The organism is Streptomyces sp. NPDC093544, assembly GCF_040683495.1.
Lineage (GTDB): Bacteria > Actinomycetota > Actinomycetes > Streptomycetales > Streptomycetaceae > Streptomyces.
This window is the reverse complement of sequence record NZ_JBFBEA010000003.1, coordinates 1-57,671: the sequence shown is the minus strand read 5'-3', so window position 1 is coordinate 57,671 and position 57,671 is coordinate 1. Positions and strand designations below refer to the sequence as shown.

Genomic DNA, 57,671 nt, shown 5'->3' with positions numbered 1-57,671 from the left:
CGTTCAGTTGTGGGGGAATTCCCATGCCAGTCAAGGGTCTCGACGCCATCACCGGCAGGATCATGCGGGCCGGCGAGGGCCGGATGCTGCGCCGCCTGGAGCGCACAGCCGAACAGGTGGGCTCCCTGGAGGAGGACTTCAAGGAGCTGACCGACGAGGAACTCCAGTCGCTCACGCCGGAGTTCAAGGAACGGTACGCCGAAGGCGAGAGCCTCGACGACCTGTTGCCGGAAGCCTTCGCCGCGATGCGCGAGGCCGCGCGCCGCACTCTCGGCATGCGCCACTTCGACGTCCAGATCATGGGCGGTGCGGCGCTCCACCTCGGCAACATCGCCGAGATGCAGACCGGCGAGGGAAAGACCCTCGTCGGCACGCTGCCCGTGTACCTGAACGCCCTGACCGGCAAGGGAGTTCACCTCGTCACGGTCAACGACTACCTGGCCGAGCGCGACGCCGAGTGGATGGGCCGCGCCTACCGCTTCCTGGGTCTGACCGTCGGCGTCATCAAGACGCAGTCGACGCCGGCCGAGCGCCGCGCCCAGTACGCCTGCGACATCACGTACGGCACCAACACCGAGTTCGGCTTCGACTACCTGCGCGACAACATGGCCTGGTCGCAGGACGAACTAGTCCAACGGGGGCACCACTTCGCGATCGTCGACGAGGCCGACTCGATCCTCATCGACGAGGCACGCACCCCGCTGATCATCTCCGGGCCGGCCGACCAGCCCACGCACTGGTACGAGTCCTTCGCGAGGTTCGCCCTGCGGATGAAGGGCGTCCTGGTGCAGGAGGAGCAGTTCACCACGCCGACGGACAAGGACCGCCTCGCCGAACTGCGGACCCAGTACGACTACGAGTACGACCCCAAGAAGCGCACGGTGTCGATCCTGGACCGCGGAGTGGAGTACCTCCAGGACCAGTTGGGCATCGAGAGCCTCTACGAGTCCGACCACACCCCGCTCATCGGCCACCTCAGCAACGCCCTCAAGGCCAAGGAGCACTTCAAGAAGGACAAGGACTACGTCCTGGTGGACGGCGAGGTGCTGATCGTCGACGAGCACACAGGGCGCATCCTCGCGGGCCGCCGCTACAACGAGGGCCTGCACCAGGCCATCGAGGCCAAGGAAGGCGTGACGATCAAGGACGAGAACCAGACGCTCGCCACGATCACCCTGCAGAACTTCTTCCGCCTGTACGAGAAGCTCGCCGGAATGACCGGCACCGCCATGACCGAGGCCGCCGAGTTCCACCAGATCTACAAGCTGCACGTCGTCCCGATCCCCACCAACCGGCCGATGGTCCGCGTCGACGACCCCGACCAGATCTACCGCACCGAGGAGGCGAAGTACGCCGCGATCCTCGCCGACATCGGCGAGCGGCACGAGGCCGGTCAGCCGGTCCTGGTGGGCACCACCTCCGTGGAGAAGTCCGAGGTGCTGTCCGCGCGGCTGCGCAGGGAGGGCATCCGGCACGAGGTCCTCAACGCCAAGAACCACCAGCGCGAGGCCCAGATCGTCGCGCAGGCCGGACGCAGGGGCGCGGTCACCGTGGCCACCAACATGGCGGGCCGCGGCACCGACATCATGCTCGGCGGCAACCCGGAGGCCATGGCGCGCGCCGAGTCCGGCGAGGACACGACTCCCGAGGACCAACAGAAAGTCCTCGACCGGATCACCACCACGGCCGCCGCCGAACACGACGAGGTCAAGAGGCTGGGCGGCCTCTACGTCCTGGGCACCGAACGCCACGAGTCCCGGCGCATCGACAACCAGCTGCGCGGCCGCTCGGGCCGCCAGGGCGACCCGGGAGCCTCCCGCTTCTACCTCTCGCTCCAGGACGACCTGATGCGGCTGTTCCGCGCCAACGTGGTCGACCGCGTGATGTCCATGGCGAACGTCCCCGACGACGTACCCATCGAGAACAAGATGGTCACCCGCGCCATCGCCTCCGCCCAGGCCCAGCTGGAGCAGCAGCACTTCGAGTCCCGCAAGGACGTCCTGAAGTTCGACGAGGTCCTCAACCGGCAGCGCACCCTCATCTACGCCGAGCGCCGCCGGGTCCTGGCGGGGGAGGACCTGCGTGAACAGATCCTGCACTTCATGGACGACACCGTCCGGGCCTACATCGAGCAGGAGACGAGCGAGGGCTTCGCCGAGGAATGGGACCTGGAGCGGCTCTGGAGCGCCTTCAGACAGCTCTACCCCGTGCGGATCACCATCGAGGACCTGGAGGACGCCGCGGGCGACCGCGCGAGCCTCACCGCCGGCGAGCTGCTCGACGCGGTGACGGCGGACATCCACGCCCGCCACGAGGACCGCGAGGCCGAACTCGGCGCCGACGCCCTGCGCGACCTGGAACGCCTGGTCGTCCTCTCCGTCCTCGACCGCAAATGGCGCGAGCACCTCTACGAGATGGACTACCTCCGCGACGGCATAGGCCTGCGCTGGACGCTCGGCCGGGAGCCGATCGTCGAGTACGAGCGCGAGGGCTTCGACATGTACGGCGCGATGACCGAGGCCATCAAGGAGGAGTCCGTCGGCTATGTGTTCAACCTCGATGCCACGGCCCCGGCAGCCGAGACTCGGCGTGGGCCGACCGACGGACTTCACTTCACCGCGCCCACGCTGGACACGGCGGAGGGAGTCGTCGAGGGCGCCTTCGCCCCGGCCGACGCCGCTCCCGAGCTCTCGGAGGAGGCGCCCACGCGGAGCGGCGCCCGGCCCGCGAAGTCGAGGTCCAGGCGCCGCCGCAGGCGGTGACGCCGGGTCAGCAGGCCTTGTCGCTGGGATCCCGCGTCGTCCACGAGCACGAGTCGACCTTGCTGCCGTTCGCCTTGGTGAGCGTGGCGGTGTCGCTCGTGTTGTTCCAGATGTACCAGCTGCTGTTCTGATACCGGTGCGCGGCGGTGGCCGTGCCCTTGCCGGTGTGCACCTTGACGGTCTTGCCCGCCGCGATCTTGATGTTGGGGAAGGTGTACCTGTGGTTCGCGATGTCCTTCAGGATCCAGCCCTTGACCGAGATCGCCGTGGAACTGGTGTTCTTGAGCAGCACCCACTCGCCGTTGAGACTCGCGTTCGAACCCCGGTCCGAGCCTGGGCTGTCGAACCAGACCCGGTTGATGGTCACACCGCCGGCCGCATGAGCCGGAGTGCTGAGAAACGTGCCCGTCAGTGCCACGGCGCCCGCGAGAGCGGGCAGGGCAGCGCGTATCCGCATGAAGAAACCCCCCAGGGTGTTGTCCACCGGTCAGTCGTCCACCGATCCGGTGATGTAGTGCTATCACGTGATCTTCACGTTGGTTTCACAAAGGGTGAATTCAGTTCCTCTGCCGCACGGAGGTGCTAATGGGACCGGAAGCGGGGCGCGCTGTCCTGCCCGCGACGCATTGCGGCCACAATGGGGGAATGAGCGACAGTCCAGCGCCCCTCGCTGATCCGCATCTTGTCTTCGATCCCGTGGACGGAGTCCGGGATGTCGTGATCCTCGGCTCCACCGGCTCGATCGGCACCCAGGCCATCGACCTCGTGCTGCGCAACCCCGAGCGGTTCCGGGTCACCGGGCTCTCCGCCGCCGGCACAAGGGTCGGACTGCTCGCCGAGCAGGCCCACCGGCTACGCGTCCAGACGGTCGCCGTGGCGCGCGAGGACGTCGTACCGGCGCTGAAGGAGGCCCTCGCGGCGCGGTACGCCCCTGGTGAGGCTCTTCCCGAGATCCTCGCCGGGTCGGCCGCGGCCACCCACCTGGCCGCCTCCGCCTGCCACACCGTGCTGAACGGAATCACCGGCTCCATCGGCCTCGCGCCCACCCTCGCCGCCCTGGAGGCGGGCCGCACTCTCGCGCTCGCCAACAAGGAGTCGCTCATCGTCGGCGGCCCGCTGGTGAAGGCGCTGGCCAAGCCCGGCCAGATCATCCCGGTCGACTCCGAGCACGCCGCCCTGTTCCAGGCCCTCGCCTCGGGCACCCGGGCGGACGTACGAAAACTCGTCGTGACCGCTTCCGGGGGCCCCTTCCGGGGACGTACGAGATCCGAACTGGCCGACGTCACCCCCGAGGCCGCTCTCGCGCACCCCACCTGGGCCATGGGTCCGGTCATCACCATCAACTCCGCGACCCTGGTCAACAAGGGGCTCGAAGTCATCGAGGCGCACCTCCTCTACGACATTCCCTTCGAACGGATTGAGGTGGTCGTGCACCCGCAGTCGTATGTCCACTCGATGGTTGAGTTCACCGACGGATCCACGATCGCCCAGGCGACGCCCCCCGACATGGGCGGGCCCATCGCCATCGGGCTCGGCTGGCCCGAACGCGTACCCGACGCGGCGCCCGCCTTCGACTGGACCAAGGCGTCGAGCTGGGAGTTCTACCCGCTCGACACCGACGCGTTTCCGTCGGTCGCCCTCGCCCGGCACGTCGGGCAGCTCGCGGGGACGGCCCCGGCGGTGTTCAATGCCGCCAACGAGGAGTGCGTGGACGCGTTTCTGAACGGCTCACTGCCGTTTCTCGGAATCATGGAGACTGTGACCCGAGTGGTTGAGGAACACGGCACACCGGTTACGGGAACTTCCCTGACCGTCGCGGACGTCCTCGAAGCGGAGACCTGGGCGCGTGCCCGGGCCCGCGAACTGACGGCACAGACGAAACAGACAGCGCAGACGACAACCGCGGAGGCTCGTGCATGACGACCTTGATGATGATCCTCGGCATAGTCGTCTTCGTGGTCGGCCTGCTCATCTCGATCGCGTGGCACGAGCTGGGGCACCTGTCGACGGCCAAGCTCTTCGGTGTCCGCGTGCCCCAGTACATGGTCGGCTTCGGCCCGACCATCTGGTCGCGCAAGAAGGGCGACACCGAGTACGGCATCAAGGCGGTCCCGCTCGGCGGCTACATCCGCATGATCGGGATGTTCCCGCCCGGCCCGGACGGCAGGATCGAGGCCCGCTCGACCTCCCCCTTCCGCGGCATGGTCGAGGACGCCAGGTCGGCGGCCTTCGAGGAGCTCAAGCCCGGCGACGAGACCCGCCTCTTCTACACGCGCAAGCCGTGGAAGCGCGTGATCGTCATGTTCGCGGGCCCCTTCATGAACCTCATCCTGGCCGTCGCGATCTTCCTCGGCGTGATGATGACGTTCGGCATACAGACCCAGACCACCACCGTCGGTAAGGTCTCCGACTGCGTCATCCAGGGGAGCGAGAACCGGACGAAGTGCGCGGCCGGCGACGAGGCGGCACCCGCCAAGGCCGCAGGCCTCCAGGGCGGCGACAAGATCCTCGCGTTCAACGGCAAGGCGATCACGGACTGGTCGACACTCCAGTCCGACATCCGCGCCAACCCCGGCAAGGACGTCACGCTCACCGTCGAGCGCAAGGGCCAGCAGCTCGACCTCAACGCCCACCTGATCAAGAACCAGGTCAGCAAGAGCGACGGCGACGGCGGCTACGTCGAGGGCAAGTACGTGTACGCCGGCTTCCTCGGCTTCACGCCCGCCACCGGCATCGTCGAGCAGTCGTTCGGCCAGTCCGTGGACCGCATGGGCGACATGATGCAGAACGGCGTGGAGTCGCTGATCGCCCTGCCCAGCAAGGTCCCGGCCCTGTGGGACGCGGCCTTCGGCGACGGCCCGCGCGAGGCCGACTCCCCGATGGGCGTGGTCGGCGCCGCCCGCATCGGCGGCGACGTCTTCACCCTCGACATCCCGGCGTCGCAACAGGTCGCGATGATGCTGTTCCTGGTGGCCGGCTTCAACCTCTCGCTGTTCCTGTTCAACATGCTTCCGCTGCTGCCGCTCGACGGCGGGCACATCGCGGGCGCGCTGTGGGAGTCGCTGCGCCGGAACCTGGCGAAGGTGCTGCGGCGGCCCGACCCCGGCCCCTTCGACGTGGCCAAGCTGATGCCCGTCGCCTATGTGGTGGCCAGCGTCTTCATCTGCTTCACGATCCTGGTGCTCATCGCCGACGTAGTTAACCCGGTGAGAATCTCCTAGCAAGGCAGTGTTCGCGGCGGCCGGGCAGACTGACTGCCCGGCCGCTCGCCGTTGAGCGCGTCCGGCCGCTCACCAATGAGTGTGTCCGGCCGCCCACCAATGAGTGCGTTTACGAGCGGGATGTGCTCGGGCCCGTGCCGGTGCCGTAATCTCGAAGCCTGGAGCCCACGATTCCGGGACCTTGATCCACAACTTGGGGTTGCACAGCAGATGACTGCGATTTCTCTCGGCATGCCGTCCGTTCCGACCAAGCTGGCCGAGCGCCGCAAGACCCGGCAGATCCAGGTCGGAACCGTGGCCGTGGGCGGAGACGCACCCGTCTCGGTGCAGTCGATGACGACGACGCGTACGTCGGACATCGGCGCCACGCTTCAGCAGATCGCCGAGCTGACGGCGTCCGGCTGCCAGATCGTCCGGGTCGCCTGCCCGACCCAGGACGACGCCGACGCCCTCGCGGTCATCGCAAAGAAGTCCCAGATCCCCGTCATCGCGGACATCCACTTCCAGCCGAAGTACGTCTTCGCGGCGATCAACGCAGGCTGTGCGGCCGTGCGCGTGAACCCGGGCAACATCAAGCAGTTCGACGACCAGGTCAAGGAGATCGCGCGGGCCGCCAAAGACACCGGCACCCCGATCCGGATCGGCGTCAACGCGGGCTCGCTGGACAAGCGGCTCCTCCAGAAGTACGGAAAGGCGACGCCCGAGGCGCTCGTCGAGTCCGCCCTGTGGGAGGCGTCCCTCTTCGAGGAGCACGACTTCCGGGACATCAAGATCTCGGTCAAGCACAACGACCCGGTGGTCATGGTCAACGCCTACCGCCAGCTCTCGGCCGCCTGTGACTACCCCCTCCACCTCGGTGTCACGGAAGCCGGTCCGGCCTTCCAGGGCACGATCAAGTCGGCGGTGGCCTTCGGCGCGCTGCTGAGCGAGGGCATCGGCGACACGATCCGCGTCTCCCTGTCGGCTCCGCCCGTCGAGGAGATCAAGGTCGGCATGCAGATCCTGGAGTCGCTGAACCTCAAGCAGCGGCGCCTGGAGATCGTCTCCTGCCCGTCCTGCGGGCGTGCGCAGGTCGACGTCTACAAGCTGGCCGAGGAAGTCTCCGCCGGCCTCGACGGCATGGAGGTCCCGCTGCGCGTCGCCGTCATGGGCTGCGTCGTCAACGGCCCGGGTGAGGCCCGCGAGGCCGACCTCGGCGTCGCCTCCGGCAACGGCAAGGGGCAGATCTTCGTCAAGGGCGAGGTCATCAAGACCGTCCCCGAGTCGAAGATCGTGGAGACGCTCATCGAGGAAGCGCTGAAGATCGCGGAGCAGATGGAGGCGGACGGTATCGCCTCGGGCGAGCCGTCGGTGTCGGTGGCGGGCTGATTTTCTTCGCCCCCGCAGCCCCTACCCGTCCCGTACTTCCGGGGCTACGCCTCGTCTCAGCCTGTCAGGCGTTTGAGGACGAGGCCGTTCAGGCCGACAGCGGGGGTCTGGGGGCGCAGCCCCCAGATACGGGACGGTAAGGGGCGGAGGGGGCGAAATAACCTCCCCACCCCAACGGGGCGGCGCGCCACAACCGTGGCAGGTACAGTGCGGAGATCAGCAGATCCGTATGGTGAGGCCCCCGCACGTGTTGACGCAAACCACCACCAGGGTCCTCGAACCGAGTGACCTGGACGCCGCGCTCGCCGTCCTCGACCGCGAGCCGGTCACGAACGCTTTCGTCGCATCCAGGGTCCAGGTCGCCGGCCTCGACCCCTGGCGCCTCGGCGGCGAGATGTGGGGCTGGTACGAGGACGGCATGCTGCGCTCCCTCTGCTACGCGGGCGCCAACCTGGTGCCGATCTGCGCGACCCCCCGAGCCATCCGCGGCTTCGCGGACCGCGCCCGCAGGGCCGGCCGCCGCTGCTCCTCGATCGTCGGCCCCGCCGAGGCCACCGCCCAGCTGTGGCGACTGCTCGAACCGAACTGGGGCCCCGCCCGCGACGTCCGCACGAACCAGCCCCTGATGGTCACCGACCGGCTCCCCGCCGACATCGCCCCGGATCCGTACGTCCGCCGCATCCGCAAGGACGAGATGGAGACGATCATGCCGGCGTGCGTGGCGATGTTCACCGAGGAGGTCGGCGTCTCGCCGCTCGCCGGTGACGGCGGGCTGCTCTACCAGGCCCGCGTGGCCGAACTCGTCGGCTCCGGCCGCTCGTTCGCCCGCCTCGACCGACACGGCAAGGTCGTCTTCAAGGCCGAGATCGGCGCCGCCACGACACAGGCCTGCCAGATCCAGGGAGTCTGGGTCGCCCCCGAATACCGGGGACAGGGACTCGCGGCCCCGGGGATGGCAGCGGTCCTGCGCTACGCCCTCGCGGACGTCGCCCCGGTCGTCAGCCTGTACGTGAACGACTTCAACACGGCGGCCCGTGCCGCCTACCGGCGCGTGGGTTTCCAGGAAGTCGGCGCGTTCATGAGCGTGCTGTTCTGAGACCCGGACCACCCCTGTGGGGCGTGTCTCACATCTCTGACATCGATTGACATTAGTGAGCCTTATGAACCATAAAGGAAATGCTTTGGTTTAAGCTTCACGCAGCGTAGGACTCTCGCAGCGCGACAGCTGACGAGTCCCTACGCGAATGAGTGGTCCCATGTCCCTGATCGCCCGTGCTCCCGCCGAGCCGTCCCAGGCCTGGGAGGCTTGGCGCGACGATCGCCACCGCTCCGTCACCGCCCCCACCGGGAACCTCGCTCTCGTCGAGACCCGCTGGCTGCCCGCCGGTGAGCTGCCCGACCTCGACGCCGCCCGCTCGGGGCAGCCCGACTCCGTGACCGTCAGCACCGTCCGGCGCACCGACACGGTGAGCGGCGAGCCCGAGCACGGCCTGCGTTTCTGGGACGCCGAGTCCCCGGCCATCGCCCACTTCGAGCGCACGGACGTCTTCCCGTACGACCCGGCCTGGGTCCTTGAGGCCACCTACACCCCGGTCGAGGACGGGCGCCGCGTCGCCTTCGAGCACCTCCGCGACAACGGCGGCACCCGCGACCTCGTCGTCCCCGGTGACATCGCCCTCACCGTGGACGGCACCGCGTACACGCTCTCCGCGTTCGACGACGACGGCACTCTGCTGCTGGTCTTCGGCGACCCCACCAACGGGGACACCACGTACGGCGCGGGCCGGTTCCTCTTCGTCGAGCACATCGGCGAGGGGCGCGTGCGGCTGGACTTCAACCGTGCCTTCGTGCCGCCCTGCGGCTACTCCGATCAGTACAACTGTCCGATGCCGCCGCGGCAGAACCGCTTCCACCTGCCCGTAGCGGCCGGCGAGAAGCTCCCGGTCTTCCGCGACGGCTTCGCCGACACCCACTGATCGACCTCGCCGCAGTCCTCGTACCGCATGACTCACCCGTACAAAGGCAGCTTCATGAAGATCCGCAAGAAGTCCCTGTCCGCCGGCGTGCTCACCATCGCCCTCGCCGTGACCCTCGCCGCATGCGGCGGCTCGAACAGCAACTCCGGTTCAAGCAGCGGTGGTTACGACAAGAATGCCACGGTCAACATCGGCTCGCAGTACGAGCCGCAGAACCTCGACAACACCGCGGGCGGCGGCCAGGGCGTCACCGAGGCCCTCAACGGCAATGTCTACGAGGGCCTGTTCAAGCTCACCGACGACGGCAAGGTCGAGAAGCTGCTCGCGCAGGACTACAAGGTCAGCGGCGACGGGCTCACCTACACCTTCATCCTGCGCGACGGCGTGAAGTTCCACAGCGGCAAGACGCTCACCAGCCAGGACGTGAAGTACAGCCTGGAGAAGGTCATCGCGAAGGACTCGCAGTCCGCGCGCAAGAGCAACCTCGAGGTCATCAAGGACATCGCCACGCCCGACGCGAAGACCGTGCGGGTCACGCTGTCACAGAAGTCGATCTCCTTCGTCTACAACCTCTCGTACGTCTGGATCATCAACTCCGCTGCCAAGAACCTGAAGACGACCGAGGACGGCACCGGGCCGTACCAGCTGGACAAGTGGACGCACGGTTCCGCGCTCAGCCTCGACCGGTTCGCCGGCTACTGGGGTACCGCCGCCACGAACAAGCAGGTCGTCTACCACTACTTCAAGGACGCGACCGCGCTCAACAACGCGCTCCTGACGAACGCCGTCGACATCGTGACCAGCGAGCAGTCGCCGGATGCCCTCGACCAGTTCAAGAGCAACTCCAACTACAAGGTCAACGACGGCAATTCGACGACCAAGCTGCTGCTCGCCTTCAACGACAAGGCCGCGCCGTTCACGAACGTCAAGGTCCGTCAGGCGGTGTCGTCCGCCATCGACGACAAGAAGCTCCTTGAATCCGTGTGGGGCGGCTACGGCAAGGAGATCGGGTCGATGGTGCCGCCCACCGACCCCTGGTACGAGGACCTGACCGCCGTCAACGCGTACGACGTCGACAAGGCCAAGGAGCTTCTGAAGGAGGCCGGTTACGAGAACGGGTTCAGCTTCACGCTCGACACCCCGAACTACGACCCGCACCCCACCGCCGCCACCTTCATCAAGTCGGAGCTCGCCAAGGTCGGCATCACCGTCAAGATCAACACGATCACGCCCGACGAGTGGTACACGAAGGTCTACCAGAACCACGACTTCACGGCCACGCTCCAGGAGCACGTCAACGACCGCGACCTGGTCTGGTACGGCAACCCCGACTTCTACTGGGGCTACGACAACAAGCAGGTCACCGAGTGGGTCAAGCAGTCCGAGGAGGCATCGACGACCGAGCGGCAGACCGAGCTGCTCAAGAAGGTCAACGTCAAGACGGCCGAGGACGCGGCGAGCGACTGGCTGTACCTGTATCCGCAGATCGTCGTCGCGAACAGCAAGCTGTCGGGCTACCCGCTCAACGGCCTGAACTCGCAGTTCTTCGCGTACGACATCAAGAAGAACGGCTGACGCGGCCGCCCATGGTTCGGTACATCCTGCGGAGACTGGTGTTCCTCCTCGTCTCCTTGGCCCTCGCGAGCATCGTGCTCTTCGTGCTGCTCCGCATGCTGCCCGGCGACCCGGCGAACGCGCTCACCGCGGTGGGCGCCTCGCCGGACCAGATCGCCGCGGCAAGGCATTCGATCGGCTCCGACAAGCCGCTGCCCGAGCAGTTCGCCCACTGGACAGGTCAGTTGGCGCGCGGCGACCTCGGTACGTCGTTCGTCAGCTCGCTGCCGGTCGGGCCCGAGGTGTCGCAGCGCCTGAACGTGACGCTGCCGCTGACGCTCTCGGCGTTCGTGCTCGCCGTCCTCGTCGCCGTGCCCGCCGGGTTCGTGGCCGCGTACAAGAGGCGGACCTGGTACGGCGCGCTGCTCAGCGGCGTCTCCCAACTGGGCCTCGCCGTACCCGTGTTCTGGCTCGGAATGATCCTCATCGCCGTCTTCGCCCTGAACGCGGGCTGGCTGCCCTCGGGCGGCTTCCCGCAGGACGGCTGGGACGCCCCCGGCGAGGCCGTACGGTCCCTGGTCCTGCCGGTGCTGACCGTGGCGCTCGTGATGTCCGCGTCCCTGATCCGCTACGTACGGTCGGCGACGCTCGACGTCCTGGACAGCGAATATCTGTGTACGGCAAGGGCGTTGGGCTCGTCGTTCGGCCGTGCCATGTGGCGGCACGGACTGCGCAACGCGTCGGTCCCCGTGATCTCGATCCTCGGCATCGAACTCGCCTCGACACTGCTCGGTGCGGTCGTCGTCGAGTCCGTGTACGCGCTGCCCGGCCTCGGCTCCATGCTCGCGACCGGCATCGCGCAACACGACTACCCCGTCATCCAGGGCGTCCTGTTCGTATCGACGCTCGCCGTGCTGCTCATCGGCTTCGCCGCGGACCTGGTGCAGCGGATCATCGACCCGCGGCTGCGCGGCCGGCTCTCGGGGGGTGGGATGCGGTGAAGCGCCGCTCACTGACGTTGTGGACGGGGTGCGTGCTCGCGGGTCTCGTCGTACTGCTCGCGCTCATCTCGCTGTTCTGGCTGCCGTACGACTCCGATGACACCTCAGGTGGACGGCTCGAAGGGCCCGGCGGCGGGCATCTGCTCGGCACGGACAAGCTGGGCCGCGACCTGTTCACGCAGCTCATGACCGGAGCGCGGATCGCCCTCGAATCCGGGATCGGCTCGGTGGCCATCGCCGCCGTCCTCGGCGTCTGCCTAGGGATCCTGGCCGCGTTCGCGCAGGGCTGGTTCGACGACACGCTCTCCGCGCTGCTCGACATCCTCATCGCGTTCCCGACGCTGCTGCTCGCCATGCTGATCGTCGCGGCGCGCTCGGCGACGCTCGGCTCCGCGGTGCTCGCGATCGGCCTGGCGCAGAGCGCGGTGGTGGCGCGCCTCACCCGGATCCTGGTGAAGCGGGTCCTCTCCCAGGACTACATCACGGCGTCCCGTACGTCGGGCACGTCCTGGTCGCGGATCGTCGTCGGGCACGTCCTGCCCAACATCTGGCCGACACTCGTCGTGAACCTGGCTCTCCAGTTCGGCCTCGCGGTGCTCGCGGAGGCCGGCCTCTCCTACCTCGGACTCGGCGTGCCGCCCCCGAACGCCTCATGGGGCCGCATGCTCCAGGAGGCACAGGCGACCTTCACGACGGCGCCCGCGGGCGCCCTGGCGCCGGGCATCGCGCTGGTGCTGCTCGTCATCGGCGTGAACCTGATCGCGGACGGGCTGCGGGACACGCTCGATCCGGCGGTTCGGCGAGAGAAGGCGACGGCATGAGCGAGCTGCTTTCGGTGCGCGATCTGACGATCCGTACGAGCGAGGGGCGCGCCCTCGTCTCCGACCTCGGTTTCACCGTGGCGCGGGGCGAACGACTCGGCCTCATCGGCGAATCGGGCTCGGGCAAGTCCCTGACGACCCTGGCCGTCCTCGGTCTGCTGCCCCGCGGACTGACCGCCACCGGCAGCGTCGAGCTCGACGGCACGCAGATCGTCGGCGCGAGCGAGAAGCGGCTCGTGGGCGTGCGGGGGAGCAGCGCGGCCGTCGTCTTCCAGGAGCCGCTGACCGCCCTGGACCCGTTGATGCGGGTGGGGCGGCAGATCGCCGAACCGCTGCGCAGACGGCGCGGGTTGAAGGGCGCCGAACTGCGTCGCGCGGTGACCGCGGCCCTCGAACAGGTGCGGCTGCCGGAGTCGGCCCGCATCGCCCGTGCCTTTCCGCACGAGATCTCCGGCGGGCAGCGCCAGCGCGTCGCCCTCGCCATGGCGCTCGCCTGCGACCCGGCGCTGCTCATCGCCGATGAGCCGACCACGGCGCTCGACGTCACGGTCCAGTCGGAGATGCTCGACCTGATCGACGCGCTGGTCCGCGAGCGGGACATGGCCGTCCTGTTCGTCAGCCACGACCTGGCGGTGGTGGCCCGGGTGACGGACCGGGTTCTCGTGATGAAGGACGGGCGTGCGGTGGAGTCCGGAGACGTGGGCGACGTCGTGCGCGCGCCGCGCGAGGCGTACACGAAGACGCTGGTGAACAGCGCACGCCGACTGGAATCGGCGCTCGACCTGGGAGGCCCGCGATGACGACCCCTGTCCTCGAGCTGGACGCGGTGTCCTACGCCTACCGCGGAAGCGGTGCGTCGCCCGTCGTCTCGGACATCTCCCTCGCCGTCGAGATCGGACAGAGCCTCGCGCTCGTCGGGGAGTCGGGAGCCGGCAAGACGACGCTCCTGCGAGTGCTGCTCGGGCTCGCCCGGCCCACGTCCGGGGCGGTGCGCTTCGACGGGGACCAGCTGAAGCTGCGCGACCGTGAGCAGATGAAGCGGTTCCGGCGGAGCGTGCAATGCGTTTTCCAGGATCCGTACGCGTCGTTGGACCCGCGGCAACGGGTGCGGCGCATCGTGGCCGAGCCGCTGCGCTCGCTCGGGGTCGCGTCGGGCGCGGAGGCCGACCGGCTCGTCGCCGAGGCGCTCGAACGGGTGGGACTGCCGGCGGACACGAAGGACCGCTACCCGCACGAGTTCTCGGGCGGCCAGCGCCAGCGCATCGCCATCGCGCGGGCCACGGTGTGCGACCCGAGGGTGCTCCTCGCCGACGAACCGGTGTCGGCGCTCGACGTCACCACACGAGTGAAGGTGGTCGACCTGCTGGCCGAGCTGAAGGAGTCGGCGGGCCTGACGGTCGTGATGGTCTCGCACGACCTGTCGGTGGTGGCGGCACTGTGTGAGCGCACCGCGGTGCTGGAACGCGGGCGGGTGGTGGAGTCGGGGACGACGCGTTCGGTACTGGGTGCGCCGCAGCACGGGTACACGCGCCGACTGCTGTCGAGCGTGCCGCGGCTGCCGGTGGCCGATTGATGCCGTTCCGCTTGTGAGCCACGGCTGTGGGCAGACGTCTCTTGGTATGCCGCCCTTGGACCGCCCGCCGCTGTGGGTGGGTGTTCCGCAGACCGATGGGGTGCCCTCCCCTGTTCGGGCGCAGCCGAAGGCTTGGGGGAGGGTGGGCACAGCCCCCGGTGCGGTGTAACAGTGCTCCGGCGTGGCGTAATAGTGCTCCGATGTGGCATAACAGTGCGCCGGACGGCGACCCCGGCAGGCCTCGACAACGGCCGGCGCCGACCCCGACGCAGCCCGAAAGACCCTGGCGCCGGGTGCCAACTCGGCAGGCCCGCGCCCCGAGGTAGTCTCCCGGCATGCCGCACCCAACGGACGACGTCACCCTCGGCCCCCTCGACCTCGCGAACCGTGTGGACGAGGCGCTCGCCGTCCAGGCCCTGGCCTTCGGACTCGGCGCCGACGAGATCGCCGTACGACGCCAGATCGTGCTGCGGCACCTGAGCTATCCGGGGGCCCGCGCGCTCGGCGCCACCACGGTGGACGGACGGCTCGTCGGCTTCGTCTACGGCATGCCGAACGACCGTACGCACTGGTGGTCCACCGTCGTAGAGCCGTATCTGCGGGGCCAGGGCCAAGACGGCTGGCTCGACGACTCCTTCGTGATCACCGAACTGCATGTGCACCCGCACTACCAGAACCGCGGTGTCGGCCGCGCACTGATCACCACCATCACGGACGCCGCCGCCGAACCCCGCTCGATCCTCTCCGCCATCGACACGGACAGCCCGGCCCGCGGCCTCTACCGCTCACTGGGATACGAGGACCTGGCCAGGCAGGTTCTGTTCCCCAGCGCGCCGAAGCCGTACGCGGTGATGGGCGCCCCGCTGCCGCTGCGGCGCCGCTGACGGGACAAACGGATTTCCGGGGACGGCGGGCCCCCGGCTAACCTCCTTGCCATCACCCTTGAGCAGCAGGAGTCAACAATCATGGCCCAGGTCCAGCGCATGTCCCGTTTGATGGTCAAGACACTGCGTGACGACCCGGCGGACGCGGAGACGCTCAGTCACAAGCTGCTGGTCCGCGCCGGCTATGTGCGCCGTACCTCCGCGGGCATCTGGTCCTGGCTGCCGCTGGGCAAGAAGGTCCTCGACAACGTCTCCCGGGTCGTGCGGGAGGAGATGGACGCCATCGGCGCGCAGGAGGTCCTCCTCCCCGCCCTGCTGCCCAAGGAGCCGTACGAGGCCTCCGGCCGCTGGGAGGAGTACGGCGACCTGCTCTTCCGGCTCAAGGACCGCAAGGGCGCGGAGTATCTGCTCGGTCCGACCCACGAGGAGATCTTCACCCTCCTGGTGAAGGACCAGGCGTCCTCGTACAAGGACCTGCCGATCATGCTCTACCAGATCCAGACGAAGTACCGGGACGAGGCTCGCCCGCGCTCCGGCGTGCTGCGCGGCCGCGAGTTCCAGATGAAGGACTCGTACTCCTTCGACACCACGGACGAGGGCCTCGCGGAGTCGTACGCCCTCCACCGCGCCGCGTACCAGAAGATCTTCGAGCGCCTGGGCCTCGACTACCGCATCGTGTCCGCCGTCTCGGGAGCGATGGGCGGCTCGGCCTCGGAGGAGTTCCTCGCGCCCGCCGCCGCCGGCGAGGACACCTTCGCGGACTGCCCGGCCTGCGACTACGCGGCCAACACCGAGGCGGTCACCTTCGCGCTGGCGCCCGTGACCGGCGAGCACGGCCCGGTCGAGGAGCTGGACACCCCCGACACCCCGACCATCGAGACCCTCGCCGAGCACCTCGGCGTCCCCGCCTCCGCGACCCTCAAGAACCTCCTGGTCAAGGTCGACGGCGAGATCGTCGCCGTCGGCGTCCCCGGCAACCGCGAGGTCGACCTCGGCAAGCTGGGCGAGCACCTCGCGCCCGCCGTCGTGGAACTGGTGACGGCCGAGGACTTCGAGGGCCGCGAGGATCTCGTACGGGGCTATGTGGGCCCGCAGGGTCTGGAGAAGGTCCGCTACATCGCCGACCCGCGCATCGCCCCCGGCACCGCCTGGATCACCGGCGCGAACAAGGTCGACACCCACGCGAAGAACGTCGTCGCCGGCCGCGACTTCGAGGTCGACGACTACCTCGACGTCGTCGTGGTCGAGGAGGGCGACCCCTGCCCGTCCTGCGGCACCGGCCTCAAGCTGGACCGTGCCATCGAGATCGGCCACATCTTCCAGCTCGGCCGCAAGTACGCCGACACCTTCCAGCTCGACGTCCTCGGCCAGCAGGGCAAGCCCGTCCGCGTGACCATGGGCTCGTACGGCATCGGCGTCTCCCGCGCTGTCGCGGCCCTGGCCGAGCAGTCGGCGGACGACCAGGGGCTGTGCTGGCCCAAGGAGATCGCCCCGGCCGACGTGCACGTCGTCGCGGCGGGCAAGGCGCTCCAGACCGAACTGGCCCTCGAAGTCTCCGAGAAGCTCGGCGCCGCGGGTGTCCGTGTCCTGGTCGACGACCGGGCCGGTGTCTCCCCGGGCGTGAAGTTCACGGACGCCGAACTCATCGGTGTACCGCAGATCCTGGTCGCCGGGCGGCGCTCGGCCGAGGGCGTCGTGGAACTCAAGGACCGCCGCACCGGCGAGCGCGAGGAGCTGACTGTCGACGAGGCGATCGCCCGCCTGACGGCGTAGCTCGCGATTGCTTGCTCCTCGATTGCTTGAAGTCTGAAATTAAAGACGTCTCTCAGAGACTTCTTCTCGACCCTATGGTCGCCTCACAGGCTTCTCTCAGGCTGCTCCCCGACCGTATGACGTGACAGAACGTCATTCGGAGGGGAGCAGCCAATGACAGGCAGCGAGTGGGGGGCCGCCGCGGCGGTCCGCAGAGGGACACGGCGTACGGCGGCAGTGGCGGCGGCGGTGACACTGGCGGCGGCAGCCGGGATGTTCGCCCTGATCGGCACGATGCAGGCGGAGGCGAGCACGGCGGCGAGCGGCACCACGGACTCCTCGTCGAACTCGACGAGTTCGTCCTCGGACTCGTCGTCCACGTCTCCGTCGGACTCGTCGTCGTCCTCTTCCTCGTCCTCCTCGGACTCGACCCTCCAGTCGCCGTCCGACAACCCCACGTCCGCCGGCAGCGGCGGGGCGGCCGACTCCACCTCGGGGGCGTCATGACCGCCGCCGCCGACTGGCGTGCCCTCGGCACGAGCGTCCGCCTGATCACCACCGACCCGGCGCTGCTGGACTCCTGCAACCTGCTGCTCGCCCGGCATCTCGCCGAGGTCGACGCCACGTGCAGCCGTTTCCGCCAGGACTCGGAACTGGCCGCGCTCGACGGCGCCGAGGGCCGCCCGGTCAAGGTTAGCCCGCTGCTCGCGGAGGCCCTGGCCGTCGCGCTGCGCGCCGCGGAAGCCACCGACGGAGCCGTCGACCCGACGGTCGGCTCGGCGATGAACGCCCTCGGCTACGACCGCGACTTCCAGCTGCTCCAGGAGAACGGCCGCCCCGTGCGGCTCACCGTGCGCCCGGTCCCCGGCCGGCGCCTGGTGAAGCTGGACCGCGCGACCTGCACGGTCACCGTCCCGGCCGGGGTCCGCCTCGACCTGGGCGCCACCGCCAAGGCCTGGGCCGCCGACAAGGCGGCGACGATGCTCGCCGAGGCGGCGGGCTGCGGAGTCCTGGTCAGCCTGGGCGGCGACACGGCCGTCGCGGGCGAACCACCGCACGGCGGCTGGCGCGTCCGCGTCCAGGACGCCACCGGTGCCGTGGACGAGATCCCCGCGAACGGCTCGTACGCCACGATCGGCATCCGCAGCGGCGGCCTCGCCACTTCCGGTACCACCGTCCGCCGCTGGCGCCGAGGAGCCCACAACCTCCACCACATCCTCGACCCACACACCGGCCTGCCCGCCCAGACCCCCTGGCGCACGGTCTCCGTAGCGGCAGCGACCTGCGCGGACGCCAACGCGGCGAGCACCGCGGCCCTGGTGAAGGGCGCGGGAGCGGAGCGCTGGCTGACACGGCTGGGCCTACCGGCAAGGCTGGTGGCGAACGACGGCACGGTGGTCACGACACCGGGCTGGCCGACGTCGCCGTCTCCAGCCCACCCGTTGGGGCTGCGCTCTTCAACTCCGGCCGGTGCGGGGGATCTTCCAGCCCGTCCGGCGTTTGAGGACGAGGCCGTTCAGGCCGATGGCGGGGGTCTGGGGGTGGCAGCCCCCAGGTACGGGACGGGTAGGGGCGGAGGGGGCGAAAACGCCCCGACCTCAGCCACCACCGAGGCCGCCGCATGACCGACTCCCCGATCCTCTGGTACGCCAACCGAGCCACAGGCGCGATCTGCCTGGTCCTGTTCACGGTCGTGGTCCTGCTCGGCGTAGCCGTACGGCTACGAACCCGCCTCCCCGGACTCCCGAGGTTCGGGACGGTCTCCCTCCACCGCACCCTCTCCCTCTCCGCGATCGCCTTCCTCGCCCTGCACATCACAGCCGCCGTCGTCGACGGCTACGTCAACATCACCGTCCTCGACGTCCTCGTCCCCTTCGCCTCCGACTACCAGCCCCTCTGGCTGGGCCTGGGCACGGTAGCCCTGGACCTGACGCTCGCGGTACTGGTGACCAGCCTGCTGCGGGAGCGGATCGGCCTGCGCACCTGGCGCGCCGTCCACTGGCTGGCGTACGCCTCCTGGCCGATCGCCCTGATCCACGGCATCGGCATCGGCACGGACACCGGCGCCTCCTGGATGCTGTGGCTGACGATCTCCTGCATAGCCGCCGCACTCACGGCCTTCGGTATCCGCGTGGCCCACGCGGCCCGCGAGTCGAGGCGCACCCCGTCGGCCCTCCTGCACACGGCGGAAGTCCACACGGCCGAAGCCCGTGCAGCCGAACTCCGCACAGCCGAACTCCGCACGAGGGCGGGAACTCGCTCATGACCATGACCTTCACGGACATCTACATGCCACCGCGTCTGCTCGCCCCCGGCGGCAACCCGGCCGGCTACCTCACCCACCAGCAGCGCTACGGCCCCGTGGCATACGGCAACCCGGCGCACCTGCTGCGAGCACTCGCCGAGTCCGGCCTCACCGGCCGTGGCGGCGCCGCCTTCCCCACGTACCGCAAAGTGGTCGCCGTCGCCGACGCTGGTCGCCGCACGGGCCGCGTCCCGGTCGTCGTGGCGAACGGCGCGGAGGGCGAGCCCGCCAGCCACAAGGACAAGACGCTGCTGCGGCTGTCGCCCCATATCGTCCTGGACGGGCTCCAGTTGGCGGCCGAGGCGATCGGCGCGGGGGAGGCGTACCTCGCCGTCGCGGACGGCGCGACCCCCCTGGAGAGGGCACTCGCCGAGCGCCACGACCCGCTGCCCGTGCGCGTCGTACGAGTCCCGAAGCGCTTCCTCTCCGGCCAGTCATCAGCCCTCGCCCAGTACATCTCCGGGCAGGCCGCCCTGCCCCGCGACCAGCACCCCCCGGTCCGCGAGCGGGGCGTGCGCCGGGCCCCGACCCTCGTCCAGAACGTCGAGACGCTCGCGCACCTCGCCCTGATCGCCCGCTACGGCGCCGACTGGTTCCGCTCGGCGGGCACACCGACCGAGCCGGGCAGCGCCCTGTGCACGGTGTACGCGCCGGGCCGGGAAGTACGCGTCGTGGAGGCGCCGTTCGGGATGCCGCTGCACCGGCTGCTCCCGCTGGACGGCGTCGGCGCGGTGCTGACCGGCGGCTACCACGGCACCTGGCTCACGGCCGCCGAGGCCGCGACGCGCACCCTGACCGCCGACGGTCTCGGAGCGGGCGTCCTCATCGCGCTGCCCGCCGACCGCTGCGGCCTCGCCGACACGGCCCACGTGCTGCGCTACCTCGCCATGGAATCGGCAGGCCAGTGCGGGCCCTGCCTCAACGGCCTGCCTCGTATCGCCGCCGCGTTCCAGACCCTGGCCGCACCCGGCCCGCAGGGCACCAGCCGGCAGGACATCGCCCGCTGGGCCGGACTCGTCGAGGGCCGCGGCGCCTGCCACCACCCCGACGGCACCGTCCGCCTGGTCCGCAGCGCGTTCACCACCTTCGCCGCCGAACTCGACGCCCACGCCAAGGGCCGCTGCACGGCGTCCGACCGCCGCCCGCTGCTGCGCGTCCCCGAGAACCGGAGCTGACATGGAAGCCGACACGGAACTCGGCGTCGACTGGACCGCCTGCCAGGGCCATGGCCTCTGTGCGGAACTGCTCCCCGAACACATCACGCTCGACGAGTGGGGCTACCCCCTGTTCCCTCCGGGCCCGCTCCCTCGAAGGGCCCTGAAACGCGCCAGAAGAGCCGCGGCCGACTGCCCGGTCCTCGCGATCAAACTCACACCGGCCCAAGGGAGTTAGAGCCACAAGGCACCGCCATGCAGTCAGAGCCAGCCCGCGAACTCCAGCAGCAGCTCCGCGTCCTGCGCCCGCCCGACCCGCCGAGCCCGTACCCCCGACTCCACCGCCCGGAACAGGGTCCAGCCCCGCAGCCGCTCCTGATCCAGGTCCAGTGACTCGGCGAGCCGCTTCACCCGCCGACGCGTGGTCGTCGACCCTGAAGGCGACGCGATCAGGTCCTCCACCCGGTCGCGGACCAGCCGGGCCAGATCGAAGGCGCACTCGCCGACCACCGGGTCGGGACCCACGGCCAGCCACGGCATGCGCTCACCGGCGAGCACCTTGCTCTGCCGGAAGGTGCCGTGCAGCAACCGCTCCTCGGGCGGTCCCGCGAGAAGCTCCTCACGGGCCGCGAGCGCCGCGTCCACCAGGGCCACGACCTCCGCGTCTCCACTCGCCGACGCCCGCATCGCCTCGGCCTGCCGCCCGGTCCGCTCGGCGACGGTCTCGAAGAGCTGCCCGGCGGGCGGCTCGACCCACAGCCGCCGTAGCGTCCCGGCCGCCTCCAGCAGGGCCTTCGCCTCCGGCAGCGAGCGCACGGACAGGTCGGGATGCAACCGCTCCAGCAGCAGAACGCCTTGCGCGTCACCGGGGTTGAGGAGCTGCACCGCGCCCCGGCCGCCCCAGTGGGCGAGCGCGGCCCGCTCGCTCTCCGGACGGGCCCGCTCGGGCGCCAGCTTCAGCACGGTCGGCGTACCGTCGGCCTGCCGCACCAGGACCACCAGACTGCTGCGTCCGCCGGGCGCCTGCACCCGTTCCACGGTCAACTCGCGTAGATCAACTGCGTGTTGAGCCAGCACAGGCAGCTTGTCCAGCCAGTCGCAGGCCCCACCGGTCCCCTCGGCGCCGTCGGCTCCGTTGCGCTGCGTCTCGCCGAGCGCTCGTACGAGGCGCTGCGGCGGTTCGAAAGCCATGCGCGAGTGGTTCCCTTCCAGGTGGCGTTATGTCGGTGAGGGCGCCGACGTCGACGGGGTGGCCGCCCGCTCGGCGAGCCCAGGGAAGGCTACGCTCTCGCCGCGCCACCGCACCGCCCGTACCGCCGCCTCGCGCAACGCATCGGCGGCCGTGCGCCGCTGGTCGCCCGTGGAGGCCCGTACGAGATCGGAGTACACCCCGGCCACCCGATCCTCGAGTTCGGCGGCGAGTCGCACGGCCGCGCCGGAGTCCTTCACCTGGAACGGCAGCGCGTACGCGGCCGCCGCGGCCTCGGGCTTCCCGCCCAGGTCCCGCACCGCCCGCGTCAGCTCGTCCCGCCGCGCCCGGTGGGCGTCGTAGCCCGACCGGGCCTCGGTCCTGCGCGCTTCGTCGATCTTGCCGCCGACCACGCCGTACCCGTAGACGACGGCATGCTCGGCGCCCAGCGCGGCCTGCAGGGCCTTCAGCGCTGCTGCCTTGGCTGCCTTGGCTCGCTCGCTGTCCTTGGTGCCGCTCATTTCGTCCCCTCCGTCAGCAGATACGCGTGCGCCGCCCCGGCCGCCGCGACCGAGGCCAGCAGTCGGGCCAGCTCTCCCGGGACGTCCAGCAGGGCCTTCGTGCGCTGGTCGGCCAAGGTGCGCTCGGCCGTCGCGAGGTCGGCGAGGGCACCCTTTTCGTCAGCCGGTGCGGCGGGGGAGGCACTGGGGGAGACCGAGGTGGAAGGCGAGGCCGAGGCCGATGCCGACGCGGGCTCCCCCGTGTCGAACGCCGCCGCGTGCCGTACGACCTCCGCCCGCAGCGGGCGCAGACGGTCCGCCAGTGACGGGTGCGCGGTGATCACGGTCGCGTACCGCTCCGCGAGCACCTGGCTGTCGCGAGCCGCACGCGCGCGTGCCCGGTCGGCGGCCGAGGGGCTCCCGCCGGTGGCGTCGGTGGACGACTCGGGGGCGGAACAACCCGCGAGCGCGAAGGCGCCCGCGGCCGACGCGAGCAGGGTCCTTCGGCGCGGGCCCGCGGGGGTGCGCGACGGCAGGGTGAACGGCACGGGAGACGTCCTCGACAGGCTCGTACGAAAGGAAGGGCTGCACGCCCGTGATCACGGTACCCGCGCCCCGGCCGATCGCTCGCCAGCGGCTCTCGTGGGCTGCTGATCCGGCCGGTTCCTTTCGCTCCTGTCGCCCCTGCCCCTTCCTGTGTCCTGGGGAGTGCCGTCCCGACCGGCCACGTCCCGATGGACGGCAACACCCCCGGCGACCGGATACCCTTTGACCTGACACGCGAGACCTACCCACAACAGCACACGCGGCCGAGGAGTCACCCGGATGAGCACCACCCAGAGCGAGAGGCTGCGAGAACTGCTGGAACCGCTCGTCAGCTCTCAGGGACTCGATCTCGAAGAGGTCGAGGTCGACTCGGTGGGGCGCAAGCGTGTACTGCGTGTCGTCGTCGACTCGGACACGGGTGCCGACCTGGACCAGATCGCCGATGTGAGCCGCGCGCTCTCGGCGAAGCTCGACGAGAGCGACGCGATGGGCCAGGGCGAGTACACCCTCGAGGTCGGAACCCCCGGTGCCGAGCGCGAGCTCAAGGAGCACCGTCACTACGTACGTGCCACGGACCGCCTGGTGAAGTTCCGGCTGGCCGAAGCTTCCGGGGCCGACGAGCTGATCGGCCGGATTCTTACGGTGGACGACACGGGAATCGACGTCGAGGTGCCGGGTGTGAAGGGGCGCAAGCCCACCGCCAAGAGGCTCGCCTTCGCGGACATCGCCAAGGCGCGAGTCCAGGTCGAGTTCAACCGCAAGAACAAGACCGACGAGCAGGACGAGCAGGATCAGCACGACGAGCAGGATCAGCACGACGTGCGAGAAGAGCACGACTCGCATGAATCGCACGAAGAGAACGCAGAGGAGGCGTAGCCGTGGACATCGACATGAGTGCCCTGCGGGGTTTGGTGCGGGAGAAGGAGATCTCCTTCGACCTGCTGGTCGAGGCGATCGAGTCGGCCCTCCTCATCGCCTACCACCGCACCGAGGGAAGCCGTCGGCACGCGCGCGTGAAGCTTGACCGGGAGACCGGCCACGTGACCGTGTGGGCGAAGGAGGACCCCGAGGACCTGGAGGAGGGGCAGGAGGCGCGCGAGTTCGACGACACCCCGTCCGGCTTCGGCCGTATCGCCGCGACCACCGCCAAGCAGGTCATCCTGCAGCGCCTGCGGGACGCCGAGGACGACGCGACCCTCGGCGAGTACGCGGGCCGCGAGGGCGACATCGTCACCGGTGTCGTGCAGCAGGGCCGCGACCCCAAGAACGTCCTCGTCGACATCGGCAAGCTGGAGGCCATCCTGCCCGTGCAGGAGCAGGTCCCCGGTGAGACCTACACGCACGGCCTGCGCCTGCGCTCGTACGTCGTACGGGTCGCGAAGGGCGTCCGCGGTCCGTCCGTGACGCTCTCCCGCACGCACCCCAACCTGGTGAAGAAGCTGTTCGCCCTTGAGGTGCCGGAGATCGCCGACGGGTCCGTCGAGATCGCCGCGATCGCGCGCGAGGCGGGCCACCGTACGAAGATCGCCGTCCGCTCCACCCGGTCCGGGCTCAACCCCAAGGGCGCCTGTATCGGCCCCATGGGCAGCCGGGTGCGTAACGTGATGGCCGAACTGAACGGCGAGAAGATCGACATCGTCGACTGGGCGGACGACCCGGCAGAGATGGTGGCGAACGCGCTGTCCCCGGCCCGTGTCTCCAAGGTCGAGGTCGTCGACCTCGCGGCCCGCTCCGCGCGGGTGACCGTGCCCGACTACCAGCTGTCGCTGGCGATCGGCAAGGAAGGGCAGAACGCCCGGCTCGCGGCCCGCCTCACGGGCTGGCGGATCGACATCCGCCCGGACACCGAGCAGCCTGCCGAGCAGCGCGGGGAATAGACCCGGGAATACGCCGGGGAATAGATCCAAGCCGCAGGTGGCTGAGATCACGACAACAACCGTTCGATTCTTGCCCCAAAGGGGTGAGGTCGTTACGGGGAGGTAGACTTAAGAGTGTCTGGCCGGACGCGAGCCCGCGCATGCCCTGAACGCACCTGTGTGGGGTGTCGGGAGCGAGCGGCCAAGAAGGATCTGCTGCGCATCGTGGCGGTCGAGGGTGAATGTGTCCCCGATCATCGCGGTACGCTGCCCGGCCGGGGTGCGTACGTACACCCCGCCCTGGTCTGTTTCGACCTGGCGGTCCGCCGCCGGGCGTTCCCACGGGCGCTGCGCGTCCCGGGATCGCTCGACAGCAAGGCGTTGCGCCACTACGTCGAGCAGGTAACACCGTAAGACGTGTCGTACGGAACCCCCGTGCGGCCCTGGTACCCCGCGAGTTGGAAGTAGGTCGAGATTGCGATGAGCACTCGATGAGCACGCGATGAGTACGCCCATGAAGTAGCGACGGTCCGGACGCAACCCGGACCTAAAAGGAGCGAAGTGGCTAAGGTCCGGGTATACGAACTCGCCAAGGAGTTCGGGGTTGAGAGCAAGGTCGTCATGGCCAAGCTCCAGGAACTCGGTGAGTTCGTCCGTTCAGCGTCCTCGACGATCGAGGCGCCCGTAGTACGCAAACTGACAGATGCCCTCCAGCAGGGCAACGGCGGCGGCAAGCCCGCGCCGCGCAAGGCCGCGCCCGCCAAGCCGGGTGCGCCTTCTCCCGCGCAGGCCGCCCGTCCGGCAGCCCCGCGCCCGCCGGCTCCCAAGCCGGCCGTGGCCGAGACGCCCGCGGAGGCCGCACCGGTCACCCCGGTCACTCCGGCTGTTCCGTCCACTGCGGCTTCGGGCCCGCGTCCGGGTCCCAAGCCCGCGCCGAAGCCCGTTGTAGCGGCTCCGGCTCCGGTGGCTGCCGAGTTCACGGCGCCCCCGTCGGCTCCCGCGGCTCCGGCCGCAGGCGCCGCTCGTCCGGCTGTCCGTCCCGGCGCTCCGAAGCCTGCCGGTGCCCGTCCGGCCGGTCCCGGCCAGAGCGGTCCCGGCCAGGGTGGTCAGGGTCGTGGCGACCGTCCCGAGCGTACGGACCGTCCCGACCGTGGTGACCGCCCCGACCGTCAGGGCGCTGCGCGTCCGGGTGGCCAGGGTGCACGTCCCGGTGCTCGTCCGGCCGGTCCTCGTCCGGGCAACAACCCGTTCACCTCTGGTGGCTCCACCGGTATGGCGCGCCCCCAGACGCCCCGTCCGGGTGGTGCCCCGCGTCCGGGTGGCGCAGGCGCCCCCGGCGCTCCGCGTCCGCAGGGCGCGGGTCAGGACCGTGGCGACCGTGGTCCCCGTCCCCAGGGCGGTCCCGGCGGCGCTCCGCGTCCGCAGGGCGGTCCGGGCGGTGCCCGTCCGAGCCCGGGCGGCATGCCTCGTCCGCAGGGTGGCGCTCCGCGTCCCGGCGGCGGCCCCGGTGGTAACCGTCCGAACCCCGGCATGATGCCGCAGCGTCCCGCTGCGGGCAGCCCGCGTCCGGGCGGCGGTGGCCCCGGTGGCGGCCGTGGTCCCGGTGGCGGTGGCGGTCGTCCCGGCGGTGCCGGTGCCGGTCGTCCCGGTGGCGGCGGTGGCGGTTTCGCCGGTCGTCCGGCCGGTCCCGGTGGCGGTGGCGGCGGTTTCGCCGGTCGTCCCGGTGGTCCCGGTGGCGGCGGTGGCGGTTTCGCCGGTCGTCCCGGTGGTCCCGGTGGCGGTGGCGGCGGTCGTCCCGGCTTCGGCGGTCGTCCGGGTGGTCCCGGTGGCCGTGGTGGCACACAGGGCGCCTTCGGTCGTCCCGGTGGTCCCGCGCGTCGTGGTCGCAAGTCGAAGCGGCAGAGGCGCCAGGAGTACGAGGCCATGCAGGCCCCGTCGGTCGGCGGCGTCATGCTGCCTCGCGGCAACGGACAGTCCGTCCGCCTGTCGCGCGGTGCCTCGCTCACCGACTTCGCCGAGAAGATCGGCGCCAACCCGGCGTCGCTCGTCGGCGTGATGATGAACCTCGGCGAGATGGTCACTGCCACGCAGTCCGTCTCCGACGAGACGCTGAAGCTCCTCGCGGACGAGATGAACTTCGTCCTCGAGATCGTCAGCCCCGAGGAGGAGGACCGCGAGCTGCTCGAGTCCTTCGACATCGAGTTCGGCGAGGACGAGGGTGGCGAGGAGTTCCTCGTCGCGCGTCCGCCGGTCGTGACCGTCATGGGTCACGTCGACCACGGTAAGACCCGACTGCTCGACACCATCCGCAAGACGAACGTCGTTGCGGGCGAGGCCGGCGGTATCACGCAGCACATCGGTGCGTACCAGGTCGCCACCGAGGTCAACGGTGAAGAGCGCAGGATCACCTTCATCGACACCCCGGGCCACGAGGCGTTCACCGCCATGCGTGCCCGTGGTGCCAAGTCGACCGACATCGCGATCCTCGTGGTGGCGGCCAACGACGGTGTGATGCCCCAGACGATCGAGGCGTTGAACCACGCCAAGGCGGCCGACGTGCCGATCGTGGTCGCGGTCAACAAGATCGACGTCGAGGGCGCCGACCCGACCAAGGTGCGCGGTCAGCTCACCGAGTTCGGTCTGGTGGCCGAGGAGTACGGCGGCGACACGATGTTCGTCGACATCTCCGCCAAGCAGGGCCTCAACATCGAGGCTCTCCTGGAGGCCGTGGTCCTGACCGCGGATGCCTCGCTCGACCTGCGGGCCAACCCGGAGCAGGACGCGCAGGGTATTGCGATCGAGTCCCACCTCGACAAGGGCCGCGGCGCCGTCGCGACCGTCCTGGTCCAGCGAGGCACCCTGCGGGTCGGCGACACCATGGTGGTCGGCGACGCGTACGGCCGTGTCCGCGCGATGCTCGACGACAAGGGCGACAACGTGGAAGAGGCGGGTCCCTCGACCCCGGTCCTCGTCCTCGGTCTCACCAACGTCCCGGGCGCCGGCGACAACTTCCTGGTTGTCGACGAGGACCGTACGGCGCGTCAGATCGCCGAGAAGCGCGCGGCGCGTGAGCGCAACGCCAACTTCGCCCGCCGGGGTGTCCGGTTCTCCCTGGAGAACCTGGACGAGGCCCTCAAGGCCGGTCTGGTGCAGGAACTCAACCTCATCATCAAGGGCGACGCGTCCGGTTCGGTGGAGGCTCTCGAGTCCTCGCTGCTCCAGCTCGACGTCGGCGAAGAGGTCGAGATCCGTGTCCTGCACCGCGGTGTGGGTGCGGTCACCGAGTCGGACATCAACCTGGCGACCGGCTCCGACGCGATCGTCATCGGCTTCAACGTCCGCGCCGCGGGCCGCGCGGCTCAGATGGCGGAGCGCGAGGGCGTCGACGTCCGGTACTACTCGGTGATCTACCAGGCCATCGAGGAGATCGAGGCGGCCCTCAAGGGCATGCTCAAGCCGGAGTACGAGGAGGTCGAGCTCGGCACGGCGGAGATCCGCGAGGTCTTCAAGTCGTCCAAGCTGGGCAACATCGCCGGTGTCCTGGTCCGTTCGGGAGAGGTCAAGCGCAACACCAAGGCGCGCCTCATCCGCGACGGCAAGGTCATCGCGGAGAGCCTCAACATCTCCGGGCTGCGTCGCTTCAAGGACGACGTCACCGAGATCCGCGAAGGCTTCGAGGGCGGTATCAACCTCGGAAACTTCAACGACATCAAGGTCGACGACGTCATCGCGACATACGAGATGCGCGAGAAGCCGCGCTCGTAAAGCGAAGGTCTGAGCTGGTCGGGGTGACTGTGTCACCCCGACCAGCTCAGCGTCTTTTTGGGGCGCGGGGAACTGCGCGACAAGCCCCCACCGGCGGTCAGCCGAAGAACAACCGAGGGGGTCTGGGGCGCAGCCCCAGAAAGACGGGACGGGTAGGGGCGGCGGGGGCGAAAACCCCGTCGAGCGAGCCGGAGGTTCGTTGTACGGTTCTGATGTCCCTGCCAAGCGCATTGGCAGGCCATCTATCCCGTACCGGCGGGACATCCGGTTACACATGTATGTGGGGACGCTGTCCTTCGATCTGCTCCTCGGCGACGTCCACTCGCTCAAGGAGAAACGCTCCCTCGTCCGGCCGATCGTCGCCGAACTCCATCGGAAGTACGCGGTGAGCGTGGCGGAGACGGGAAACCAGGACTTGCACCGCAGGGCCGAGATCGGCCTCGCGGTGGTCTCCGGAGACACCGAGCACCTCACCGACGTACTGGACCGGTGTGAACGGCTCGTCGCGGCACGACCGGAGGTGGAACTGCTGTCGGTACGGCGCAGACTCCACACGGACGACGACTGACAACAGCGGCCGGCGTCCGACGAAGACTGACGAAACAAGCAAGGCGAAGAAGGAGACGGACCAGTGGCCGACAACGCGCGGGCTAAGAGGCTGGCGGACCTCATCCGAGAGGTGGTGGCCAAGAAGCTGCAGCGCGGGATCAAGGATCCGCGGCTCGGCACCCACGTCACCATCACGGACACCCGGGTCACGGGTGATCTGCGGGAGGCGACCGTCTTCTACACGGTGTACGGGGACGACCAGGTACGGGCGGAGGCCGCCGCGGGCCTGGAGAGCGCCAAGGGTGTGCTCCGTTCCGCGGTCGGTGCGGCGGCGGGCGTGAAGTTCACGCCGACGCTGACCTTCATCGCGGACGCCCTGCCGGACACCGCCAAGACCATCGAGGACCTGCTCGACAAGGCACGCGCCTCGGACGAGAAGGTGCGCGAGGTCTCCTCCGGCGCGAAGTACGCCGGTGACGCGGACCCGTACAAGAAGCCGGACTCCGACGAGGAGCCGGACGACGCCGACGAGACGGACGACGCCACCGGATGACCGAGAAGCACCAGACGCCCGACGGACTTGTCATTGTCGACAAGCCGTCGGGCTTCACTTCGCACGACGTGGTCGCCAAGATGCGCGGGATCGCAAAGACCCGCCGTGTCGGACACGCCGGCACCCTCGACCCCATGGCGACGGGCGTGCTCGTCCTCGGCGTCGAGAAGGCGACCAAGCTCCTCGGGCACCTCGCGCTCACCGAGAAGGAGTATCTGGGGACCGTCCGGCTCGGGCAGAACACCGTGACGGACGACGCCGAGGGCGACATCACCTCGTCCACGGACGCGTCCGGCATCAAGCGGGACGCCATCGACGCCGGCGTCGCCAAGCTCAGCGGCGACATCATGCAGGTGCCGTCCAAGGTCAGCGCCATCAAGATCAACGGAGTGCGCTCGTACAAGCGGGCGCGCGACGGCGAGGACTTCGAGATCCCGGCCCGGCCGGTGCGGATCTCGTCGTTCTCGGTGTACGACGTCCGCGACGCCGTCGCCGAGGACGGCACACCGGTGCTCGACCTGGTGGTGTCGGTGGTCTGCTCGTCCGGGACGTACATCCGGGCCCTGGCCCGTGACCTGGGCGCTGACCTGGGCGTCGGTGGTCATCTCACCGCGCTCCGTCGCACCCGCGTCGGCCCGTACAAGCTCGACTCCGCGCGCACCCTCGACCAGCTCCAGCAGGAGCTGACCGTGATGCCGGTCGCGGACGCCGCCACGGCCGCGTTCCCGCGCTGGAACGTGGACGACCGGCGGGCGAAGCTGCTTCTCAACGGCGTACGCCTGGAGATGCCCGAGGAGTACGCGGGGCGCGGCGCCGTCGCGGTCTTTGACCCGGCGGGGCGGTTCCTGGCGCTGGTGGAGGACGAGAAGGGCAAGGCGAAGAGCCTGGCGGTGTTCGGCTGACGCCGACAGCGCCACCCGGACAGTCGCGCTGAACCCGCCCGTGGAGCGGCGGTCACGGGGTCTCGTGCCCGCCGCTCCACGGTCCCCCCTCGGTTCCCCCACCCAAGGGTGTATCCATCCACCCTCGTCTGTTCACCCCTTCGGGCAGGCGCTCGGAGTGAAGCGGGGGAGCGGAAGGGGGCGCGTTCGCCAGGCGATCTGTCCCGCTGATCACCCTGCGCCTACCGTCGAAAGCAGGAGCGCGGCGGGGAGGTTCGAGCATGGCGGGACGGGGCCCGCGGACCGGGGGGCGGCACGTGCCGGTCGACAGCAGAAAACTACTCGACGACCGACAAGTACTCGACGACCGACAAGTAGCGGACGATGTCCGGGCGACGCGGGCCGATACCCGGATGACGCGGGCCCATGACAGGGCGACGTGGGCCGATGGCAGGGCTACGACGGCCAACACCCCCCAGACCCCCGACGACAGCCGGGAGGCACCCGACGAGGCCCTGGTACGCGTCTGCGACCTGGCAGGGCGTCCGCGTGGCACGGGGTTCGTCGCCGACCACCACGGCACGGTGATCACCAGTCACGAAGCGGTCGACGGGCTGACCTGCCTTGTCCTCCACACCCCCGGCGGCCGCACCTGCGTGGTCACCGACGACGCCGTCACGCCCCTCCCGGACGCCGACCTGGCGCTCGTACGCACCGAAGGCCTCGGCGTGGAACCGCTCCCCGTCACCGTGCGGAGCCGCGTCGAGGCCGGTACGTACGTCCGGATCGCCGCGGGCGGCTGGCGCGAAGCGAGGGTGCTCGGCGCCTCCGCCGTCACGTACACGGCGACGGACCGCTTCCATCTCCTGGGCGACGCCCTGGAGTTGGCGATCGGTACGGCAGGCGCCGACGCGCTGCGGCTGGGCGGTGGAGCCGCCGGAGGGCCGGTCCTCGACGCCTCGACCGGGGCCGTGGTGGCGATCCTCGGCACCGCGCTGCACGCCGGGCACAGGGTGGCGGGCTTCGCCGTCCCACTGCGCGGGCCGGACGCCGAAGGCCCGCTCGCCGAGCTGCTCGCCCGCAACGCGGCGACGGTGCCCGCGTACGGGGCCGACTTGAATCCGGCCGGCGTGCTGGAGCTGACGGCGACCTCGGTGGGCTCGGACGGGCCGGGGACTTCTGCGGGCTCGGACAGCGGTGATGCCGGGCCCGTCGAACGGGCCGATGTCGTAAGGGAGTTCGAGGCCTTCGCGGACGGCCCGGCCGCCGTGCTCGGGCTCGTCGGCCCGCCCGGCAGCGGTCGTACGACGGAACTGGCGGCCTTCGCCGCCCGCCGCACCCGGGGCGTGGCACCGGCGCCCACCTTGTGGCTGCGAGGCGCCGACCTTCTCGACACGGACCTCTCGGTGGCGGACGCGGCGGCACGGGCGCTGGAGCGGGCGGGGCGGATCGTGGCGGCCTCGTGGGAGGGCCCGCACTCCGGGAGCTCCCGTGAGGCGGGCTCGGACGTGCTGCCTCCCGAGGCGTACGACGGCGAGCTGGGCGATATCGGGCCGGAGCGGCTGGCCCGGGTGGCGCGGGACGCGGGGCGGCCGTTGCTGCTGCTTCTCGACGGTCCCGAGGAGATGCCGCCCGCCCTCGCCCACCGGCTGCCCGAGTGGACGGCGGGCACGGCGGACTGGCTGCGGGAGAACGGGGCACGGCTCGTGGTCGCGTGCCGGGCGGAGTACTGGGAGCAGGTGGGGGCGGAGTTCCCGGGGGAGTTGCTGTACCGGGCCGGTGCCTCCGCCGCCCTTGCTGCTCCCTCCGTGTACGAGGCCGGGCGGTTTCCCGCCTGCGTGTGGCTGGGGGACCTGACCGAGGGCGAGGCGCTACGGGCCAGGGCTCGCGCGGGGATCCCCGAGGGTGTGCTCACGGCGGCCGACGCACGCCATCCGCTGACCTTGCGGCTGCTGTCCGAGGTGCGGGCCGCGCTGCCGCACTCCCCTGCGGGGCCGCTCGACCGGGACGAGGTGTTCGCCGCGTACCTGGACCTCATGTGCCTGCGCGTCGCGGTCCGGCTCGCCGCGGCGAACGGGCTGCGAGGCACGGCTGTACGGCGGCTCGCAGCCCAGGTCTCCGGCCAGGTGCACGAGGCCGCGCGGCGCTGTCTGGGGCCCGGGCAGGGGGAGTTGGACCGTGTTTCCTTCGAGGCGGTCTTCCCGTGGGGGCCCGCCTCCGGTCGCCGCCTCGGCGCCATCACCGGCTGGGCCTCCGCCGTCTTTACCGAGGGCCTCCTCGTCCCCGCGGGCAACGGCTACCGCTTCGCCCACGAGGAACTCGCCGACTGGATCCAGGGCACCCACCTCGACCTGGACTCCGCCCTGCACGCTCTGGTGCACCGGGGGCGCGCCGACTCGGCCCGGTCGCGTAAGCCGGCGAACACGGCCGACGGGGCTTCAAGGCGACCGGGTGGGCAAGGGCCGTCCTCGGCGGGCGCCGCGTCCGCGTCGGCTGGAAGGGGTGCGGTGCCGTCCTGGGCGGCCAAGACCTCCGCCCCGCCCCGCGCACTCCCCGTCCCCCGCCACCGCATCGGCCCCGTCGTCCAGGCACTGCTCCTCCTGGCCCGACAGCAGGGCCCCGCCGAACTGGCCCTCCGGCTGGAAGACCTCGTCGACGCCGTGGACGACCTCCTGCCGACGGGGACGGCACCGCTCGGCGACGCCGCCTGGTGGGCCACGCACCTCTGCGTCGACGTCCTGCTGCGCGTGCCCGACGCGCGCCCGTACACCGGGGCGCTGCGGCTGCTCGCCGAGCGGATCGTGACCTGGCGGGAGCAAGGGCGCGGCGTGCCGGGGGAATTCGGGCCGGCGTTCTGGGAGGCGGTGCCCCTCCCGGAGGCGGAGCGCTTCGAGCTGCTGAGGTGCCTGGTCGTCGCGGACGAGGCGCCGCGCTCCGCGAGCCAGGAAGGCGAACCCCGCTACCTGGACGCCGTGGCCCGCCTCCTCACCAGCGACCCCACCGCCGTACAACCCCACCTCACCCCCTGGTTCCACGACGACCGCCCCCTCCCCGCGACCCCGCACGCGACCGTGGCGACGGCGGCGCAGGCCTTGCTGTACGCCTACCGGCGCCGGGCACTGGACGATCTCGCGGAGGCGCTCGTCGGAGTCGCGCACCCACGCGGCGACGAGCTGCTCGCCGTACTCGCCGAGGAGGAACCGTCGGCCGTGTGCCGAGCTGTGGACCGGTGGGCGCACGACGAGCGCCCTGCACGACGGGTGGCGGCGGTGGCGTACGGGTTGCGGGCCGCACCGCATGTACGCACCGAGGCCGACCGTGCGCTGCTGCGTTACGCGGCGCTCGCGCTGCTGGCCCGCCCCGCCGACTGCACCCTGCACGGCGGAGCGCTCGGCCTCCTCGTACGGGACCCGTGGACCCGGGCCCGGTACCTGCCGCAGGCGCTGGAGCGATTCACCGCGGGCGATCCGCAGCTGCCCGCGAGCGCGCTGGTGGCCGCCCTCACGACCCATCCCGACCCGGTGCTCGCCGCCTTCCGGACCCGGCTGTGGCAACCGGGCGCGGGCCCGGACACGGACGAGATGCTGCGCACGCTCGCCGACGTGACCACGCCCGCCCTGGCCCGCCGCGTCGCCGACCTCGTGCGGGAGGTGGTGGAGCTGCGCCCGGTGACCGCCGTGCACGTGGCCGCGTACGTCGACCGGCACCTCGACCATGGTCAGGAGGCGCGCACGGTGCTCTTTCCGCTGGTCACCGGCCTGGTCACCGGCTGCCCTGCACCCGTGCGGTCGGCGCTCGCGACCGTGCTCGCCGCGTCGGGCAGCCCGGCCTCCCGCCCGCTGCGGCGCGAACTGCTCGACCTCCTCCTCGCACACGAGCGGGACCCGGCCGTCCTCGACGCCCTGCTGCGGGCCGCCGCGGCCGGTACGGCTCGCAGGGGAGAGGAACCCACCCGAGAGCTGGTGCACCGCACGGGCCTCCTCCTGGTCCGCACCCCGGCCGGCGCCACCGGCTTCGACCGTGGCCTCGTCGACCTGGCCCGCACCGTCCCCGGCTTCGCCGCCCTCGTGGCCCGCTGGCTGACCGGCGCCCCCGAGGAGTGGGCCGGCGTGGTCGGCCCGAGCACCCGCCGCATGATCGAGAACCTGGCCGGAGTGCGGGTCCCCGCGTGACCCGCGCGCAGCGGTGCGGGATGCGTCACAGCCCGATGCCGATGCAAGCTGAGCGCACACGGCATGGCACTCTTAGAGCTGCGAATGAGGCAATCACGGACACAGGTTCGACGAGTTTGCGACAAGGAGCAGTCACAGTGCAGCGCTGGCGTGGCTTGGAGGACATCCCCGAAGACTGGGGGCGCAGCGTGGTCACCATCGGTTCCTACGACGGGGTGCACCGCGGACACCAGCTGATCATCCGGCATACCGTGGACCACGCCCGTGACCTGGGCGTTCCCTCCGTCGTCGTCACCTTCGACCCGCACCCCAGCGAGGTCGTGCGCCCCGGCAGCCACCCCCCGCTGCTCGCCCCGCACCACCGCCGGGCGGAACTGATGGCAGAGCTGGGCGTGGACGCCCTCCTCATCCTTCCGTTCACGAAGGAGTTCTCGAAGCTGTCGCCCGCCGACTTCGTCGCGAAGGTTCTCGTCGACAAGCTGCACGCGAAAGCGGTCGTGGAAGGTCCCAACTTCCGCTTCGGCCACAAGGCCGCCGGAAATGTAGACGTCCTCCGTGAGCAGGGCGAGACGTACGACTTCGAGGTCGAGGTCGTCGACCTGTGCGTGACCGGTGAGGCGGGCGGCGGCGAGCCCTTCTCCTCGACCCTCACCCGGCGGCTCGTCGCCGAGGGCGACGTCGAGGGCGCGCGCGAGATCCTCGGGCGTCCGCACCGCGTCGAGGGCATCGTCGTACGCGGCGCCCAGCGCGGCCGTGAGCTCGGTTTCCCGACGGCGAACGTCGAGACCCTCCCGCACACCGCCATTCCCGCCGACGGCGTCTACGCGGGCTGGCTGCACGTCGCGGGCGAGGCGATGCCCGCCGCGATCTCCGTGGGCACGAACCCCCAGTTCGACGGCACCGAGCGCACCGTCGAGGCGTACGCCATCGACCGCGTCGGCCTCGACCTGTACGGCCTGCACGTCGCCGTCGACTTCCTCGCCTTCGTGCGCGGCCAGGCCAGGTTCGACTCCATCGAGTCGCTGCTGGTGGCCATCCGGGACGACGTGAAGCGGTCGCTGGAACTGATCGAGGGGTACGGGGGAGAGTAGTTCTTCGTCGTACGTGAAGTTGCGGGTGAAGTCGTACATCCGTGATGTTGCGGGTGAAGTCGTACGTCGATGGGGCGGCCGGTGCCTTTCAAGGGCGCCGGCCTTTCATGTCATGTAGCGACCCGCACCCTCGCCCAATGGCACGCCACCTGCGTCTCGGCGCCACCGCCGAGCACCTCCAGATCCTGGCCCCGGCACGCGTCCGCCACACCCGCCCGCTCCGCCTCCCCGCTCGCCAGGATCTGACAGCGTGCGTGGAAACGGCAGCCGGAGGGGATGCGGGACGGGTCCGGGGGCTCGCCGGTCAGCACCACCGGGTCGCCCGGGGCTTCCGGCAGGACGGACAACAGGGCCTGGGTGTAAGGGTGCTGAGGAGCCGTCAGGACCTGTTCGACCTCGCCCGTCTCCACGATGCGGCCCAGGTACATCACCGCGACCCGGTCGGCGATGTTCCATGCCAGGCCCAGGTCATGGGTCACCACCAGGGCGGACAGGCCGAGTTCGGTGCGCAGCCGGAGGAGCAGGGCCAGGATCTCGCCGCGTACGGAGGCGTCCAGGGAGGCCACCGGCTCGTCGGCGACGATGAGTTCGGGCTCCAGGACGAGGGCCCCCGCGATGACGACTCGCTGGCGCTGGCCGCCGGACAGCTCGTGCGGGTAGCGGAGGAAGAAGCGTTCCGGTGGGCGAAGTCCCGCCCGGGAGAGGGCGTCCGCGACCGCCGCCCGCTCGTCGCCGCCGTACCGGTGGATGCGCAGGCCTTCGGCGACCGCGTCGTACACCGTGTGCCGGGGGTTGAGTGAGCCACTCGGGTCCTGGAGGACCAGCTGGACGCGTTTGCGGTACGCCTTCAGCGCGCGTGAGGAGTAGTCGAGGGGCTTGCCGTCGAAGGTGACGCGGCCTCCGGTCGGCGGGACGAGGCCGAGGAGCGAGCGCGCCAGCGTCGTCTTGCCGCAGCCCGACTCGCCCACCAGCGCGACGATCTCGCCGCGCCGGATGTCGAGGTCGACTCCGTCGACGGCGCGGGCGGGGTCGGCGCCGTGACGTCCGGGGAAGGTGATGTGCAGGCCCTCGGCGCTGAGCAGCGGCGCTTTCGTCACGGGAGCTTTCGTCACGGGAGTTGTCGTCATGGCGTGCTCCTCGCTGGTTCCGCTCCTACGGCCGCGTCCATGTGCACGCAGGCCGCCCACCGTCCCGCCCCCGCGTCCCGCAGCGCCTGGTCCTCGGTCACGCAGGAGTCCAGGGCGACGGGGCACCGGGAGTGGAACGTGCAGCCGGACGGCAGCGCCGACGGGTCCGGCGGGTCGCCCGGCAGGCCGCGCGGCGCGAACCGGGAGGCCGTGTCGCCGATACGCGGGAAGGCGGCCGACAGGGCCTTGCCGTAGGGGTGTCGGGCATCCTCGTAGACCTGTTGGGCCGGTCCTTCCTCGACCACCCGGCCCGCGTACATCACCGCCAGCCGGTCGCAGGTGTCGGACAGGACCGCGAGATCGTGGCTGATCATGATGAGGCCCAACTCCTGCTCGGTGACGAGCTGTTGGATGAGGCGGAGGATCTGCGCCTGGATCATCACGTCGAGTGCGGTGGTCGGTTCGTCGGCGATGACGAGCCGGGGATCGCAGGCCAACGCCATGGCGATCATGACGCGTTGGCGCTGGCCCCCGGAAAGCTCGTGCGGGTAGGCGTCCGCGCGGGCGGCGGGGAGGCCCACCTGTTCGAGCAGTTCGCCGGTTTTCCGCTTCGCGCCCGCCGCGGTCGCCTTCTTGTGCAGCAGGATCGGCTCGGCGATCTGGTCGCCGATGCGGTGCACGGGGTTCAGCGAGTGCATGGCGCCCTGGAAGACGATCGAGGCGCCCGCCCAGCGGACCGCCCGTACCCGGCCCCACTTCATCGTCAGCACGTCCTCGCCGTCGAGCAGGATCTCGCCGGTCGTGCGCGTGCCGGCGGGCAGCAGCCGGAGCAGCGCGAGGGCGAGCGTGGACTTGCCGCAGCCCGACTCGCCCGCGATGCCGAGCTTCTGGCCCGCGTCGAGCGCGAGATCCACACCGCGTACGGCGGCCGCCCCGCCCGCGTACGTCACTTCGAGGTTCCTGACCTCCAGCAGGCGTTGCCCGGTCGCAGTGCTCAACGTGCCACCCCCAGCTTGGGGTTGAGGACAGATTCGACCGCGCGCCCGCACAGCGTGAACGCCAGCGCGACCCCCGCGATCGCGATACCCGGCGGCACCAGATACCACCACTTCCCGGCGCTGACCGCGCCCGCCTCCCGTGCGTCCTGGAGCAGTCCGCCCCACGACACGACCGTCGGATCTCCGAGCCCGAGGAACGCGAGCGTCGCCTCGGCGAGGATCGCGGAGGAGATGATCAGCGTCGTCTGGGCCAGCACCAGCGGCATCACATTGGGCAGCACATGGCGGGACATGATGTGCCAGTGCCCGCCGCCGAGCGCCCTGGCCCGCTCGATGTAGGGCCGCGACTCCACCGCCAGGGTCTGCGCGCGCACCAGCCGGGCCGTCGTCGGCCAGGTCGTGACACCGATCGCCAGGATGATCGTGCCGAGTGAACGGGACATCACGGTCGCCAGCGCGATCGCGAGGACGAGGGTCGGCATGACCAGGAACCAGTCCGTGATCCGCATCATCACGGTCGCGAACCAGCCCCGGAAGTGGCCGGCGGTGATCCCGATGAGCGCGCCGATCGCGACGGAGAGCACGGCGGCAAGCAGCCCGACGAGCAGTGACACCCGCGCGCCCCAGACCACGAGTCCGAGCAGATTCCGCCCGAACTGGTCGGTCCCCAAGGGGAATTCGGCGCTCGGGCTCTCCATCGGCCCGCCCGGCGCGTTCGTCACGCTCTGCACGTCGGAGCCGACGGTCAGCGGCGCGGTCAGCGCGATGAGCGCGAAGAAGCCGAGGGCGGCGAGGCCGAGGACGCCGGCGCGGTGGCTTCGGTACTGCTTCCAGAAGCGGGCGGCGGAGGCGCGGCGGCGCTGCCGGGCGAGAGCACGGGGGCTTTTCGCGGACACCGGTGCGGCCTGCTCGGCCGCGGTGGATTCGGTCGTCATCGGCCCACCCGTGGATCCAGCAGCGGATAGATCAGATCGGCCAGCGTGTTCATCACGATCACCGCCGCCGCGAAGAAGAAGAACAGCCCCTGCACCAGGGGCAGATCGGGCACGCTCAGCGCCTGGTAGAAGAGCCCGCCGAGGCCCGGCCAGGAGAAGACGGTCTCGACGAGGATGACGCCGGCGACGGTCCTGCCGAGGTTGATGAAAATCAGTGTCACGGTCGGCAGCAGGGCGTTGGGCACGGCGTGGCGGCGTCGTACGAGGTCGTCCCGCAGACCCTTGGCCCGGGCCGTGGTCAGGTAGTCGCTGCCCATCTCGTCGAGCAGTGCGGAGCGCGTCACCAGCAGCGTCTGCCCGTACTCGACGGCGACCAGTGTCACCACCGGAAGGACGAGATGGTGGGCGACATCGACGACGTACGCGAAACCGGTCTCGCCACTCCCCGACTCCATGCCGCCGGTCGGGAACAGGCCGGGGATCGGGCCGACGCCCACCGAGAAGACGATGATCAGCAGGAGCCCGAGCCAGAACGACGGGATGGAGTAAAGAGTCAGCGCCAGACCGGTGTTGAGCCGGTCGCCGATCCCGCCGTTGCGCCACGCGGAGCGGGTGCCGATGAAGATGCCGAGCGTCGTGAAGAGGACGAACGACGTGCCGGTGAGGAGAAGGGTGTTCGGGAGCGCTTCGGTGATCTTGTCGATGACGGGGGCCCGGAACTGGTACGACGTGCCGAGGTCGCCGCTGAGCGCCTTGCCGCAGTAGTCCGTGAACTGTTCCCACAGCGGCAGATCGAGGCCGAACTCCTTCCGGTAGTTGGCGAGTTGCTCCGCCGACACCTGGCGGCCGCCCGTCATGTACTTGACGGGGTCGCCGGGGATGAGCCGGAAGAGAAAGAAGCTGGTGACGAGGACGGCGAGCAGCGAGACGGCCGCGCCGCCCAACTTGTCCGCCACATACCGCGGATAGGCGGTCCTGGTGCCGGCCCGTGGCCTGCGGACCGACGGCCCGGCCTCAGCCGGACCGCCGGTCGCCTCGACCAGCGAGGGTGTTGCTTCAGCGGTCATGGACTCTCACTCGGTGGGGGCTCCTCGCGGCTCGCGGGTCGGTGATGGGGGCTCCTCGGGGCTCCTCGCGGTCTCTCGCGGTCACTCGCGGTCTTCGGCGGTCGAGCGGCGCCGCATCGCGAAGAAGGCCCCGACGCCCACGAGGATGACGACGCCCCCGACGATGCCGATGATGACCCCCGTCGAGCTCGAACCGTCGGAGGACTCACCGGAGGAGGCCGCCGGAACCGCCGACCACCAGCTCCAGTAACCGTCCTGGCCGTAGATGTTGCCCGCGGCCTTCGGCATCGTCTCGATCGACTCGATCTGGTCGGTGCGGTAGGCCTCGACCGCGTTCGGGTACGCCATGACGTTCATGTACCCGGTGTCGTACAGCCGCGATTCCATCTGCTTGACGAGGTCCGCCCGTTTGGCGGTGTCGTACTCGGCGAGTTGCTGGTCGTACAGGTCGTCGAACTGCTTGTCACAGATGAAGTTGTCCGTCGCACCGGTGTCCTTGGGGGTTGCCGGGAGCGCGCCGCAGGTCTGGATCGACAGGAGGAAGTCAGGGTCGGGGTTGGCGGACCAGCCGTCGAAGGCGATGTCGTACGTGCCCGCGAGCCAGGGATCGGTCACGTTGTCCAGGCAGTTGAGAGTGACACCGATGCCGAGCTCGCCCCACCACTCTTTCAGGTACTGTCCGACCGCCTTGTCGTTCGGGTCGGTGGCGTGGCACAGGACGCGGTAGTTGATCGGCTTGCCGTTCTTGCCGACGCGCTTTCCGTCCCCGTTCTTCTTGTAGCCCGCCTCGTCGAGGAGTTGGGCCGCCTCGGCCGGGTCGTAGAGCAGTTCCTGGCTCGCTGAAGGCTTCCAGAAGTAGTCGGAGAAGCGTGGCGGGATGTAGCCGGCGCCTTCGACGGCGTGGCCCTGGAAGACCTTGTCGATGAGCGCCTTGCGGTCGACGGCCATGAACAGCGCCTGCCGCACCTTCTCGTTGAGCAGCGACTCGTGCCCGTCGCCGAACTTCTGCCCGTTCTTGGCCTGGGCGCCCGGGTTGACGGCGAGGGCGTAGAAGCGGCGGCCCGGCGCGTCGTTGACCTTGATGTTCTTCTGGGTCTTGAGGGTGGCCGCCTGAGCGGGCGTCAGACCGAAGGTGAAGGACACCTCGCCCTTCTGCAGGGCGGCGACGGCGGCGTCGTTGTCCTTGTAGTACTTGAAGACCAGCTCGTCGAACTTGGGGGAGCCGCGCCAGAAGCTCTTGTTGGCCTTGAGCCGTACGTAACTGTCGGCCTTGTAGTCGGTGAGGATGAACGGTCCGTTGCCGACGATGGGGAAGCTCTTGTCGTTGTTGAACTTCGAGAAGTCCCCGACCTTCTCCCATACGTGCTTGGGCACGATCGGAACGTCGAGCGCGATCATCGTGGCCTGCGGCTTCTTCAGTTCGATGACGAGCTCGGTGGGGCTGGGGGCCGTGACCTTCTTGAAGTTGGCGACGAAACTGCCGTTGGCGGTGGCCGCGCCGTCGTCGGTCATCATCTTGTTGAAGGTCCAGGCAGCGTCCTCGGCGGTGGCCTGCTCGCCGTCCGACCACTTGGAGTCGGAGCGGATCGTGTAGGTCCAGGTGAGCTTGTCGGCCGAGGGCTGCCACTTGGTGGCGAGACCGGGGATGGCGTGGTTGTCCGTGGGGTCGTAGTTGGTCAGGTACTCGTACATCAGCCGGTGAATGCTCGTACTGACCAGGCGGCTCGCCAAGAACGGGCTCAACGAGTCGACGCTCTGCGCCACCGCGACGGTGAGGGTCTTCTTGCTCGCTTTGGCCTGAGCCTGGGCCTGGGCCTGCGGCTTGGCCTGGGTTTGGGCCTCGGCCTGTCGGGGTGCGGGATTGAGCGGGGTCGCGAGAGCGGCGGTGAGGGTGAGTGCCGCGGCGCCCGCGGCGGCGACGAGCCGCAAACGCCTTCTGCCGTACTGATGCTGTGTGTTCATGGGTCGGTGACCTCGCGTCATCGCTCGCACAGGGATGGCTTGTTGAACCGATTGAACTGAGGGAACACGGTTGATCGGGTGACGCCGGCGGGGTTGATGTGTGTGTCTACCAGCGGCACTCTGCGAACGTCAACGGCGCATGAACCCCATGTGGCCTGCGGAAATAACGAGTTGACGCGGATTTTTCCCTCATTGGTTCAGACCGCTGAAACCCTCCAGGTGGGGGCCTGACGGCGCGAAACGCCTGTGGATACGCAAAGGACCCGCACCGTACGGAGACGGTGCGGGCCCTGGCGGGAATCGGTCCCTCGAAAGGGGCCGATCGGGTTACTGCTGAGGGGGTGCCGGCGGCTGGAAGGGCTGGCCGGGCTGGGGCGGATACGGCTGTCCCTGGTGCGGCGGATACGGCTGGCCCGGTTGCTGCGGGTAGGCCTGTCCCGGCTGTTGAGGTTGTTGAGGTTGTTGGGGCTGCTGGGGGTAGGGCTGGCCGGGCTGCGGCGGATACGGCTGCCCGGGCTGAGGCTGCTGTGGAGCCTGTCCGGGGGCCGGCTGCCCGGGGGCGGGCTGAGCCGGGTACGGCTGGCCCTGGTACTGCTGACCCGGCCCCTGCTGGTACTGCTGACCGGGCAGCGGCGGCGCGGCCACCGGCGGCGGGTTGCCGTCGGACGTCCAGAGCCCGTGCGACTGCTGGTGGCGCGCGATGTCCTCGGCCACCATCGCGGAGAGGTTGAAGTACGCCTCCCGCACCTTGGGCCGCATCATGTCGAGGTCGACCTCGGCGCCCGCGGCCAGGTGCTCGTCGAAGGGCACGACGACAACACCGCGGCAGCGCGTCTCGAAGTGGCTGACGATGTCATCCACCTTGATGATCTTCCCGGTCTCGCGCACACCGGAGATGACGGTGATGGACCGCGAGACGAGATCCGCGTACCCGTGCGCCGACAGCCAGTCCAGCGTCGTACTGGCGCTGCTCGCACCGTCGACCGACGGCGTCGAGATGATGATGAGCTGGTCGGCGAGGTCGAGCACACCGCGCATGGCGCTGTACAGCAGACCCGTGCCCGAGTCGGTCAGGATGATCGGGTACTGCTTGCCCAGCACGTCGATCGCGCGACGGTAGTCCTCGTCGTTGAACGTGGTCGACACCGCCGGGTCGACGTCATTGGCGATGATCTCCAGGCCGGACGCGGCCTGGGACGTGAACCGCCTGATGTCCATGTACGAGTTGAGGTGCGGGATCGCCTGGACGAGGTCACGGATGGTGGCCCCGGTCTCGCGGCGCACGCGGCGCCCGAGCGTACCCGCGTCCGGGTTGGCGTCGATCGCGAGGATCTTGTCCTGCCGCTCGGTGGCGAGCGTCGAACCGAGCGCGGTGGTCGTGGTCGTCTTGCCCACACCGCCCTTGAGGCTGATGACGGCGATCCGGTAGCACGACAGCACCGGCGTACGGATCAGCTCCAACTTCCGCTGGCGCTCCGCCTCTTCCTTCTTCCCGCCGAGCTTGAACCGCGACGAGGCGGCAGCCGGGCGACCGCTCTTGGCCTTCTGCTTCTTGTTGTTGAGCAGCCGGTCGGAGGAGAGCTCCACCGCTGCGGTGTACCCGAGAGGGGCAGCACCGGGGTTGATGGGCTGCCGCTGGTCGTGCTGCACGGGCTGCGGCCAGGCAGTCCCGGCGCGAGGGTCTACGGGCGCGTGCGCCTGGGGCTGCGCGGTCGGCTGAACGGGGGGACCCTGCGGGGGCTGCACGTCGTACTGCTGCTGTACGGGCGGGTAGCCCGGCTGCGGCTGGGGCTGTCCCTGCTGCGGGTACGGCGGGGCCGCCTGCGCCTGCTCCTGCGGGTGCGGCGGACGCGGATCGGCTGGGGGCGCGGGCTGGTGGGGGAAGCCGTAACCGGGCTGGGGCGCGGGGGCGTTGGGTGCCTGCGGTGCGGGCGGCTGGTGGGGGAAGCCGTATCCCGGCTGCGGAACCGCGGGTGCTGCTCCTTGCGGAGGGAAGCCGTAACTGGGCGCCGGGGCGGGCGGGTTGGGTGCGGGGGCGGGCGGGTTGGGCGCTGCCGGTGCCGGTGCCGGTGCGCCGGGTTGCGGGAAGCCGTAGCTGCCTTGCGGGGTGGGGCTCGGGGCCGGAACGCTGGGCTGTGGGAAGCCGTAGCTTCCCTGCGGTTGCGGTTGCGGTTGAGCCTGCGGCTGTGGATGGGGTGCCTGCGCCGGAGCGTCGCCCGCCGGGGACGGCGGCGCAACGGCCGGGGACGGAACCTGGGGCGGTGCCGGAACCGGGTTCTCGAAGGCGGCCGGGTACACCGGTGCGGGCCCCTGCGCCGGACCGGCGGAAACGGGCGCACCGGGGGAGGGCCACGACGGCGGTGCCGCGGGCCGGGGTGCGGGCGGCTGTGCTTGGAACGGCTGGCCCGGCGCCGGCGGCTGGAACGGCTGACCCGGTGCGGGCGCGGGCGGCTGCGCCCGCGGCGGCTCCTGTACCAGGCCGGCGTCTGCCGCCGCGGGTTCCGTTGACGCGGGCCACTCCGCCGCAGGAGCGGGCGCCGCAGGCTGATAGGCGGGCGGCAACGGCGGCAGCCCACCCTGAGGGAGCGGCGGCGGAGCCCACGCGGGGGGAGCGTCCTGCACGGAGCCTTCCCCGCCAGGGCCGGAGTCGGGGACCACGTCCTGATGCTCGGCGTCCTGGGGCACCGCGATATTGACAGCGTCCTGCCGCGGCTCGACGGCACTGACTTCGTCGACCTGGTCGACCTCGTCGGCTGTGTCGCCGCCACCCGCGGCCCGCAGTTCCACGACCTCGCCGTCATCGGAGGAGTCCAACTCGGCGTCAGCCGGGGCTTCGTTCTGCACGACGTCTTCGTCTACATCTACGTCTGCGTCACTGCCGTCGCCGGAGTCGCCGGACCGGTCAGGAACACCCTCCGGAGCGGTATCGGTATAGGCAGCGGCATCCGTAGCCACCGGCGTCGCCCGCTCCGCGACCTCACGCTTCACAGCGCGAGCGGAGATCCGCATGGTCGCGCCGCTCTCCAGGTCCCCGTCGCCGGTCTCCGCCTCGTCGGCAGCGGCAGCGGGCGCGGCCGGAGGGGTGGCGGGCCCCAACTGGAGGGGCAGATTCGGCAGCGCGGTCGGACCTCCCGCGACCGGACTTACCACCGGCGGCACGGAAGACGTCCCCCAAGCCGGAGCTTCCGGCGCGGCCGGGGCGTCTGAACCGGCCGAGGCCGAACCCGCCGAAGCCGAAACCGCCGAGGCCGAAACGTCCGCGTCGGGACCCTCCGCGGTATCCGAAGTGTCCGAGCCCTCGGAGATCTCCGAAGCGTCCGAGACCTCAGCGGCGTCGGAAGCGTCAGCGCTCTCCGAGTCCTCCGCGTCGTCCGAGTCCCCCGAATCCGCATCCGCATCCGGTTCCGGTTCCGGTTCCGAAGGTCCGTCCCCCGAACTCCCCGAGGCGTTCTGCGTGTACCAGGCCGGCGGCGCGTAGTCGATGGTGAACTCGCCCGTCGTCTCGACGGCGGACTCCGCGTCGGAGTGGTCATCGCCGGGTGTGGCCCAGCCCCCGCGGATGCCGTCCCGATCGCTGTTCACAGTTCCTCCTGGTGTGGTCGAGCCCCCTGTTGCGGCGCCGTGCCGGGGCGGGACGTAGTCGATCCGTCCACGGGCTCTGGCGTCGCGCCCGGCCCCAGCCTAATCACCACGACTGTCAATAGGGCAGGCCCGTCCGCCCCACCGCGGCTGCCCGCTACGTCACACCCTGCCCAGAAGTGGCGTACGCACGTGCACTATTGACCAACAAAGCGGACAAACAGTGTCATCAAGGTGACCGCGTCACGAGTGAGCCTCGGCCCGCCCCTCCCCTTGTACCCCGTCCGCGCCGACGGCGGACAGCAAGCCGACAACCGTCCTTGGAAAGGCCGGTAAACAAGCCCCGCCACGCGCCGGGTACTTGTGGGGCGGTCAGCAAGCCCCTCACCAAGGGCACTGGGCACAAGGGGCGCGTGACACAGCGAGTGAAGAGATGCGCGACGAAGCGCATGACATGAAAAGGCGGCCGGCGCGGCACCCCGCCGCATCGACCGCCTAGCCCTCCCGCTCAGCTGTGAGCCGCCCGCCCTACTCGGCCGCCAGCCCGCCATTGTGCGGCGCCGGCTCGAGATCGAACTCCCCGTCCCGGGCCCCGAGCACAAAGGCCCGCCACTCCGCCTCCGTGTACCGCAGGACCGTGTCGGGGTCGAGAGAGGACCGCATGGCCACCGCGCCCTCGGGCAGGTACGCGATCTCCACCCGCTCCTCGTGCTCCTCCGTGCCCGGCGCGCTCAGCCATTCGACACCCGAGATGTCGAGGGCGTAGAGCTCGTCCTTCTCTCGCTCCTTGCGCGCCTTGACGTCCTTGTCCGCTTCCTCGGCCATGTTCCGGCGGCCCCTTCCCCACATACGAAAGACCTGTCCGCTCAGCCTAGTGGCCTGGTCCTCGCCGTACGGGCGGGTTCGGGGACCGGGTAAGCCGGATCCTTTCGGGCTGGTAACCTGTGTAACGGCCGTTTGTGTACGCACCCCCGGAGCCCATGGCTCTGGAGGCCGCGCCCAGCGGATCCCGCCTCCCGAGTACCGGAAGCTCCCCTGAGATGTGGACCAGGGGCACTCGGTGGCACATCACAGACTACGAGGAGTACGCGTGCCGCTCGACGCCGCAACGAAGAAGCAGCTCATCACCGAGTTCGGCCAGAAGGAGGGCGACACCGGCTCCCCCGAGGTCCAGGTCGCCATGCTCTCGCGCCGTATCTCGGACCTGACCGAGCACCTCAAGACACACAAGCACGACCACCACTCCCGCCGTGGTCTGCTGATCCTGGTCGGTCAGCGTCGCCGCCTGCTGCAGTACCTGGCCAAGAAGGACATCCAGCGCTTCCGTGCGCTGGTCGACCGCCTGGGCATCCGCCGCGGTGCGGCGGGCGCCAAGTAAGACGCCGTGAGAGGGAGCGGTTCCCACTTCTAGGGGGCCGCTCCCTTTTGCTGTACGTGCTCTAGGTGCGGAGTGTCACCGACGCTTTGTAGTGTGGTAGCGCGACGCAATACGCAGGACACAGCAGGTACGAAAGAAGTAAGTACGAACACAGCGTGATGACACCCCGCCCGCCGGGCAGGGAACCGTCACGACACTGAACGAGGAGAAGCGCACCTCGCCGCCGCCGGTCCTCGGTAGTGGCCCCCGGGGAAACATGAGCCCGGGTGCTTCGATCGAAGACCGGCCAGCACAAGAAGGAGCGCTTCTCCGCCACTGTCCCCCTGCCACACGGGCAGGACGGGGCGAAAGACGAAAAGTATCGGAGAAAACGCTAGTGGAGAACGAGACCCACTACGCCGAGGCCGTTATCGACAACGGTTCCTTCGGCACCCGCACCATCCGCTTCGAGACGGGCCGGCTGGCCAGGCAGGCCGCCGGATCCGCCGTCGCGTACCTGGACGACGACACCATGGTGCTGTCGGCCACCACCGCCTCCAAGAAGCCCAAGGAAAATCTCGACTTCTTCCCCCTCACGGTGGACGTCGAGGAGCGGATGTACGCCGCCGGCAAGATCCCCGGCAGCTTCTTCCGCCGTGAGGGCCGTCCCTCTGAGGACGCCATCCTCACCTGTCGCCTGATCGACCGCCCGCTGCGCCCGTCCTTCAAGAAGGGCCTGCGCAACGAGATCCAGGTCGTCGCGACGATCATGGCGCTCAACCCCGACCACCTGTACGACGTCGTGGCGATCAACGCCGCCTCCGCGTCCACGCAGCTGGCCGGTCTGCCCTTCTCCGGCCCGATCGGCGGCGTCCGCGTCGCGCTGATCAACGGCCAGTGGGTCGCGTTCCCGACGCACACCGAGCTCGAGGACGCCGTCTTCGACATGGTCGTCGCGGGCCGCGCCCTGGAGGACGGCGACGTCGCGATCATGATGGTCGAGGCCGAGGCCACCGAGAAGACCATCCAGCTGATCGCGGGCGGCGCCGAGGCGCCGACCGAGGAGGTCGTCGCCGCCGGTCTGGACGCCGCGAAGCCCTTCATCAAGGTGCTCTGCAGGGCCCAGGCCGACCTCGCCGCGAAGGCCGCCAAGCCCACCGGCGAGTTCCCGGTCTTCCTCGACTACCAGGACGACGTCCTGGAGTCCCTGACCGCCGCGGTCAAGAGCGAGCTCTCCCAGGCGCTCACCATCGCCGGCAAGCAGGACCGCGAGGCCGAGCTGGACCGCATCAAGGAGATCGCCGCCGAGAAGCTGCTCCCGCAGTTCGAGGGCCGCGAGAAGGAGATCTCCGCCGCGTACCGCTCGCTGACCAAGTCCCTGGTGCGCGAGCGCGTCATCAAGGACAAGGTCCGCATCGACGGCCGAGGCGTCACGGACATCCGTACGCTCGCCGCCGAGGTCGAGGCCATCCCGCGCGTGCACGGCTCGGCGCTGTTCGAGCGTGGCGAGACCCAGATCCTGGGCGTCACCACCCTGAACATGCTCCGCATGGAGCAGCAGCTGGACACCCTCTCCCCGGTGACCCGCAAGCGCTACATGCACAACTACAACTTCCCGCCGTACTCCGTCGGTGAGACGGGCCGCGTCGGCTCCCCCAAGCGCCGCGAGATCGGCCACGGCGCGCTCGCCGAGCGCGCGATCGTGCCGGTTCTGCCGTCGCGCGAGGACTTCCCGTACGCGATCCGTCAGGTGTCCGAGGCCCTCGGCTCCAACGGCTCGACGTCCATGGGCTCGGTCTGCGCCTCCACCATGTCGCTGCTGAACGCCGGTGTGCCCCTCAAGGCCGCCGTCGCCGGTATCGCCATGGGCCTGATCTCCCAGGAGATCGACGGCCAGACGCACTACGTCGCCCTCACCGACATCCTCGGTGCGGAGGACGCCTTCGGTGACATGGACTTCAAGGTCGCCGGCACCAAGGAGTTCGTGACCGCCCTCCAGCTGGACACCAAGCTGGACGGCATCCCGGCCTCCGTCCTGGCCGCGGCCCTCAAGCAGGCCCGCGACGCCCGCCTCCACATCCTCGACGTGATGATGGAAGCGATCGACACGCCGGACGAGATGTCCCCGAACGCCCCGCGGATCATCACGGTCAAGATCCCCGTGGACAAGATCGGTGAGGTCATCGGCCCGAAGGGCAAGATGATCAACCAGATCCAGGAGGACACCGGCGCCGACATCACGATCGAGGACGACGGCACCATCTACATCGGTGCCCAGCAGGGCTCGCAGGCCGAGGCCGCGCGCGCCACGATCAACGCGATCGCCAACCCGACCATGCCGGAGGTCGGCGAGCGCTACCTGGGTACGGTCGTCAAGACCACCACCTTCGGTGCGTTCGTGTCGCTGCTCCCGGGCAAGGACGGACTGCTGCACATCTCGCAGATCCGCAAGCTCGCCGGCGGCAAGCGCGTGGAGAACGTCGAGGACGTGCTCGGCGTGGGCTCCAAGGTCCAGGTCGAGATCGCCGAGATCGACTCCCGCGGCAAGCTCTCCCTGATCCCCGTGGTCGAGGGCGAAGAGGGCGACGACAAGAAGGACGACACCGACAAGTGACGTCAAGCAGCTCCACGGCGACGGCCCGCACCTCTTCTGAGGCGCGGGCCGTCGCCCGTACCCAAACCCTCATCAAGGGCGAGAACGGCATCGGTACGGTCCGTAAGACCACCCTCCCCGGCGGCCTGCGCATCGTCACCGAAACCCTCCCCTCCGTACGCTCCGCCACCTTCGGCATCTGGGCGCATGTCGGCTCCCGCGACGAGACCCCGACGCTGAACGGCGCGACGCACTACCTGGAACACCTGCTCTTCAAAGGCACCCAGCGCAGGTCCGCCCTGGACATCTCCTCCGCCATCGACGCGGTCGGCGGCGAGATGAACGCGTTCACGGCGAAGGAGTACACCTGCTACTACGCGCGCGTGCTCGACACCGACCTCCCGCTCGCCATCGACGTCGTGTGCGACATGCTCACCGGCTCGCTGATCGAGCAGGCGGACGTCGACGCCGAGCGCGGTGTGATCCTCGAAGAGATCGCGATGACCGAGGACGACCCGGGCGACTGCGTGCACGACCTGTTCGCGCACACCATGCTCGGCGACACCCCGCTCGGCCGTCCGGTCCTCGGCACGGTCGACACGGTCAACGCCCTCGGCGCCGACCGCATCCGCCGCTTCTACAAGAAGCACTACGACCCGACGCACCTCGTCGTGGCCTGCGCGGGCAATGTCGACCACAACAAGGTCGTACGACAGGTCCGCGCCGCCTTCGAGAAGGCGGGCGCCCTCAAGGGCCCGGACGCCACTCCTTTCGCCCCGCGCGAAGGCAGCCGCGCCATCCGCACCGCGGGCCGTGTCGAACTGGTCGGCCGCAAGACCGAGCAGGCCCATGTCGTCCTCGGCATGCCAGGCCTGGCCCGCACGGACGAGCGTCGCTGGGCGCTCGGCGTGCTGAACACCGCCCTCGGCGGCGGCATGTCCTCCCGCCTCTTCCAGGAGGTCCGCGAGAAGCGCGGCCTGGCCTACAGCGTGTACTCGTACACGTCGGGCTTCGCCGACTGCGGCCTCTTCGGCGTGTACGCGGGCTGCCGCCCGAGCCAGGTCCACGACGTGCTCAAGATCTGCCGCGACGAGCTCGACCAGGTCGCCGAGCACGGCCTCTCGGACGACGAGATCGGCCGCGCCGTCGGCCAGCTCCAGGGCTCCACCGTCCTCGGCCTCGAGGACACCGGCGCGCTGATGAACCGTATCGGCAAGAGCGAGCTGTGCTGGGGCGAGCAGATGTCCGTCGACGACATGCTGGTCCGGATCGCGTCGGTCACCCCGGACGAGGTCCGCTCGGTCGCGCACGACATCCTGGGACAGCGACCCTCGCTGTCGGTCATCGGCCCGCTCAAGGACAAGCAGGCTTCGCGTCTGCACGAAGCGGTCGCGTAAGTCCTCGACCGGTCGCGTAAGTCCTCGACTAAGGAAGCAAGAAGATGAGCAAGCTGCGCGTGGCGGTCCTCGGTGCCAAGGGCCGTATCGGAGCCGAGGCGGTACGAGCCGTCGAGGCCGCCGAGGACCTGGAGCTGGTGGCCGCGCTCGGCCGGGGCGACAAGCTGGAGACGCTGGCCGAGACTGGCGCCCAGGTCGCCGTCGAACTCACCACGCCCGCCTCGGTGATGGACAACCTCGACTTCTGCGTACGGCACGGCATCCACGCCGTCGTCGGCACGACGGGCTGGACCGACGAGCGCCTTGAACAGCTGAGGACCTGGCTGTCCGGCTCCCCGGAGACCGGTGTGCTCATCGCGCCCAACTTCTCCATCGGCGCCGTACTGACCATGAAGTTCGCCGAGGTCGCCGCGCCGTACTTCGAGTCCGTCGAGGTCATCGAGCTGCACCACCCGAACAAGGTGGACGCCCCCAGCGGCACCGCCACGCGCACCGCCCAGCTCATCGCGGCGGCCCGGGAGCGCGCGGGCAGCACCCCGCAGCCCGACGCCACGGCCACCGCCCTGGACGGCGCCCGCGGCGCGAATGTCGACGGGGTGCCCGTGCACTCCGTACGCCTCCGTGGCCTCCTCGCCCACCAGGAGGTCCTGCTCGGCGGCGAGGGCGAGACCCTCACCATCCGCCACGACTCCCTCCACCACAGCAGCTTCATGCCGGGCATCCTGCTCGGCGCCCGCCGCGTGGTGACCACTCCAGGCCTCACCTTCGGCCTGGAACACTTCCTGGACCTGAACTAGAAGCCATGCGCGCGAAGCTCACATACGCCATCACGGCGGCCGTCCTGGTCGCCTACTTCCTGCTGGTCGGCTGGCGCGGCGTCCTGCTCATCCAGGCCGGCACGCTCCTCACCGTCACCTTCGGTGTCGCGGTGCTGATCCTGCCGGTCATCGGCGTCTGGTTCCTCTGGAAGAACACCCAGTTCGTCCGCAAGGCCAACCGTCTCGCCGCCGAACTCGACGCCGAAGGCGGCCTGCCCGTCGACGAGTTGAAGCGCACGGCGGGCGGTCGCATCGACCGCGACTCGGCCGACGAGGTCTTCGCCAAGCGCAAGGCCGAGACCGAGGACGCCCCGGACGACTGGCGCAGTTGGTTCCGCCTCGCGATCGCGTACCACGACGCCCGCGACACCCCGCGCGCCCGCAAGGCGATGCAACGAGCGATCGCACTGCGCGAGGGCAGGCCCCCGGTGGAAGCCTGAGAGGTACTGAGAGGTACTGAGAGGTACTGAGAGGTACGGAGAGATACGACGAAGGGGCCGGCCCGCGTTCTGCGGACCGGCCCCTTTCGCGTTCGCGTCAGTGCCGAGGGCTCAGGCCCGCCTGTACTCCTCAGCCCACACCTCGATGGCGTCCGCCGCCCGGTCGAAGGCCTCCACACGCGCCAGGAAGTCGGCGCCGTGCGAGGTCAGCAGCGGCGGCAGGTCGTCGGGCGCACGATCCTTGCGTACGAGAAGCAGCGCCTGGCCCTGAACGGTGCGCGGCAGTCCGAGCCAGCGCACCGGCTGCTGCACCGTGCGCACCGCGACGACCTGTGCCCACTGCGTCGTACTCGTACGGAAGAAGCTCACCCGGCGCACTCCCCGAGCGCTCACCCAGACGCCCGCCCGCAGCAGTCGCAGCGCGCAGAGTATGGCGAGCACGGCACCGCCGAAGCAGGCCACGGCGCCGGTCAGGGTCCCGGTGACCGCGATGATGACGGCGGCGAAGAGCACGTACGAGGCCAGCAGCAGGACGAGCGCGGCCGCGCCGACCCGCCACGGCCCGGGCCGGTAGGGACGCCGCCAGTGGTCGCGGTCGTCGAACGGCAGCGCGAGGTCTTCCGCCACCTCGTCAAAAGCGCGGTCCGCCGTCAGGAAGGGCAGGGGCACGATTGATCCTCACTCAATCCACGCATGGGCTGTGCCCGGTGAGGTTATCGAGCCGGGTCCCCGCTCACCACCCTTGGGGGTCCGGATGAGTCAGTGGCCGTGGGACGCCTCGGACTGCTGCGTCGTCGCGGATGTCTGGTCCGCGGATGACTTGTGCAGGGACAAGGCGGGCATTCCGATGATCAGAGCACCCGCGATCCCCGCGACCACGGTGAGTCCTATCAGCCATCGGCCGACCATCTGACTGGCGGACGGACGCTCACGGGGCGGGGGAGTGACATTGCTGCGGAACTGGTCGGCCTCGGCGATGAAGGCGAAGGGAACGGGCTCGCGCCGACGGAGCATGGGGACTGCTTCTCCTCTGGAGACTCGAACGAATCGTTGTCACCAATACAGACGAGCGAACGCCCCAAGAGGTGCCCAATTTCACCGAATTCGCAGAAGTTCGCCATCTAATGTCGCGGCACGCCACCGAACGCCCCGCTGTCGGTGCCGGGCCGTAGAGTGGGCGCCGCCCGAGCCTGTGATGGGAAGGACCCTCTCCACCGTGACCGACACCCCCGCCGACGACCTCAAGCCCAGCTTCCACAGCGATGTCACCGTCGAGCTGGTCAAGCACACCGCGTCCGACTCGGACGTGCTGTTCGCCGCCCGCGTCTCGACCCTCGGTGAGCAGTCGCTGGACGAGTTGAAGAAGGACCCGGAGCGCTCAAAGGGCCTGCTCAACTACCTGATGCGGGACCGGCACGGCAGCCCCTTCGAGCACAACTCGATGACGTTCCTCATCAGCGCCCCGATCTTTGTGTTCCGCGAGTTCATGCGGCACCGCGTCGGCTGGTGCATCGCGGGGGACACTGAGATCACCCTTGAGAGCGAAGCGGGCAACCTGCGTCGGCGTACCATTGCGGAGCTGTACAAGCTCTGGCATCTGGGCGTCGAGGACCGGCTCCCGCACTCAGCCGGCGGCGTGACGTGGCACAGCCGGGCCGGTAAGTGGATGGCCCAGGTCCGGCGTGGCGAAACCAACCACTATCTCGGCCTCTACGAGAGCCGCGAGGCGGCCGAGTCCGCCGTCGTGGAGTTCCGCGAGCAGCACCCCAGCACCCGTCTTCGCAAGCTCGAATCAGTGCGCCGCAACCACGTGCGCTGCTACGACGAGGAGACACTGCTAGCCCAGCGCGCCAGGATCGTCGATGTGATCGAATCCGGTGTCAAATCTCTGATCAAGGTCACCACCGCTTCCGGGAAGACGCTCCGCTGCACGGTCGACCATGCGGTGTTCACCCCCGATGGCTGGTGCAAGGCGGGCGAACTCGTCGTCGGGGACGCCGTCATGGTGGCAGGCACCGCCCCACGCCCATCAGAGGCCCTCGTTCCGCCGAGCCTGCGGCGCGGCATCGGGGTATGGACCTCCATGCAGCGTCAGCGGCTGATCAAGGACGTCGATACGTGCCATCTCTGCGGCGAGGACTTCCCGCGTGACCAACTCGCCGTTGACCACATCGTCCCCGTGGCGAGCGACCTGACGCAGGCCCTCGACGAGCAGAACCTCGCCCCCGCCTGTGAGACCTGCCATGCAGTCAAGAGCGCCGGAGAGCAGGCACTGGCCCGGCGCGGCGGCAAGATCGCCAAGGCTGTGCCGGACTCGATCGTCTCCATCGAGCACGATGGTGAGGAGATGACGTACGACCTGTCTGTCGAAGGCCCCTGGCACAATTTTCTTGCCAACGGCATCGTCGTACACAACTCGTACAACGAGGAGAGCGGGCGCTACCGCGAGCTCCAGCCGGTCTTCTACGTCCCGGGCGAGTCTCGCAAGCTGATCCAGGAGGGCCGCCCCGGCAAGTACGTCTTCGTCGAGGGCACCCCGGCGCAGCAGGAACTCACGGGCCGCGTCATGGAGGACTCATACCGTCAGGCGTACGAGGCGTACCAGGAAATGCTCGCCGCCGGCGTAGCCCGCGAGATCGCCCGCGCGGTCCTGCCCGTAGGCCTTTTCTCCTCGATGTACGCCACTTGCAACGCTCGCTCGCTGATGCACTTCCTCGGCCTGCGCACCCAGCACGAGCTGGCCAAGGTCCCGTCCTTCCCGCAGCGCGAGATCGAGATGGTCGGGGAGAAGATGGAAGCGGAGTGGGCGAAGCTGATGCCGCTCACGTATGCGGCCTTCAACGCCAACGGGCGCGTGGCGCCGTAGCGCGCTTCCGCACGCCTTCCGGCACAGATGTGCGGGTGGCCTGAGCGAAGTGTCCGTATTGCGGCATTTCGAGAAGTTCATCTAGCCTGATCAAACGGACCCGGCACTGCTTGAACCCCCGAGCAGGCAGTGCCGGGCTCCACCTTTGTCACGACTTGTCGCATGCCCCTAGGGCAGACCCCACCTTGAGCAGCGAGTAGCGTATTACCCATGGCTCCGACCTCCACTCCGCAGACCCCCTTCGGGCGGGTCCTCACCGCCATGGTCACGCCCTTCACGGCGGACGGCGCGCTCGACCTCGACGGCGCGCAGCGGCTCGCAACCCACCTGGTGGACGCAGGCAACGACGGCCTGGTCGTCAACGGCACCACCGGCGAGTCCCCGACCACCAGCGACGCGGAGAAAACGGATGTTGTACGGGCCGTACTGGAGGCAGTCGGCGACCGTGCCCACGTCGTCGCCGGCGTCGGCACGAATGACACCCATCACAGCATCGAGCTCGCCCGAGCCGCCGAGAAGGTCGGCGCGCACGGCCTGCTGACCGTCACGCCGTACTACAACAAGCCCCCGCAGGAGGGCCTGTACCGGCACTTCACAGCCATCGCCGACGCCACCGAACTGCCGGTGATGCTCTACGACATCCCCGGCCGCAGCGGCGTACCGATCAGCACCGAAACGCTGGTGCGCCTCGCCGCGCACCCGCGTATCGTCGCGAACAAGGACGCCAAGGGAGACCTCGGCCGAGCCAGCTGGGCCATCGCCCGCTCCGGCCTCGCCTGGTACTCCGGCGACGACATGCTGAACCTCCCGCTGCTCTCCGTGGGCGCCGTCGGCTTCGTCTCCGTCGTCGGCCACGTCGTCACCCCGGAGCTGCGTGCCCTGGTGGACGCCTTCGCGAGCGGCGACGTTCAGAAGGCCACCGAGATCCACCAGAAGCTGCTGCCCGTCTTCACCGGCATGTTCCGCACCCAGGGCGTCATGACGACCAAGGCCGCGCTCACCCTCCTGGGCCTGCCTGCCGGACCGCTGCGCGCCCCGATGGTCGAGCTGTCGCCCGCGGAGACCGCCCAGCTCAAGATCGATCTTGCCGCCGGCGGGGTACAGCTCTAAATACAGACTTCACAACTGAATACGTACGACAACGCAGGCCACAGGGCCTGTAGCCCACACGACAACTGCTACTGCACGAACGTCACGCGCGCCACGTGCCTTGCCAGGTACGTGGCGCGTGTGGTGAGGAGAGTCTTTTGAGTCATCCGCATCCTGAACTCGGCGCCCCGCCGAAGCTCCCGAAGGGTGGCCTGCGGGTCACCCCGCTCGGCGGCCTCGGTGAAATCGGCCGGAACATGACGGTCTTCGAGTACGACGGTCGTCTGCTGATCGTCGACTGCGGAGTGCTCTTCCCTGAGGAGGAGCAACCCGGAATCGACCTGATCCTGCCGGACTTCACGTCCATCAGAGACCGCCTCGACGACATCGAGGGCATCGTCCTCACCCATGGCCACGAGGACCACATCGGCGGCGTCCCCTTCCTCCTGCGTGAGAAGCCGGACATCCCGCTGATCGGCTCCAAGCTGACCCTCGCTCTCATCGAGGCGAAGCTCCAGGAGCACCGCATCCGCCCCTACACCCTCGAAGTCGCGGAGGGCCACCGCGAGCGCATCGGCCCCTTCGACTGCGAGTTCGTCGCGGTCAACCACTCCATCCCGGACGCCCTCGCGGTCGCCATCCGCACCCCCGCGGGCATGGTGGTCCACACCGGCGACTTCAAGATGGACCAGCTCCCGCTGGACGGCCGTCTCACGGACCTGCACGCCTTCGCGCGGCTGAGTGAGGAAGGCATCGACCTTCTCCTCTCGGACTCGACGAACGCCGAGGTCCCGGGCTTCGTCCCGCCCGAGCGCGACATCTCGAACGTGCTGCGCCAGGTGTTCGCCGGCGCCCGCAAGCGGATCATCGTGGCGAGCTTCGCCAGCCACGTGCACCGCATCCAGCAGGTCCTGGACGCGGCCCATGAGAACGGCCGCAGGGTCGCCTTCGTCGGCCGCTCGATGGTCCGCAACATGGGCATCGCGAGGGACCTGGGCTATCTGAAGGTCCCGCCGGGCCTGGTCGTCGACGTCAAGACGCTCGACGACCTGCCCGACAGCGAGATCGTGCTGGTCTGCACGGGATCCCAGGGCGAGCCGATGGCCGCGCTGTCCCGCATGGCCAACCGCGACCACCAGATCCGCATCGTCCAGGGTGACACGGTGATCCTCGCGTCGTCGCTCATCCCGGGCAACGAGAACGCGGTCTACCGCGTCATCAACGGCCTGACCCGCTGGGGCGCGAACGTCGTCCACAAGGGCAACGCCAAGGTGCACGTCTCGGGCCACGCGTCCGCGGGCGAGCTCGTGTACTTCTACAACATCTGCAGGCCGAAGAACCTGATGCCGGTTCACGGCGAATGGCGCCACCTACGGGCCAACGCCGAGCTGGGCGCCCTCACCGGTGTGCCGCACGACCGCATCGTGATCGCCGAGGACGGCGTCGTCGTCGACCTCATCGGGGGCAAGGCCAAGATCTCCGGCAAGGTCCAGGCGGGATACGTGTACGTCGACGGCCTCTCGGTCGGCGATGTGGGCGAGCCCGCGCTCAAGGACCGGCGCATCCTCGGCGACGAGGGCATCATCTCGGTCTTCGTGGTGATGGACGCCAGTACCGGCAAGATCACCGGCGGTCCGCACGTCCAGGCCCGCGGCTCAGGCATCGACGACTCGGCCTTCACCGACGTGATCCCGAAGGTCAGGGAAGTCCTGGAGAAGTCGGCACAGGACGGCGTCGTCGAGCCCCACCAGATGCAGCAGCTCATCCGCCGCACGCTGGGCAAGTGGGTCTCGGACAACTACCGCCGACGCCCGATGATCCTCCCGGTCGTCGTCGAGGTCTGACACTCGCACGAGCTCAACCAGGAGCGGGGGGGGGGGGGATATATAGAAGACCGCCCGGCAACCCAAAGTATAAGAAAAACCGAAACAGAAAAAACCAAAACCACAACGACGAGAAGGGAAAGAGAG

Annotated in this window: 47 protein-coding genes and 2 pseudogenes; 35 read left to right on the top strand and 14 right to left on the bottom strand. The window is 69.7% G+C overall.

Features of this window, described 5'->3' with window-relative positions:
• The first annotated feature begins 23 nt into the window (after nucleotides 1–23).
• Nucleotides 24–2,762 (top strand): preprotein translocase subunit SecA, encoded by a 2,739-nt coding sequence (gene secA, locus AB0N66_RS04595; protein ID WP_365428631.1) that lies wholly within the window; start codon nucleotides 24–26, stop codon nucleotides 2,760–2,762.
• 7 nt (nucleotides 2,763–2,769) lie between these two features.
• Here secA and AB0N66_RS04590 read toward each other — a convergent pair whose 3' ends face one another.
• On the bottom strand, nucleotides 2,770–3,219 hold the full coding sequence (locus AB0N66_RS04590; protein WP_365428628.1) for a lamin tail domain-containing protein: 450 nt from the start codon (nucleotides 3,217–3,219) through the stop codon (nucleotides 2,770–2,772).
• Between the two features lie 188 nt (nucleotides 3,220–3,407).
• On the opposite strand from AB0N66_RS04590, the gene dxr reads away from it, so the two are divergent.
• From dxr to AB0N66_RS04530, 12 genes are all read left to right on the top strand, one after another.
• Complete coding sequence (dxr, locus tag AB0N66_RS04585) at nucleotides 3,408–4,682, top strand: 1-deoxy-D-xylulose-5-phosphate reductoisomerase (RefSeq protein WP_365428625.1); 1,275 nt, start codon at nucleotides 3,408–3,410, stop codon at nucleotides 4,680–4,682.
• Nucleotides 4,679–5,983: a site-2 protease family protein gene (locus AB0N66_RS04580; protein WP_365428622.1), complete on the top strand. Its 1,305-nt coding sequence runs from the start codon at nucleotides 4,679–4,681 to the stop codon at nucleotides 5,981–5,983. The genes dxr and AB0N66_RS04580 overlap by 4 nt, the downstream gene beginning before the upstream one ends.
• Before the next feature lie 210 nt (nucleotides 5,984–6,193).
• Nucleotides 6,194–7,351 (top strand): flavodoxin-dependent (E)-4-hydroxy-3-methylbut-2-enyl-diphosphate synthase, encoded by a 1,158-nt coding sequence (ispG, locus tag AB0N66_RS04575; protein WP_365428619.1) that lies wholly within the window; start codon nucleotides 6,194–6,196, stop codon nucleotides 7,349–7,351.
• A 247-nt stretch (nucleotides 7,352–7,598) separates the two neighbouring features.
• A complete protein-coding gene (locus AB0N66_RS04570; protein ID WP_365428617.1) occupies nucleotides 7,599–8,447 on the top strand; it encodes a GNAT family N-acetyltransferase in 849 nt (282 codons plus the stop codon).
• 160 nt (nucleotides 8,448–8,607) lie between these two features.
• A complete protein-coding gene (locus AB0N66_RS04565; protein WP_365428614.1) occupies nucleotides 8,608–9,327 on the top strand; it encodes a DUF1684 domain-containing protein in 720 nt (239 codons plus the stop codon).
• Between the two features lie 54 nt (nucleotides 9,328–9,381).
• Nucleotides 9,382–10,902 (top strand): ABC transporter substrate-binding protein, encoded by a 1,521-nt coding sequence (locus AB0N66_RS04560; protein ID WP_365428611.1) that lies wholly within the window; start codon nucleotides 9,382–9,384, stop codon nucleotides 10,900–10,902.
• Nucleotides 10,903–10,913: 11 nt separating this feature from the next.
• Nucleotides 10,914–11,882, top strand: a complete 969-nt coding sequence (locus AB0N66_RS04555) for an ABC transporter permease (RefSeq protein WP_365428608.1) — start codon at nucleotides 10,914–10,916, stop codon at nucleotides 11,880–11,882.
• Nucleotides 11,879–12,703, top strand: a complete 825-nt coding sequence (locus tag AB0N66_RS04550; RefSeq protein ID WP_365428606.1) for an ABC transporter permease — start codon at nucleotides 11,879–11,881, stop codon at nucleotides 12,701–12,703. The genes AB0N66_RS04555 and AB0N66_RS04550 overlap by 4 nt, the downstream gene beginning before the upstream one ends.
• A complete protein-coding gene (locus AB0N66_RS04545) occupies nucleotides 12,700–13,503 on the top strand; it encodes an ABC transporter ATP-binding protein (RefSeq protein WP_365428603.1) in 804 nt (267 codons plus the stop codon). The genes AB0N66_RS04550 and AB0N66_RS04545 overlap by 4 nt, the downstream gene beginning before the upstream one ends.
• Nucleotides 13,500–14,276: an ATP-binding cassette domain-containing protein gene (locus AB0N66_RS04540; protein WP_365428601.1), complete on the top strand. Its 777-nt coding sequence runs from the start codon at nucleotides 13,500–13,502 to the stop codon at nucleotides 14,274–14,276. Before AB0N66_RS04545 ends, AB0N66_RS04540 begins: the two co-directional genes overlap by 4 nt.
• Before the next feature lie 335 nt (nucleotides 14,277–14,611).
• Entirely contained in the window at nucleotides 14,612–15,160 is a 549-nt protein-coding gene (locus AB0N66_RS04535; RefSeq protein ID WP_365428598.1) for a GNAT family N-acetyltransferase, read from the top strand.
• An 81-nt stretch (nucleotides 15,161–15,241) separates the two neighbouring features.
• Nucleotides 15,242–16,933: a proline--tRNA ligase gene (locus AB0N66_RS04530; RefSeq protein WP_365428596.1), complete on the top strand. Its 1,692-nt coding sequence runs from the start codon at nucleotides 15,242–15,244 to the stop codon at nucleotides 16,931–16,933.
• A gap of 83 nt (nucleotides 16,934–17,016) precedes the next feature.
• On the opposite strand, the gene AB0N66_RS04525 is transcribed toward AB0N66_RS04530, so the two are convergent.
• Nucleotides 17,017–17,403: a hypothetical protein gene (locus AB0N66_RS04525; protein ID WP_365428593.1), complete on the bottom strand. Its 387-nt coding sequence runs from the start codon at nucleotides 17,401–17,403 to the stop codon at nucleotides 17,017–17,019.
• A gap of 12 nt (nucleotides 17,404–17,415) precedes the next feature.
• Between AB0N66_RS04525 and AB0N66_RS04520 the strand changes: the two genes are divergently transcribed.
• The 4 genes from AB0N66_RS04520 to AB0N66_RS04505 are packed head-to-tail and all read left to right on the top strand — an operon-like array spanning nucleotide 17,416 to nucleotide 20,609.
• Complete coding sequence (locus AB0N66_RS04520) at nucleotides 17,416–18,537, top strand: FAD:protein FMN transferase (RefSeq protein ID WP_365428591.1); 1,122 nt, start codon at nucleotides 17,416–17,418, stop codon at nucleotides 18,535–18,537.
• Complete coding sequence (locus AB0N66_RS04515; RefSeq protein WP_365428588.1) at nucleotides 18,534–19,178, top strand: ferric reductase-like transmembrane domain-containing protein; 645 nt, start codon at nucleotides 18,534–18,536, stop codon at nucleotides 19,176–19,178. Before AB0N66_RS04520 ends, AB0N66_RS04515 begins: the two co-directional genes overlap by 4 nt.
• The gene (locus AB0N66_RS04510; protein ID WP_365428585.1) at nucleotides 19,175–20,392 is read left to right on the top strand and encodes an NADH-ubiquinone oxidoreductase-F iron-sulfur binding region domain-containing protein; all 1,218 of its coding nucleotides are present in this window, start codon (nucleotides 19,175–19,177) and stop codon (nucleotides 20,390–20,392) included. The genes AB0N66_RS04515 and AB0N66_RS04510 overlap by 4 nt, the downstream gene beginning before the upstream one ends.
• 1 nt (nucleotide 20,393) lies before the next feature.
• Nucleotides 20,394–20,609, top strand: a complete 216-nt coding sequence (locus AB0N66_RS04505; protein ID WP_365428582.1) for a ferredoxin — start codon at nucleotides 20,394–20,396, stop codon at nucleotides 20,607–20,609.
• A 23-nt stretch (nucleotides 20,610–20,632) separates the two neighbouring features.
• Here the strand turns inward: AB0N66_RS04505 and AB0N66_RS04500 are convergent, their stop codons facing one another.
• The 3 genes from AB0N66_RS04500 to AB0N66_RS04490 are packed head-to-tail and all read right to left on the bottom strand — an operon-like array spanning nucleotide 20,633 to nucleotide 22,608.
• On the bottom strand, nucleotides 20,633–21,562 hold the full coding sequence (locus AB0N66_RS04500; RefSeq protein WP_365428579.1) for an aminoglycoside phosphotransferase family protein: 930 nt from the start codon (nucleotides 21,560–21,562) through the stop codon (nucleotides 20,633–20,635).
• A gap of 27 nt (nucleotides 21,563–21,589) precedes the next feature.
• Nucleotides 21,590–22,081 (bottom strand): ferritin-like domain-containing protein, encoded by a 492-nt coding sequence (locus tag AB0N66_RS04495; protein WP_365428576.1) that lies wholly within the window; start codon nucleotides 22,079–22,081, stop codon nucleotides 21,590–21,592.
• Nucleotides 22,078–22,608, bottom strand: a complete 531-nt coding sequence (locus AB0N66_RS04490; RefSeq protein ID WP_365428573.1) for a hypothetical protein — start codon at nucleotides 22,606–22,608, stop codon at nucleotides 22,078–22,080. Before AB0N66_RS04490 ends, AB0N66_RS04495 begins: the two co-directional genes overlap by 4 nt.
• A gap of 277 nt (nucleotides 22,609–22,885) precedes the next feature.
• Here AB0N66_RS04490 and rimP point away from each other — a divergent pair, with 277 nt between their 5' ends.
• The 9 genes from rimP (at nucleotide 22,886) to AB0N66_RS04445 (ending at nucleotide 35,473) form a co-directional block, all read left to right on the top strand.
• The gene (rimP, locus tag AB0N66_RS04485; protein ID WP_365428570.1) at nucleotides 22,886–23,482 is read left to right on the top strand and encodes a ribosome maturation factor RimP; all 597 of its coding nucleotides are present in this window, start codon (nucleotides 22,886–22,888) and stop codon (nucleotides 23,480–23,482) included.
• A 2-nt stretch (nucleotides 23,483–23,484) separates the two neighbouring features.
• Entirely contained in the window at nucleotides 23,485–24,483 is a 999-nt protein-coding gene (gene nusA / locus AB0N66_RS04480) for a transcription termination factor NusA (RefSeq protein WP_365428567.1), read from the top strand.
• A gap of 114 nt (nucleotides 24,484–24,597) precedes the next feature.
• Complete coding sequence (locus tag AB0N66_RS04475; RefSeq protein ID WP_365428564.1) at nucleotides 24,598–24,876, top strand: YlxR family protein; 279 nt, start codon at nucleotides 24,598–24,600, stop codon at nucleotides 24,874–24,876.
• Between the two features lie 147 nt (nucleotides 24,877–25,023).
• Entirely contained in the window at nucleotides 25,024–28,227 is a 3,204-nt protein-coding gene (infB, locus tag AB0N66_RS04470; protein WP_365428561.1) for a translation initiation factor IF-2, read from the top strand.
• Between the two features lie 274 nt (nucleotides 28,228–28,501).
• On the top strand, nucleotides 28,502–28,795 hold the full coding sequence (locus AB0N66_RS04465) for a DUF503 domain-containing protein (RefSeq protein WP_365428558.1): 294 nt from the start codon (nucleotides 28,502–28,504) through the stop codon (nucleotides 28,793–28,795).
• 63 nt (nucleotides 28,796–28,858) lie between these two features.
• A complete protein-coding gene (gene rbfA, locus AB0N66_RS04460) occupies nucleotides 28,859–29,329 on the top strand; it encodes a 30S ribosome-binding factor RbfA (protein ID WP_365428555.1) in 471 nt (156 codons plus the stop codon).
• The gene (truB, locus tag AB0N66_RS04455; protein WP_365428552.1) at nucleotides 29,326–30,231 is read left to right on the top strand and encodes a tRNA pseudouridine(55) synthase TruB; all 906 of its coding nucleotides are present in this window, start codon (nucleotides 29,326–29,328) and stop codon (nucleotides 30,229–30,231) included. The genes rbfA and truB overlap by 4 nt, the downstream gene beginning before the upstream one ends.
• Nucleotides 30,232–30,623: 392 nt before the next feature.
• A complete protein-coding gene (locus AB0N66_RS04450) occupies nucleotides 30,624–34,382 on the top strand; it encodes a trypsin-like peptidase domain-containing protein (protein WP_365428549.1) in 3,759 nt (1,252 codons plus the stop codon).
• Nucleotides 34,383–34,519: 137 nt separating this feature from the next.
• Entirely contained in the window at nucleotides 34,520–35,473 is a 954-nt protein-coding gene (locus AB0N66_RS04445) for a bifunctional riboflavin kinase/FAD synthetase (RefSeq protein WP_365428546.1), read from the top strand.
• 110 nt (nucleotides 35,474–35,583) lie between these two features.
• On the opposite strand, the gene AB0N66_RS04440 is transcribed toward AB0N66_RS04445, so the two are convergent.
• The 7 genes from AB0N66_RS04440 to AB0N66_RS04410 form a co-directional block, all read right to left on the bottom strand.
• Nucleotides 35,584–36,600 carry an ABC transporter ATP-binding protein gene (locus AB0N66_RS04440; RefSeq protein WP_365428543.1) on the bottom strand — a complete coding sequence of 339 codons (1,017 nt, stop codon included), beginning with the start codon at nucleotides 36,598–36,600 and terminating at the stop codon, nucleotides 35,584–35,586.
• Nucleotides 36,597–37,598, bottom strand: a complete 1,002-nt coding sequence (locus AB0N66_RS04435; protein WP_365428540.1) for an ABC transporter ATP-binding protein — start codon at nucleotides 37,596–37,598, stop codon at nucleotides 36,597–36,599. Before AB0N66_RS04435 ends, AB0N66_RS04440 begins: the two co-directional genes overlap by 4 nt.
• Nucleotides 37,595–38,533 (bottom strand): ABC transporter permease, encoded by a 939-nt coding sequence (locus AB0N66_RS04430; RefSeq protein WP_365428537.1) that lies wholly within the window; start codon nucleotides 38,531–38,533, stop codon nucleotides 37,595–37,597. The genes AB0N66_RS04435 and AB0N66_RS04430 overlap by 4 nt, the downstream gene beginning before the upstream one ends.
• A complete protein-coding gene (locus tag AB0N66_RS04425) occupies nucleotides 38,530–39,600 on the bottom strand; it encodes an ABC transporter permease (protein WP_365428534.1) in 1,071 nt (356 codons plus the stop codon). The genes AB0N66_RS04430 and AB0N66_RS04425 overlap by 4 nt, the downstream gene beginning before the upstream one ends.
• Before the next feature lie 81 nt (nucleotides 39,601–39,681).
• Nucleotides 39,682–41,562: an ABC transporter substrate-binding protein gene (locus tag AB0N66_RS04420; protein ID WP_365428531.1), complete on the bottom strand. Its 1,881-nt coding sequence runs from the start codon at nucleotides 41,560–41,562 to the stop codon at nucleotides 39,682–39,684.
• Between the two features lie 327 nt (nucleotides 41,563–41,889).
• Complete coding sequence (locus AB0N66_RS04415; RefSeq protein WP_365428528.1) at nucleotides 41,890–45,144, bottom strand: SCO5717 family growth-regulating ATPase; 3,255 nt, start codon at nucleotides 45,142–45,144, stop codon at nucleotides 41,890–41,892.
• A gap of 525 nt (nucleotides 45,145–45,669) precedes the next feature.
• On the bottom strand, nucleotides 45,670–45,966 hold the full coding sequence (locus tag AB0N66_RS04410) for a DUF397 domain-containing protein (RefSeq protein WP_365428525.1): 297 nt from the start codon (nucleotides 45,964–45,966) through the stop codon (nucleotides 45,670–45,672).
• 265 nt (nucleotides 45,967–46,231) lie between these two features.
• Here AB0N66_RS04410 and rpsO point away from each other — a divergent pair, with 265 nt between their 5' ends.
• The 5 genes from rpsO to AB0N66_RS04385 all read left to right on the top strand — a co-directional run bounded on the left by rpsO (nucleotide 46,232) and on the right by AB0N66_RS04385 (nucleotide 51,746).
• A complete protein-coding gene (rpsO, locus tag AB0N66_RS04405) occupies nucleotides 46,232–46,519 on the top strand; it encodes a 30S ribosomal protein S15 (RefSeq protein WP_020128575.1) in 288 nt (95 codons plus the stop codon).
• 376 nt (nucleotides 46,520–46,895) lie between these two features.
• Entirely contained in the window at nucleotides 46,896–49,112 is a 2,217-nt protein-coding gene (locus tag AB0N66_RS04400; protein ID WP_365428522.1) for a polyribonucleotide nucleotidyltransferase, read from the top strand.
• Nucleotides 49,109–50,488 carry a pitrilysin family protein gene (locus AB0N66_RS04395; protein ID WP_365428519.1) on the top strand — a complete coding sequence of 460 codons (1,380 nt, stop codon included), beginning with the start codon at nucleotides 49,109–49,111 and terminating at the stop codon, nucleotides 50,486–50,488. The genes AB0N66_RS04400 and AB0N66_RS04395 overlap by 4 nt, the downstream gene beginning before the upstream one ends.
• 44 nt (nucleotides 50,489–50,532) lie before the next feature.
• The gene (gene dapB, locus AB0N66_RS04390; RefSeq protein ID WP_365428516.1) at nucleotides 50,533–51,285 is read left to right on the top strand and encodes a 4-hydroxy-tetrahydrodipicolinate reductase; all 753 of its coding nucleotides are present in this window, start codon (nucleotides 50,533–50,535) and stop codon (nucleotides 51,283–51,285) included.
• Between the two features lie 5 nt (nucleotides 51,286–51,290).
• Nucleotides 51,291–51,746, top strand: coding sequence for a hypothetical protein (locus tag AB0N66_RS04385; protein ID WP_365428513.1), 456 nt, complete (start codon nucleotides 51,291–51,293; stop codon nucleotides 51,744–51,746).
• 111 nt (nucleotides 51,747–51,857) lie between these two features.
• Here the strand turns inward: AB0N66_RS04385 and AB0N66_RS04380 are convergent, their stop codons facing one another.
• Complete coding sequence (locus AB0N66_RS04380; protein WP_365428510.1) at nucleotides 51,858–52,415, bottom strand: hypothetical protein; 558 nt, start codon at nucleotides 52,413–52,415, stop codon at nucleotides 51,858–51,860.
• Nucleotides 52,416–52,505: 90 nt separating this feature from the next.
• The gene (locus tag AB0N66_RS04375; RefSeq protein WP_365428507.1) at nucleotides 52,506–52,760 is read right to left on the bottom strand and encodes a hypothetical protein; all 255 of its coding nucleotides are present in this window, start codon (nucleotides 52,758–52,760) and stop codon (nucleotides 52,506–52,508) included.
• A gap of 202 nt (nucleotides 52,761–52,962) precedes the next feature.
• Between AB0N66_RS04375 and AB0N66_RS04370 the strand changes: the two are divergent.
• The 4 genes and pseudogenes from AB0N66_RS04370 to AB0N66_RS04355 form a co-directional block, all read left to right on the top strand.
• Nucleotides 52,963–54,159: pseudogene (locus AB0N66_RS04370) on the top strand (FAD-dependent thymidylate synthase); the annotation flags it as partial.
• Between the two features lie 3 nt (nucleotides 54,160–54,162).
• Nucleotides 54,163–54,612 (top strand): annotated as a pseudogene (gene thyX, locus AB0N66_RS04365) (FAD-dependent thymidylate synthase); the annotation flags it as partial.
• 210 nt (nucleotides 54,613–54,822) lie between these two features.
• Nucleotides 54,823–55,722, top strand: a complete 900-nt coding sequence (gene dapA / locus AB0N66_RS04360) for a 4-hydroxy-tetrahydrodipicolinate synthase (RefSeq protein ID WP_365428504.1) — start codon at nucleotides 54,823–54,825, stop codon at nucleotides 55,720–55,722.
• 137 nt (nucleotides 55,723–55,859) lie between these two features.
• Nucleotides 55,860–57,545, top strand: a complete 1,686-nt coding sequence (locus tag AB0N66_RS04355; RefSeq protein WP_365428501.1) for a ribonuclease J — start codon at nucleotides 55,860–55,862, stop codon at nucleotides 57,543–57,545.
• Nucleotides 57,546–57,671: the final 126 nt, after the last annotated feature.

What these genes read in the sequence shown, in the direction of transcription:
- secA (WP_365428631.1), top strand. Translation starts at nt 24, where the DNA reads ATGCCAGTCAAGGGTCTCGACGCCATCACCGGCAGGATCATGCGGGCC.
- AB0N66_RS04590 (WP_365428628.1), bottom strand. Translation starts at nt 3,219, where the DNA reads ATGCGGATACGCGCTGCCCTGCCCGCTCTCGCGGGCGCCGTGGCACTG.
- dxr (WP_365428625.1), top strand. Translation starts at nt 3,408, where the DNA reads ATGAGCGACAGTCCAGCGCCCCTCGCTGATCCGCATCTTGTCTTCGAT.
- AB0N66_RS04580 (WP_365428622.1), top strand. Translation starts at nt 4,679, where the DNA reads ATGACGACCTTGATGATGATCCTCGGCATAGTCGTCTTCGTGGTCGGC.
- ispG (WP_365428619.1), top strand. Translation starts at nt 6,194, where the DNA reads ATGACTGCGATTTCTCTCGGCATGCCGTCCGTTCCGACCAAGCTGGCC.
- AB0N66_RS04565 (WP_365428614.1), top strand. Translation starts at nt 8,608, where the DNA reads ATGTCCCTGATCGCCCGTGCTCCCGCCGAGCCGTCCCAGGCCTGGGAG.
- AB0N66_RS04560 (WP_365428611.1), top strand. Translation starts at nt 9,382, where the DNA reads ATGAAGATCCGCAAGAAGTCCCTGTCCGCCGGCGTGCTCACCATCGCC.
- AB0N66_RS04555 (WP_365428608.1), top strand. Translation starts at nt 10,914, where the DNA reads ATGGTTCGGTACATCCTGCGGAGACTGGTGTTCCTCCTCGTCTCCTTG.
- AB0N66_RS04545 (WP_365428603.1), top strand. Translation starts at nt 12,700, where the DNA reads ATGAGCGAGCTGCTTTCGGTGCGCGATCTGACGATCCGTACGAGCGAG.
- AB0N66_RS04540 (WP_365428601.1), top strand. Translation starts at nt 13,500, where the DNA reads ATGACGACCCCTGTCCTCGAGCTGGACGCGGTGTCCTACGCCTACCGC.
- AB0N66_RS04535 (WP_365428598.1), top strand. Translation starts at nt 14,612, where the DNA reads ATGCCGCACCCAACGGACGACGTCACCCTCGGCCCCCTCGACCTCGCG.
- AB0N66_RS04530 (WP_365428596.1), top strand. Translation starts at nt 15,242, where the DNA reads ATGGCCCAGGTCCAGCGCATGTCCCGTTTGATGGTCAAGACACTGCGT.
- AB0N66_RS04520 (WP_365428591.1), top strand. Translation starts at nt 17,416, where the DNA reads ATGACCGCCGCCGCCGACTGGCGTGCCCTCGGCACGAGCGTCCGCCTG.
- AB0N66_RS04515 (WP_365428588.1), top strand. Translation starts at nt 18,534, where the DNA reads ATGACCGACTCCCCGATCCTCTGGTACGCCAACCGAGCCACAGGCGCG.
- AB0N66_RS04510 (WP_365428585.1), top strand. Translation starts at nt 19,175, where the DNA reads ATGACCATGACCTTCACGGACATCTACATGCCACCGCGTCTGCTCGCC.
- AB0N66_RS04505 (WP_365428582.1), top strand. Translation starts at nt 20,394, where the DNA reads ATGGAAGCCGACACGGAACTCGGCGTCGACTGGACCGCCTGCCAGGGC.
- AB0N66_RS04500 (WP_365428579.1), bottom strand. Translation starts at nt 21,562, where the DNA reads ATGGCTTTCGAACCGCCGCAGCGCCTCGTACGAGCGCTCGGCGAGACG.
- AB0N66_RS04495 (WP_365428576.1), bottom strand. Translation starts at nt 22,081, where the DNA reads ATGAGCGGCACCAAGGACAGCGAGCGAGCCAAGGCAGCCAAGGCAGCA.
- rimP (WP_365428570.1), top strand. Translation starts at nt 22,886, where the DNA reads ATGAGCACCACCCAGAGCGAGAGGCTGCGAGAACTGCTGGAACCGCTC.
- AB0N66_RS04465 (WP_365428558.1), top strand. Translation starts at nt 28,502, where the DNA reads ATGTATGTGGGGACGCTGTCCTTCGATCTGCTCCTCGGCGACGTCCAC.
- truB (WP_365428552.1), top strand. Translation starts at nt 29,326, where the DNA reads ATGACCGAGAAGCACCAGACGCCCGACGGACTTGTCATTGTCGACAAG.
- AB0N66_RS04450 (WP_365428549.1), top strand. Translation starts at nt 30,624, where the DNA reads ATGACGCGGGCCCATGACAGGGCGACGTGGGCCGATGGCAGGGCTACG.
- AB0N66_RS04440 (WP_365428543.1), bottom strand. Translation starts at nt 36,600, where the DNA reads ATGACGACAACTCCCGTGACGAAAGCTCCCGTGACGAAAGCGCCGCTG.
- AB0N66_RS04430 (WP_365428537.1), bottom strand. Translation starts at nt 38,533, where the DNA reads ATGACGACCGAATCCACCGCGGCCGAGCAGGCCGCACCGGTGTCCGCG.
- AB0N66_RS04425 (WP_365428534.1), bottom strand. Translation starts at nt 39,600, where the DNA reads ATGACCGCTGAAGCAACACCCTCGCTGGTCGAGGCGACCGGCGGTCCG.
- AB0N66_RS04420 (WP_365428531.1), bottom strand. Translation starts at nt 41,562, where the DNA reads ATGAACACACAGCATCAGTACGGCAGAAGGCGTTTGCGGCTCGTCGCC.
- AB0N66_RS04410 (WP_365428525.1), bottom strand. Translation starts at nt 45,966, where the DNA reads ATGGCCGAGGAAGCGGACAAGGACGTCAAGGCGCGCAAGGAGCGAGAG.
- dapB (WP_365428516.1), top strand. Translation starts at nt 50,533, where the DNA reads ATGAGCAAGCTGCGCGTGGCGGTCCTCGGTGCCAAGGGCCGTATCGGA.
- AB0N66_RS04385 (WP_365428513.1), top strand. Translation starts at nt 51,291, where the DNA reads ATGCGCGCGAAGCTCACATACGCCATCACGGCGGCCGTCCTGGTCGCC.
- AB0N66_RS04375 (WP_365428507.1), bottom strand. Translation starts at nt 52,760, where the DNA reads ATGCTCCGTCGGCGCGAGCCCGTTCCCTTCGCCTTCATCGCCGAGGCC.
- dapA (WP_365428504.1), top strand. Translation starts at nt 54,823, where the DNA reads ATGGCTCCGACCTCCACTCCGCAGACCCCCTTCGGGCGGGTCCTCACC.